The 57,671-nt window shown below is 66.9% G+C and carries 45 protein-coding genes and 1 pseudogene (2 of these 46 only partly in view); 24 read left to right on the top strand and 22 right to left on the bottom strand.

Annotated elements, in window-relative coordinates; all coding sequences use genetic code 11:
• The 3 genes in view from ACZK1G_RS14695 to ACZK1G_RS14685 are tightly spaced (at most 10 nt apart) and all read left to right on the top strand, a layout consistent with a single transcriptional unit that may run on beyond the window.
• Nucleotides 1-1,344 carry the 3' portion of a UDP-glucose dehydrogenase family protein gene (locus ACZK1G_RS14695; protein WP_101765771.1) on the top strand. 6 nt of this gene lie to the left of the window's left edge, so only the last 1,344 of its 1,350 coding nucleotides appear in the window; its start codon lies off the left edge, out of view; it ends in the stop codon at nucleotides 1,342-1,344.
• Entirely contained in the window at nucleotides 1,337-1,579 is a 243-nt protein-coding gene (locus tag ACZK1G_RS14690) for a SlyX family protein (protein WP_101765770.1), read from the top strand. Before ACZK1G_RS14695 ends, ACZK1G_RS14690 begins: the two co-directional genes overlap by 8 nt.
• Before the next feature lie 10 nt (nucleotides 1,580-1,589).
• Nucleotides 1,590-2,270, top strand: coding sequence for a DUF2058 domain-containing protein (locus ACZK1G_RS14685; protein ID WP_101765769.1), 681 nt, complete (start codon nucleotides 1,590-1,592; stop codon nucleotides 2,268-2,270).
• Between the two features lie 48 nt (nucleotides 2,271-2,318).
• On the opposite strand, the gene ACZK1G_RS14680 is transcribed toward ACZK1G_RS14685, so the two are convergent.
• The 4 genes and pseudogenes from ACZK1G_RS14680 to ACZK1G_RS14665 form a co-directional block, all read right to left on the bottom strand.
• Entirely contained in the window at nucleotides 2,319-3,506 is a 1,188-nt protein-coding gene (locus ACZK1G_RS14680; RefSeq protein ID WP_049443190.1) for an MFS transporter, read from the bottom strand.
• 84 nt (nucleotides 3,507-3,590) lie between these two features.
• The gene (gene metH, locus ACZK1G_RS14675) at nucleotides 3,591-6,275 is read right to left on the bottom strand and encodes a methionine synthase (protein WP_101765768.1); all 2,685 of its coding nucleotides are present in this window, start codon (nucleotides 6,273-6,275) and stop codon (nucleotides 3,591-3,593) included.
• 57 nt (nucleotides 6,276-6,332) lie between these two features.
• Nucleotides 6,333-7,424: a homocysteine S-methyltransferase family protein gene (locus ACZK1G_RS14670; RefSeq protein WP_049443192.1), complete on the bottom strand. Its 1,092-nt coding sequence runs from the start codon at nucleotides 7,422-7,424 to the stop codon at nucleotides 6,333-6,335.
• Between the two features lie 145 nt (nucleotides 7,425-7,569).
• A pseudogene (locus ACZK1G_RS14665) lies at nucleotides 7,570-8,367 on the bottom strand (ArsR/SmtB family transcription factor); the annotation flags it as partial.
• 153 nt (nucleotides 8,368-8,520) lie between these two features.
• Here ACZK1G_RS14665 and ACZK1G_RS14660 point away from each other — a divergent pair.
• Nucleotides 8,521-9,669 carry an acyl-CoA dehydrogenase family protein gene (locus ACZK1G_RS14660; RefSeq protein WP_014037754.1) on the top strand — a complete coding sequence of 383 codons (1,149 nt, stop codon included), beginning with the start codon at nucleotides 8,521-8,523 and terminating at the stop codon, nucleotides 9,667-9,669.
• Here ACZK1G_RS14660 and ACZK1G_RS14655 read toward each other — a convergent pair.
• Nucleotides 9,596-10,657, bottom strand: a complete 1,062-nt coding sequence (locus ACZK1G_RS14655; protein ID WP_233490791.1) for a hypothetical protein — start codon at nucleotides 10,655-10,657, stop codon at nucleotides 9,596-9,598. The two genes, ACZK1G_RS14660 and ACZK1G_RS14655, sit on opposite strands and share 74 nt — an antisense overlap.
• Before the next feature lie 251 nt (nucleotides 10,658-10,908).
• Between ACZK1G_RS14655 and ACZK1G_RS14650 the strand changes: the two genes are divergently transcribed.
• Nucleotides 10,909-11,196, top strand: coding sequence for a hypothetical protein (locus tag ACZK1G_RS14650; RefSeq protein WP_049443194.1), 288 nt, complete (start codon nucleotides 10,909-10,911; stop codon nucleotides 11,194-11,196).
• A gap of 153 nt (nucleotides 11,197-11,349) precedes the next feature.
• Here the strand turns inward: ACZK1G_RS14650 and ACZK1G_RS14645 are convergent, their stop codons facing one another.
• Genes ACZK1G_RS14645 through ACZK1G_RS14635 form a run of 3 tightly spaced genes read right to left on the bottom strand, consistent with a single transcriptional unit; the run spans nucleotide 11,350 to nucleotide 16,463 of the window.
• Nucleotides 11,350-14,523 (bottom strand): multidrug efflux RND transporter permease subunit, encoded by a 3,174-nt coding sequence (locus ACZK1G_RS14645; RefSeq protein ID WP_197621948.1) that lies wholly within the window; start codon nucleotides 14,521-14,523, stop codon nucleotides 11,350-11,352.
• A gap of 15 nt (nucleotides 14,524-14,538) precedes the next feature.
• Nucleotides 14,539-15,807: an efflux RND transporter periplasmic adaptor subunit gene (locus ACZK1G_RS14640; RefSeq protein WP_014037750.1), complete on the bottom strand. Its 1,269-nt coding sequence runs from the start codon at nucleotides 15,805-15,807 to the stop codon at nucleotides 14,539-14,541.
• Nucleotides 15,807-16,463: a TetR/AcrR family transcriptional regulator gene (locus ACZK1G_RS14635; RefSeq protein ID WP_014037749.1), complete on the bottom strand. Its 657-nt coding sequence runs from the start codon at nucleotides 16,461-16,463 to the stop codon at nucleotides 15,807-15,809. The genes ACZK1G_RS14640 and ACZK1G_RS14635 overlap by 1 nt, the downstream gene beginning before the upstream one ends.
• A gap of 250 nt (nucleotides 16,464-16,713) precedes the next feature.
• Here ACZK1G_RS14635 and ACZK1G_RS14630 point away from each other — a divergent pair, with 250 nt between their 5' ends.
• The 3 genes from ACZK1G_RS14630 to ACZK1G_RS14620 all read left to right on the top strand — a co-directional run bounded on the left by ACZK1G_RS14630 (nucleotide 16,714) and on the right by ACZK1G_RS14620 (nucleotide 23,749).
• A complete protein-coding gene (locus ACZK1G_RS14630; RefSeq protein ID WP_101765767.1) occupies nucleotides 16,714-21,690 on the top strand; it encodes an NAD-glutamate dehydrogenase in 4,977 nt (1,658 codons plus the stop codon).
• A 293-nt stretch (nucleotides 21,691-21,983) separates the two neighbouring features.
• Complete coding sequence (locus ACZK1G_RS14625; protein ID WP_032962058.1) at nucleotides 21,984-22,757, top strand: NAD kinase; 774 nt, start codon at nucleotides 21,984-21,986, stop codon at nucleotides 22,755-22,757.
• A gap of 47 nt (nucleotides 22,758-22,804) precedes the next feature.
• A complete protein-coding gene (locus ACZK1G_RS14620) occupies nucleotides 22,805-23,749 on the top strand; it encodes a 5'-nucleotidase (protein WP_101765766.1) in 945 nt (314 codons plus the stop codon).
• 135 nt (nucleotides 23,750-23,884) lie between these two features.
• On the opposite strand, the gene ACZK1G_RS14615 is transcribed toward ACZK1G_RS14620, so the two are convergent.
• The 12 genes from ACZK1G_RS14615 to asnS form a co-directional block, all read right to left on the bottom strand.
• Nucleotides 23,885-24,436 carry a DUF2939 domain-containing protein gene (locus ACZK1G_RS14615; RefSeq protein ID WP_049443197.1) on the bottom strand — a complete coding sequence of 184 codons (552 nt, stop codon included), beginning with the start codon at nucleotides 24,434-24,436 and terminating at the stop codon, nucleotides 23,885-23,887.
• A gap of 42 nt (nucleotides 24,437-24,478) precedes the next feature.
• On the bottom strand, nucleotides 24,479-25,471 hold the full coding sequence (locus ACZK1G_RS14610) for an aldo/keto reductase (RefSeq protein WP_101765765.1): 993 nt from the start codon (nucleotides 25,469-25,471) through the stop codon (nucleotides 24,479-24,481).
• Nucleotides 25,471-26,157 carry a DUF2461 domain-containing protein gene (locus ACZK1G_RS14605; protein WP_032127674.1) on the bottom strand — a complete coding sequence of 229 codons (687 nt, stop codon included), beginning with the start codon at nucleotides 26,155-26,157 and terminating at the stop codon, nucleotides 25,471-25,473. The genes ACZK1G_RS14610 and ACZK1G_RS14605 overlap by 1 nt, the downstream gene beginning before the upstream one ends.
• Entirely contained in the window at nucleotides 26,154-27,593 is a 1,440-nt protein-coding gene (gene sbcB / locus ACZK1G_RS14600; RefSeq protein ID WP_101765763.1) for an exodeoxyribonuclease I, read from the bottom strand. Before sbcB ends, ACZK1G_RS14605 begins: the two co-directional genes overlap by 4 nt.
• A complete protein-coding gene (locus ACZK1G_RS14595; RefSeq protein WP_014037743.1) occupies nucleotides 27,593-28,960 on the bottom strand; it encodes an FAD-dependent oxidoreductase in 1,368 nt (455 codons plus the stop codon). Before ACZK1G_RS14595 ends, sbcB begins: the two co-directional genes overlap by 1 nt.
• A gap of 31 nt (nucleotides 28,961-28,991) precedes the next feature.
• Nucleotides 28,992-30,266 (bottom strand): kynureninase, encoded by a 1,275-nt coding sequence (gene kynU, locus ACZK1G_RS14590; RefSeq protein ID WP_049443201.1) that lies wholly within the window; start codon nucleotides 30,264-30,266, stop codon nucleotides 28,992-28,994.
• A gap of 204 nt (nucleotides 30,267-30,470) precedes the next feature.
• A complete protein-coding gene (locus tag ACZK1G_RS14585) occupies nucleotides 30,471-30,992 on the bottom strand; it encodes a 3-hydroxyanthranilate 3,4-dioxygenase (protein ID WP_049443315.1) in 522 nt (173 codons plus the stop codon).
• Nucleotides 30,993-31,011: 19 nt separating this feature from the next.
• Nucleotides 31,012-31,674, bottom strand: a complete 663-nt coding sequence (gene can, locus ACZK1G_RS14580) for a carbonate dehydratase (protein ID WP_014037740.1) — start codon at nucleotides 31,672-31,674, stop codon at nucleotides 31,012-31,014.
• A 72-nt stretch (nucleotides 31,675-31,746) separates the two neighbouring features.
• Nucleotides 31,747-32,385, bottom strand: a complete 639-nt coding sequence (locus tag ACZK1G_RS14575; protein ID WP_101765762.1) for an FMN-binding negative transcriptional regulator — start codon at nucleotides 32,383-32,385, stop codon at nucleotides 31,747-31,749.
• A 7-nt stretch (nucleotides 32,386-32,392) separates the two neighbouring features.
• The gene (locus tag ACZK1G_RS14570) at nucleotides 32,393-32,707 is read right to left on the bottom strand and encodes a hypothetical protein (protein WP_014037738.1); all 315 of its coding nucleotides are present in this window, start codon (nucleotides 32,705-32,707) and stop codon (nucleotides 32,393-32,395) included.
• Between the two features lie 7 nt (nucleotides 32,708-32,714).
• A complete protein-coding gene (locus ACZK1G_RS14565; RefSeq protein WP_014037737.1) occupies nucleotides 32,715-33,014 on the bottom strand; it encodes a hypothetical protein in 300 nt (99 codons plus the stop codon).
• A gap of 30 nt (nucleotides 33,015-33,044) precedes the next feature.
• Nucleotides 33,045-34,439: an asparagine--tRNA ligase gene (gene asnS, locus ACZK1G_RS14560; protein WP_014037736.1), complete on the bottom strand. Its 1,395-nt coding sequence runs from the start codon at nucleotides 34,437-34,439 to the stop codon at nucleotides 33,045-33,047.
• 128 nt (nucleotides 34,440-34,567) lie between these two features.
• Here asnS and ACZK1G_RS14555 point away from each other — a divergent pair, with 128 nt between their 5' ends.
• The 7 genes from ACZK1G_RS14555 to zipA all read left to right on the top strand — a co-directional run bounded on the left by ACZK1G_RS14555 (nucleotide 34,568) and on the right by zipA (nucleotide 41,510).
• The gene (locus ACZK1G_RS14555) at nucleotides 34,568-34,906 is read left to right on the top strand and encodes a HesB/IscA family protein (protein ID WP_006452998.1); all 339 of its coding nucleotides are present in this window, start codon (nucleotides 34,568-34,570) and stop codon (nucleotides 34,904-34,906) included.
• A 94-nt stretch (nucleotides 34,907-35,000) separates the two neighbouring features.
• On the top strand, nucleotides 35,001-35,543 hold the full coding sequence (locus tag ACZK1G_RS14550; RefSeq protein WP_101766424.1) for a CbrC family protein: 543 nt from the start codon (nucleotides 35,001-35,003) through the stop codon (nucleotides 35,541-35,543).
• A gap of 185 nt (nucleotides 35,544-35,728) precedes the next feature.
• On the top strand, nucleotides 35,729-36,166 hold the full coding sequence (gene rpsF, locus ACZK1G_RS14545) for a 30S ribosomal protein S6 (RefSeq protein ID WP_006452997.1): 438 nt from the start codon (nucleotides 35,729-35,731) through the stop codon (nucleotides 36,164-36,166).
• Between the two features lie 11 nt (nucleotides 36,167-36,177).
• A complete protein-coding gene (rpsR, locus tag ACZK1G_RS14540; protein WP_002804494.1) occupies nucleotides 36,178-36,408 on the top strand; it encodes a 30S ribosomal protein S18 in 231 nt (76 codons plus the stop codon).
• Nucleotides 36,409-36,513: 105 nt separating this feature from the next.
• Nucleotides 36,514-36,963 (top strand): 50S ribosomal protein L9, encoded by a 450-nt coding sequence (rplI, locus tag ACZK1G_RS14535; RefSeq protein WP_014037734.1) that lies wholly within the window; start codon nucleotides 36,514-36,516, stop codon nucleotides 36,961-36,963.
• Between the two features lie 259 nt (nucleotides 36,964-37,222).
• Nucleotides 37,223-40,726: a chromosome segregation protein SMC gene (smc, locus tag ACZK1G_RS14530; RefSeq protein ID WP_101765760.1), complete on the top strand. Its 3,504-nt coding sequence runs from the start codon at nucleotides 37,223-37,225 to the stop codon at nucleotides 40,724-40,726.
• Between the two features lie 46 nt (nucleotides 40,727-40,772).
• A complete protein-coding gene (zipA, locus tag ACZK1G_RS14525; protein WP_049443204.1) occupies nucleotides 40,773-41,510 on the top strand; it encodes a cell division protein ZipA in 738 nt (245 codons plus the stop codon).
• A 102-nt stretch (nucleotides 41,511-41,612) separates the two neighbouring features.
• On the opposite strand, the gene ACZK1G_RS14520 is transcribed toward zipA, so the two are convergent.
• The gene (locus ACZK1G_RS14520; protein ID WP_101765759.1) at nucleotides 41,613-42,737 is read right to left on the bottom strand and encodes a pyridoxal phosphate-dependent aminotransferase; all 1,125 of its coding nucleotides are present in this window, start codon (nucleotides 42,735-42,737) and stop codon (nucleotides 41,613-41,615) included.
• Nucleotides 42,738-42,995: 258 nt separating this feature from the next.
• Between ACZK1G_RS14520 and ligA the strand changes: the two genes are divergently transcribed.
• The 9 genes from ligA to ACZK1G_RS14475 all read left to right on the top strand — a co-directional run bounded on the left by ligA (nucleotide 42,996) and on the right by ACZK1G_RS14475 (nucleotide 57,432).
• Nucleotides 42,996-45,467 (top strand): NAD-dependent DNA ligase LigA, encoded by a 2,472-nt coding sequence (gene ligA / locus ACZK1G_RS14515; protein WP_182474413.1) that lies wholly within the window; start codon nucleotides 42,996-42,998, stop codon nucleotides 45,465-45,467.
• A gap of 49 nt (nucleotides 45,468-45,516) precedes the next feature.
• Nucleotides 45,517-46,002 carry a GNAT family N-acetyltransferase gene (locus ACZK1G_RS14510; RefSeq protein ID WP_014037728.1) on the top strand — a complete coding sequence of 162 codons (486 nt, stop codon included), beginning with the start codon at nucleotides 45,517-45,519 and terminating at the stop codon, nucleotides 46,000-46,002.
• Nucleotides 45,999-46,955, top strand: coding sequence for an EF-P lysine aminoacylase EpmA (gene epmA / locus ACZK1G_RS14505; RefSeq protein WP_101765758.1), 957 nt, complete (start codon nucleotides 45,999-46,001; stop codon nucleotides 46,953-46,955). Before ACZK1G_RS14510 ends, epmA begins: the two co-directional genes overlap by 4 nt.
• A gap of 138 nt (nucleotides 46,956-47,093) precedes the next feature.
• A complete protein-coding gene (locus ACZK1G_RS14500) occupies nucleotides 47,094-47,822 on the top strand; it encodes a DUF3011 domain-containing protein (RefSeq protein ID WP_049443208.1) in 729 nt (242 codons plus the stop codon).
• 47 nt (nucleotides 47,823-47,869) lie between these two features.
• Nucleotides 47,870-48,934 (top strand): S-methyl-5-thioribose-1-phosphate isomerase, encoded by a 1,065-nt coding sequence (mtnA, locus tag ACZK1G_RS14495; protein ID WP_101765757.1) that lies wholly within the window; start codon nucleotides 47,870-47,872, stop codon nucleotides 48,932-48,934.
• Nucleotides 48,935-49,151: 217 nt separating this feature from the next.
• On the top strand, nucleotides 49,152-51,878 hold the full coding sequence (gyrA, locus tag ACZK1G_RS14490) for a DNA gyrase subunit A (protein ID WP_101765756.1): 2,727 nt from the start codon (nucleotides 49,152-49,154) through the stop codon (nucleotides 51,876-51,878).
• Between the two features lie 131 nt (nucleotides 51,879-52,009).
• A complete protein-coding gene (locus tag ACZK1G_RS14485; protein WP_101765755.1) occupies nucleotides 52,010-54,538 on the top strand; it encodes a membrane-bound PQQ-dependent dehydrogenase, glucose/quinate/shikimate family in 2,529 nt (842 codons plus the stop codon).
• 126 nt (nucleotides 54,539-54,664) lie between these two features.
• Nucleotides 54,665-55,753 carry a lysozyme inhibitor LprI family protein gene (locus tag ACZK1G_RS14480; protein WP_101765754.1) on the top strand — a complete coding sequence of 363 codons (1,089 nt, stop codon included), beginning with the start codon at nucleotides 54,665-54,667 and terminating at the stop codon, nucleotides 55,751-55,753.
• Nucleotides 55,754-55,800: 47 nt separating this feature from the next.
• Complete coding sequence (locus ACZK1G_RS14475; RefSeq protein ID WP_101765753.1) at nucleotides 55,801-57,432, top strand: peptidoglycan-binding protein; 1,632 nt, start codon at nucleotides 55,801-55,803, stop codon at nucleotides 57,430-57,432.
• A 51-nt stretch (nucleotides 57,433-57,483) separates the two neighbouring features.
• Here ACZK1G_RS14475 and ACZK1G_RS14470 read toward each other — a convergent pair whose 3' ends face one another.
• Nucleotides 57,484-57,671, bottom strand: partial view of a zinc-dependent alcohol dehydrogenase family protein gene (locus tag ACZK1G_RS14470; protein ID WP_101765752.1) — the final stretch only. It continues 802 nt past the right edge of the window; only the last 188 of its 990 coding nucleotides appear in the window; its start codon lies beyond the right edge, outside the window; its stop codon occupies nucleotides 57,484-57,486.

The raw sequence follows: 57,671 nt of genomic DNA, 5'->3' as shown, positions 1-57,671 counted from the left end.
GTTGCGATTTTCGGTACCGGTTATGTAGGGCTGGTGACCGGTACCTGCCTGGCCGACGTCGGCCACCAGGTGGTCTGCGTCGATATCGACCAGGCCAAGGTCGATGGCCTCAACCAGGGCATCATCCCGATCTATGAGCCGGGCCTGGAACCGATGGTGAAGGCCAACCACGCCGCGTCGCGGCTGGCGTTCACCACCGATGCTGCGGCCGCGATCGGTCATGGCCAGGTCGTGTTCATCGCCGTCGGCACGCCGCCGGACGAGGATGGCAGCGCCGATCTGCAGTACGTGCTGGCCGTGGCCCGCACCATCGGCCGGCACATGAGCGTGCCGACCGTGGTGGTCAACAAGTCGACGGTGCCGGTGGGCACCGCCGACAAGGTACGTGCCGCCATTGCCGCAGAGCTGGCGGCACGTGGCGCCGACATCGCCTTCGACGTGGTGTCCAACCCGGAATTCCTGAAGGAAGGCGACGCCGTTGCCGACTGCATGCGCCCGGATCGAATCATCATCGGTGCGACCAGTGCCGAGTCGGTGGCGGTGATGCGGCGCCTGTATGCACCGTTCAACCGCAACCACGATCGTGTGGTGGAAATGGACGTGCGTTCGGCCGAACTGACCAAGTACGCCGCCAACGCGATGCTGGCGACCAAGATTTCGTTCATGAACGAAATCGCCAACATCGCCGAGCGTGTCGGCGCCGATGTCGAGCAGGTCCGCCAGGGCATCGGCTCGGATCCGCGCATCGGCTGGCATTTCATCTACCCGGGTGCCGGCTACGGCGGCTCGTGCTTCCCCAAGGATGTGCAGGCGCTGGCCCGCACCGCGCAGCAGGCCGGCCTGGAGCCGAAACTGCTGAACGCGGTGGAAGCGGTCAACGATGCGCAGAAGGGCCATCTGTTCGCCCTGATCCAGCGTCATTACGACAAGGGCGAGGACGAAGGCGTGCGTGGCAAGACCTTTGCCGTGTGGGGCCTGGCGTTCAAGCCAAACACCGACGACATGCGCGAAGCCTCCAGCCGTCGCCTGCTGGCGCAGCTGTGGGCAGGTGGTGCGACGGTGCGTGCCTACGATCCGGAGGCGATGCACGAGTCGCAGCGCATCTTCGGCGAACGCGATGACCTGGTGTTCTGCAGCAATGCCAACGAGGCGCTGCAGGGCGCCGATGCACTGGTCGTGGTGACCGAGTGGAAGCAGTTCCGCAGTCCCGATTTCCAGAAGCTGCGCGAGCAGCTGAAGGACGCGGTGGTGTTCGACGGCCGCAACCTGTACGAGCCGGCGGATGTGGAAGCAGCGGGCCTGGCGTATTACGGCATTGGCCGGGGGCGCTCGCTGCATGTCTGATCTGCTGCCAACCGAACGCGAGCAGGTGCTGGAAGCGCGCCTGGTCGAACTGGAAATGCGCGTGTCCTTCCAGGAACAGGCGCTGGCCGAACTGAGCGATGCGCTGGCCGATGCCCGCATGCAGGGCATGCGCAACGCCGATGTGCTGCGCGTGCTGCTGGAAGACCTGGGCAAGGTCCGCAACGCGCTGAATTCTTCCGATCCGGCGAGCGAACCGCCGCCGCCGCACTACTGATCCGAATCCTATGAGCGATACCCTCCGCGACCAGCTGATGGGCCTGGGCTTCAAGCCTGCGCCCAAGCCCGAGCGCAAGAATGATGGCTCCCGCCGTGATGGCCGCCCGCAGGGCAAGGGTGGCAACGGCAATGGAAAGCCGCAGGGCGCTGGCAAGGGCGAGCACAAGCCCGGCGAGCGTCGTGGGCATGGCCACGGCGGCCCGGGCAAGCCCGGCCAGTCGCGTGGCCCGGGCCAGCAGGGCCCGCGCAAGCCGCGCAGCGCCGAAGAGATGGACCTGGCCAAGGCCTATGCCATCCGCGCGCAACGGGAAAAGGAAGAGCGCATCGAGGCCGAGCGCCTGAAGCAGGAAGAAGCGCGTGTGCGCCGCGAGGCCAAGGCCAGGCTGGAAGAACTGCTGAAGGACAAGGGCCTGAATGCCGAATCGGCGGACATTGCCCGCCACTTCCCGTACGGCGGCAAGATCAAGCGCATCTACGTGACCGCCGAACAGCTGACCGCGCTCAACGCCGGCGAGCTGGGTGTGGTCCAGCTCAATGGCCGCTACCTGCTGGTGACCGCCGAGGTGCTGGCGCAGTCCGAAGCGGTGTTCGCCGCGTCGGTGGCACTGAAGGTCGATCCGAATGCGCCGGCCGAGGAAGATCCGTACGCAGACCCGCAATACCAGGTGCCGGACGACCTGGTCTGGTAAACGGGCCTGCAGGATGATCGAAACGCCGGGCATTTTCCGGCGTTTTCGTTATGGGGTGTGCGCGGCGCTGCGGCGCGCGCGGATCAGCGGCAGGCTCAGCGCGAAGAAGCACAGCAGTGCACCGACCAGAGCGAAGCCACTGCCGGCCAGGAATGCGGTGCGACCGTCGTCTATTTTCCAAAGCTGGCCGGCGATGAGCGCACCCAGCACGCCACCGACGCCGGACGAGAATCCGTACAGCAGCCCCTGGCCATGCCCATTGAGGCGACCGGGGAAGTAGGTCGCCAGCATCTGCATCGCTGCAGCGAAGAACGCCGCAAAGCCCAGCGCGTGCGCTGTCTGCGCCAGCAGCATCACCGGCAGGTTTTCCGGGAACAGTGCGGTCACGGCCCAGCGCAGGCAGGAACTGACCAGCGCGATCAGCAGCATCCAGCTGGCGTCATAGCGGCGGAAGAAGCGACCGATGGTGAAGAACACGCCTACTTCGAAGACCACGCCGATGGTCCACAACAGGCCCAGGGTGGAGGTGCGGTAGCCATGATGGTCCATGTAGACCGAGAAGAACGTGTAGTACGGGCCGAAAGACAGCTGCTCCATGAAGGCCGCCAGGAAGAACGCCAGCACCGGCGGTCGGCGCACGATCTGCCAGAAGCCGCTGGCGTCGCCGTCAGTCTTGCCGATACCGCGCGCGTAGTGGTTGCTGAAGGCCGAGGCGACCAGCAGCGCGAACAGGGGCAGCATCATCCACGGCAGCAGCCCGGCGCGGCTGGCCGTGCCGTCACCTTCGATCAGCCAGCCGAACAGGGTCACGACGGCGATGAAGCCGAGCGAGCCCCAGACCCGGATCAACCCGTAGCGATGGCTGTCACTGCCGAGGTGGGTGAGTGTGATCGACTCGAACTGCGGCATCACAGCGTTGTAGAAGAAGCAGAACACCACCATCGCCGGGTACATCCACGGCTGTGGCAGTGGCAGCAGGAATGCGGCGAAGCTGAGCAGGGTCAGCACACAGCCGACGCGCAGCAAGCGGATCGGTCGCGCTGATGCGGCCGCCAGCGAAGTCCAGGTGCTGGGCGCGATCACCCGGGTGGCGTACCACAGGCCCATCATTACGCTGATGGCGGTCACGCTCATGCCGCGCGCGGTCAGGAACAGGCTCCAGTACGGAGTGAACGCGCCCAGCGCCGCGTAGTAGAACAGGTAGAAGCTGGAAAGGCGGGCAACGGGAACGGTCATCGCGGAATGATGAGGCAAAAGGGGACGGAGGGGATTAAGTCGCTTATGCACAAACGACTTGATCCCCTCCGTCCCCTTTTTGTGTCATTCGGGGTCGTAGTCGAGGTTGGAGGCCAGCCAGCGTTCGGCCTGGGCACGGTCCACGCCCTTGCGGCGGGCGTAGTCGCTGACCTGTTCGCGGCTGAGGCGGCCGACCACGAAGTACTGGCTCTGCGGATGGCTGAAGTAGTAGCCCGAAACGGCCGCCGTAGGCAGCATCGCGAAGCTCTCGGTCAGTTCCATGCCGGCGTTCGCTTCGGCCTGCAGCAGGTCGAACAGGCGGCGTTTTTCGCTGTGCTCCGGGCAGGCGGGATAGCCCGGCGCGGGGCGGATGCCACGGTACTGCTCGTCGATCAGGGCGTCGTTGTCCAGCGTCTCGGCGCGCTCATGGCCCCAGAACTCGGTACGCACGCGCTGATGCAGGCGCTCGGCCAGTGCCTCGGCGAAGCGGTCGGCGAGGGCCTTCAGCAGGATCGCGTTGTAGTCGTCATGCTCGGCCTCGAAGCGCGCGACGTGCGCGTCGATGCCGATGCCGGCAGTGACCGCGAACGCGCCGATCCAGTCCTGCTTGCCACTGTCGGCGGGCGCGATGAAGTCGGCCAGGCAGAAATCCGGGCGCTCGGCCGGCTTGTCCACCTGCTGGCGCAGGAAGTGCAGGGTGGTTTCGCCCTGCGGGTGCTGCACGCGGACGTCGTCGCCGATGCTGTTGGCCGGCCACAGGCCGAACACGGCCTTGGCCGTCAGCCACTTCTCGCCGACGATGCGCTCGAGCATCTCGCGGGCATCGCGGTACAGCTCGCTGGCCTGGGTGCCGACGATCTCGTCGGTGAGGATGGCCGGGAACTTGCCGGCCAGCTCCCAGGCCTGGAAGAACGGCGTCCAGTCGATGTAGTCGACCAGTTCGGCCAGCGGGTAGTCGTCGAATACGTGCAGGCCGGGCTGGTCCGGTGCCGGTGGCGTGTAGCTGTCCCAGCCGCCCTGGAATTTCTGCCCGCGCGCATGTTCCAGCGTGACCAGGCGCTTGGCGTCGCCGCGGTTGCGGTGGCGTGCGCGGATTTCGGCATAGTCGGCTTCGTTGGCGGCGACGAAGGCCTCGCGCAGGTCGCGCGAGATCAGCGACTGGGCCACGCCCACCGCGCGCGAGGCATCCTTCACCCACACCGTGGGTGCCTTGTAGTGGGGGTCGATCTTCAGCGCAGTGTGCGCGCGCGAGGTGGTGGCGCCGCCGATCAGCAGCGGCAGGTCGAAGCCCTGGCGCTCCATCTCGCGGGCGACGTGGCTCATCTCCTCCAGCGACGGGGTGATCAGTCCGGACAGGCCGATCAGGTCGGCGTTGTGCTCGCGAGCGGCATCGAGGATCTTCTGTGCCGGCACCATCACGCCGAGGTCGACCACTTCGAAGTTGTTGCAGGCCAGGACCACGCCGACGATGTTCTTGCCGATGTCATGCACATCGCCCTTCACCGTGGCCATGATGATCTTGCCGTTGCTCTTGGCGGTGTCACCGCTGCGGGCTTTCTCCGCCTCGATGTACGGCAGGAGGTAGGCCACGGCCTTCTTCATCACGCGTGCGGATTTCACCACCTGCGGCAGGAACATCTTGCCGGCACCGAACAGGTCGCCCACGATGTTCATGCCGTCCATCAACGGGCCCTCGATCACGTCCAGCGGGCGGCTGGAGGCCTGCCGGGCCAGCTCGGTGTCTTCCTCGACATAGGCATCCAGGCCGTGCACCAGCGCATGTGCCAGGCGCTGCGCGACCGGCTTCTCGCGCCAGGCGAGGTCTTCGGTCTTCGCCGCGCCCTTCCTGCCCTTGTAGCGCTCGGCGATTTCCAGCAGTCGCTCGGTGGCATCGCTGCGGCGGTTGAGGATCACGTCCTCGACGCGCTCGCGCAGCTCCGGCTCCAGCTCGTCGTAGATCGGCATGGCGCCGGCGTTGACGATGCCCATGTCCATGCCGGCGGCGATGGCGTGGTACAGGAACACCGAGTGGATGGCCTGGCGCACCGTTTCGTTGCCGCGGAACGAGAACGAGACGTTGGAGACGCCGCCGGAGACGTGGCAGTGCGGCAGCGTCTGCTTGATGATGCGGGTGGCTTCGATGAAGTCCACCGCATAGTTGTCGTGCTCTTCGATGCCGGTGGCGACGGCGAAGATGTTCGGGTCGAAGATGATGTCCTGCGGCGGGAAGCCGATCTCGTCGACCAGGATGCGGTAGGCGCGGGTGCAGATCTCGACCTTGCGCGCACAGGTATCGGCCTGCCCGCTTTCGTCGAACGCCATCACCACCGCGGCGGCACCGTAGCGCAGCACCTTGCGCGCGTGCTCGCGGAACAGCGCCTCGCCTTCCTTCAGCGAGATCGAATTGACCACGCTCTTGCCCTGCAGGCACTTCAGGCCGGCTTCGATCACGCTCCACTTGGAGGAGTCGACCATGACCGGGATGCGGGCGATATCCGGCTCGGACATGATCAGGTTGAGGTAGCGGGTCATCGCCGCTTCCGAATCGATCAGGCCCTCGTCCATGTTGACGTCGAGGATCTGCGCGCCGCTGGCGACCTGCTGGCGGGCCACGTCCACCGCTTCTTCGTAGCGGCCTTCCTTGATGAGCTTGCGGAACTGCGCGCTGCCAGTGACGTTGGTGCGTTCGCCGACGTTGATGAACAGCAGGTCCGGAGTGATGACCAGGGGTTCCAGGCCGGACAGGCGGGTAGGGCGGACAGGCGTCATGGCAGGCGTCGGCTCAACAGCAATAGGGCGGGAAGTGCGGAACGGTGGCGGCGACATTCATGCGGCCTGCTCCTGGACACCGGGCAGGGCGCGCGGCGGCAGCCCGGCCACGGCCTGGGCGATCGCACGGATGTGGTCGGGTGTGGAGCCGCAGCAGCCGCCGACCAGGTTCAACAGGCCATCCTCGGCGAAACCACGCAGGGTGCCGGCCATGTCCTCGGGCGTCTCGTCGTACTCGCCGAAGGCATTGGGCAGGCCTGCGTTGGGATGCGCACTGACGTAGCAGTCGGCGACCTGTGAGAGGGTTTCCACGTGCGGGCGCATCGCATCGGCGCCCAACGCGCAGTTCAAGCCGATCGACAGCGGGCGCGCATGCGCCAGTGACGCATGGAAGGCCTCGGCGGTCTGTCCGGACAGCGTGCGCCCGGAGGCATCGGTGATGGTGCCGGAGATCATCACCGGCAGGCGTGCGCCACGGGCGTCGAAGGCCTCCTCCAGTGCATACAGCGCGGCTTTCGCGTTGAGGGTATCGAAGATGGTTTCGACCATGAGGGTGTCGGCGCCGCCGTCGATCAGGCCCTCGATGGCTTCGCGATAGGTGTCGCGAAGCTCGTCGAAGCTGGTGTTGCGGAAGCCGGGATCATTGACGTCGGGGCTGATCGAGGCGGTGCGGCTGGTAGGGCCGATCACCCCGATCACGAAGCGCGGTTTGCCCGGCGTGGTCGCGGCCACGGCATCGCAGCAGGTGCGTGCGACCGCGGCCCCGGCTTTGTTCAGCTCGTATACCAGGTGTTCGAGGTGGTAGTCGGCCTGGCTGACCGACGTGGCGTTGAAGGTGTTGGTCTCGACCAGATCCGCGCCGGCATCCAGGTAGGCGGTATGGATGTCGGCGATGACCTGCGGCCGGGTCAACAGCAGCAGATCGTTGTTGCCCTTCAGGTCATGGCCTTCCGGCGCGCCGTGGTCGCAGCCGGGGCCGTGCGCATGGTCATAGCCACCGGCGAAACGCTCGCCGCGGTAGTCGTCTTCCTGCAGGCCATGGCGCTGGATCATGGTGCCCATCGCACCGTCGATGATCAGGATCCGCTCGCGCAGGGCGTCGAGCAGGGCATTGGCACGATCAGGATGCAACCAGGGCAGGGCGGGCATGGCGGTCTCGGGCTCAGGGCTTGTTGGCGATCAGCGAAATCACTTCGAAGTGCGGCGGACGCTTCTCGCGGGTGACCGTCTCCAGGCTGGACACCTGCAGGCCGGCCTTGTCGACGAACTTGCGCAGCTCCTTGTCGCTGAAGCCGAGGTTGACGTGGCCGTAGGCCTCCACCGCCGCCTTGTGCTCGTGGCGGGCCAGGCTGCACAGCAGCAGGCGGCCGCCCGGGCGCAGCACGCGCGCGGCTTCGGTCACCGCCTGCGCCGGTTTGCTGGCGTAGGTCAGCGCGTGCATCAGCACCACCAGGTCGAAGCTGCCGTCCTTGAACGGCAGGGCATGCATGTCGCCCTCGCGCACCTCCACATTGGGCAGCCGGCGCAGGCGCTCGCTGGCGGCCGCGACCACGCGCGCGCTGGTATCGATGCAGATGTAGCGCTTGGCGTGGGGGGCGACCAGTTCGGCCAGCACGCCGTCACCGGAGGCGATGTCCAGCACGTCGCCGGTTTCCAGCAACGGCAAGGCGGTGCGCGCCAGCGCCTCCCAGGTACGGCCCGGAGAGTAGTGGCGTTCCATGTCGCCGGCCACGCTGTCGGCCCAGTTCTGGTCCGAGGCGCGGTGGGCCAGTACTGCAGCCACGCGCTCGGCGTCCTGCCGCAGCAACGGGTCGTCGCTTCCGTTGCTCAAGGCATGCCACAATGCACGCTGCGCCGGGTCCAGCTGGGCCTCGTCGAAGCGGTAGTAGGCCGACACGCCGGCACGGCGGTCGCGGACCAGGCCGGCTTCCTTCAGGCGCGCCAAGTGGGTGGACACGCGCGGCTGCGCCAGCCGGGTGATCGCCGACAGTTCGGCCACGGTCAGTTCCTCCTGCTCCAGCAGCGCCAGCAGGCGCACGCGGGTGGCATCGGCGAACACCTTCAGGCGGGTCGACCAGTCTTCCAGATCCATAAATATCTACCTATCGCGATATAGAGATATATTCGCCGAGAAGGCCTGCCGCGGTCAAGTCGCCAGCGTACGGAAGCATCCGGGCCCCGGTACAATCGGGGCACCTGGGCGCGCCGTATGCGGCCCATAACTTCATGTACCCGGGAGGGTGTTGTGGATTTCAGCTTTACCGAAGAGCAGTTGATGCTGCAGGACGTGGCGCGGCGCATCGCGCAGGAAAAGATCGCCCCCAGCGCGGAGCACCATGACCGCACCGGCGAGTTCCCGCTGGACAACATCCGCCTGCTGGGCGAGAACGGCCTGATGGGCATCGAAGTGCCGACCGAATACGGCGGTGCGGGCATGGACCCGGTTGCGTACGTGCTGGCGATGGTGGAGGTCGCCGCCGCCGACGCAGCCCACTCGACCATCATGTCGGTCAACAACTCGCTGTTCTGCAACGGCATCCTCACCCATGGTACCGAGCAGCAGAAGCAGACCTACGTGCGTGCCATCGCCGAAGGCACGGCCATCGGCGCGTTTGCGCTGACCGAGCCGCAGTCCGGCTCCGATGCCACCGCCATGCGCTGCCGCGCGGTGAAGCAGGCCGACGGCACCTTCGTCATCAATGGCAAGAAGAGCTGGATCACCTCCGGCCCGGTGGCCAAGTACATCGTGCTGTTCGCGATGAGCGAGCCGGACAAGGGCGCGCGCGGCATCACCGCCTTCATCATCGATACTGACAAGGCCGGTTTCGGTCGTGGCAAGACCGAGCCCAAGCTCGGTATCCGTGCCTCGGCCACCTGCGAGATCGAGTTCAACGATTACGTGGCACAGGCCGAAGACGTGCTGGGCCAGGAAGGCGAGGGCTTCAAGATCGCGATGAGCGTGCTCGATGCCGGCCGCATCGGTATCGCCTCGCAGGCCATCGGTATCGCCCGTGCTGCCTATGAAGCGACCCTGGCGTACGTGAAGGAGCGCAAGGCGTTCGGCGCGGCCATCGGTACCTTCCAGATGACCCAGGCCAAGATCGCCGACATGAAGTGCAAGCTGGACGCAGCGCTGCTGCTGACCCTGCGCGCGGCATGGGTGAAGGGCCAGGGCAAGCGCTTCAGCACCGAAGCAGCGGTGGCCAAGCTGACCGCTTCGGAAGCGGCGATGTGGATCACCCACCAGGCCGTGCAGATCCACGGCGGTATGGGCTATTCCAAGGAAATGCCGCTGGAGCGCTACTTCCGTGATGCGAAGATCACCGAGATCTACGAGGGCACCTCGGAGATCCAGCGCCTGGTGATCGCCCGCAACGAGACCGGGCTGCGCTGAGTTGCATGGCCGCGCCGCCGCAAGGGCGGCGCGGCCCCCTGCCATGCAGGGATGACGACATCCCACCGGCAGCGAGTGAGCGCGGCACATCGCACTGGAGCTGCCTGCCATCCCAGCGGCAGATGGGGCCGGACGGCGCTGCGCCCGGATTGACGATGATCTGCACGCCATACAGCTGCGCTGAATCCAGCCAATTCTGGTAGCTCTGTTCGTCATTGAAGTGATAGGCGCCAGAGTAGCCTTCGCCGGTTTCGGCATTGGATGCCGCGCCATCGGGAATGCGGTTGCCGCTGGCGTCCACACTTTCGCCGGAAACGTATCGGGCTCTATCGACGGAGTCCGGTGAGATCACCAGCCTGGTCCGGGAGCCATCGCGCCAGGTGATGACATAGGTCACCGTCTGCACCCCGAACAGCTTGCTGATCCAGCTCAGGACGATCGAAGAGAGGGTGGTGGCCAGCGAGTTCCACGCCGCGTGTTCGCTGTTGGCGCCGCTGAAGGCCTGGCCAACGGCGAGTTCCAGTTGGCTGCGGTAGGTTGCCGAATGGACCACGTCATAGGCGTTGAGGTCTTTCATTGCTGGCGGGAAGGTGATCCCGTTCGCGCTCTGTGGGTCGTCGGGATGGATGGGGACGACGGCGCCGCTGCCGAAGGCCTGCGGGACGAACTGTGTCCCGGATGCAATGTGGCCCTGCGGCAGTGCAAGGATCCGCTTGAACGTCGCGGTCACTTCCGCCGGGACCGCTGTGGGAACGGCACGATAGCGCCGCAGCTCGCGGTCATATTCCACGGTGTAGCCATTGAGCCGACGCTGGTCCGGGTCGACCACGACCGTCAGGCCCACTCCGGACTGGAGTGCGGCCGAGCGCGGGTCGGCGCAGGGGCTGCAGGGCACGACGCCACCCGCACGGGCGGGCGATGGTGAGGTGATGGCAGCTGCAAGCAGGAGGCAGGCGGCGAGCCGCTGACTGCGAGGAAAGCCGGGCATGGGAGCTCCTTGTACAGTCCGTTGAAGGAGCGACATGGATAGCGCCGCCAGGCAAGCAGCGCTGCGAGGTAGTTCACACCTTCTTCGGCTGTGTTGGCAGGCGTCAACGAACGCCGCAGATGACCTGGACGTGCCGGAACGAGCCGACAGCCGCTGTCTGGCAGCGTTGATGTGGCTGGCCGGCACTGGATGATCACGACAGCGTTGGCCTTCCCACTACAATGCCCTCCGCTTTCACGGAGAACGTGCAGATGATCTACCGCGGTTGGGGAATCATGACGCTGGTGACGCCGATTGCAGCGATCCTGCTGCTGGCGTACTTCTTCCCGCATGACGGCCCCAGAGGCAACATCCCGCTGCAGCAGGTGCTGCTGGGGGCAGGTATCGGCGCAGCCCTGAACGTGCTGCTGGGCCTGTGGCTCAACCGTTCGCCCCGGCAGAAGGGCGAGGCTGCGCGCCATCATTTCTTCTTCGTACCGATGCAGTGGGCCGCGCTGGTTCTGGTGGCGGTGTGCGTGGTGGTCGCACTGCTGCGCTGAGGCGCTGCCCGAACAGCGCCAACCAAGGTTGGCGGCTACCGGCCATGCTGTTGTTTCTGTAGAGGCCAACCTTGGTTGGCAGGAATTCAAAAGCGGCAAGAAAAAAAGGCCCCGGATCACTCCGGGGCCTTTTCGTTTCAGCGCACCACCGGATCAACGATCCGGGCGGTGTGCAGCATCCGCGTCGCGCTGGCGTTCCATGAACTCCTTGGACGGTTCATCCAGCTTGTCACCCAGCATGCGGCGCACGACCACGAAGAACACCGGGATCATCAGCAGGCCGAGCAGGGTGGCGAACAGCATGCCGCCGATCACGCCGGTACCGATGGCGTGGCGGGAGTTGGCGCCGGCGCCGGTGGAGATCGCCATCGGGATCACGCCCATGATGAACGCGAACGAGGTCATCAGGATCGGGCGGAAGCGCAGGCGGGCCGCTTCGATGGTGGCATCGCGCAGGTTCCTGCCGGCTGCGCGCTGCTCCACCGCGAACTCCACGATCAGGATCGCGTTCTTCGCCGCCAGGCCGATCACGGTGATCAGGCCGATCTTGAAGAACAGATCGTTGGGCAGGCCGCGCAGCATCGACAGGCCGAGGGCACCGAGCACACCCAGCGGCACGACCAGCAGCACCGCCACCGGGATCGACCAGCTTTCGTACAGGGCCGCCAGGCACAGGAACACCACCACGATGGACAGCACCAGCAGCAGCGTCGCGGCGTTGCCGGCCAGGATTTCCTGGTAGGACATGCCGGACCAGTCGTAGCCGAAGCCGGCCGGCAGGTCGTCGTTGACGATGCTCTCCATGGTCTGCATCGCTTCACCCGAGCTGGTGCCCGGGGCCTGCGAGCCGACGATGTTGATCGCCGAGTAGCCGTTGTAGCGGCTCAGCGACGGCGGTGCCGACACCCATTCGGACTTGACCACCGTGTTGAGCGGGATCATCGCGTTGGTGCCGTCGGCATTCGTGGTCAGGCTGGACGGGCTGTAGAAGCTCTTCAGCGATTCCTGGCCGGTGCGGTACGGGCCATCGGCCTGCATCGTCACGCGCTTGATGCGGCCTTCGTAGAAGAAGTCGTTGACGTACACCGGAGCCAGCATCAGCTGGATGGTGCTGTACACGTCCGACACCGACATGCCCATCGACTGCGCCTGCACGCGGTCCACGTGCAGCTGCAGCTGCGGGGCGTTTTCCAGCCCGTTCGGACGCACGCCGACCAGTGCTTCGGGCTTCTGCGCAGCCTTGCCCAGCAGGATGTTGCGCGCCTGGGTCAGCTGTTCGTAGCCGGCACCACTGCGGTCCTGCAGCCACATGTCGAAGCCGCCGAACTGGCCGAGGCCCTGCACGGTGGGCAGGTTGACCACGAAGATCTGCGCTTCCTTGATGCCGTAGAACGCGCCGTTCATGTTCTGGATGAACTCGGGCGCGGTGAACTTGCGTTCCTCCCACGGCTTCAGGCGGATGAAGCCCATGCCCACGTTCTCGCCGGAACCGACGAAGCTGAAGCCGGCCACCTGCAGCATGCCTTCATAGCCATCCTGCTTTTCCAGGATGCCGCGCATCTGCGCGAACACTTCGTTGGTCTGGCCCTTGGTCGAGCCCGGCGGCAGCTGCACGATCGCCAGCGCATAGCCCTGGTCTTCTTCCGGCAGGAAGCTGCCCGGCATGCGGGTGAACAGGAAGCCGCACAGCGCGGTCAGCACCACGAACAGGATCATCCAGCGCGGCGCATGGCGCACCGCCGAGGTGATGTGGCCCACGTATGTGTGGCTGATCTTGTCGTAGTACTTGTTGAAGGTGCGGTAGACGATGTTCGGGTTGTCGTTGTGCGTCGGCTTGAGGAAGGTCGCGCACAGCGCCGGGGTGAAGCCCAGCGCCAGGAACGCCGAGAACGCCATCGAGATGGCGATGGTCAGCGCGAACTGCTTGTAGATCTCACCGGCGGCACCACCCTGCAGGGCGGACGGGATGAACACCGCGGCCAGCACCACGGTGATCGCCACCACCGCGCCGGTGATCTGGGTCATCGCCTTCTGCGTGGCCGGCTTCGGCGCCAGGCCTTCCTCGGTCATGATGCGTTCGACGTTCTCGATCACCACGATCGCGTCATCGACCACGATGCCGATCGCCAGCACCATCGCGAACAGGGTCAGCTGGTTGATCGTGAAGCCGATCATCCACATGCCCAGGAAGGTGCCGAGCAGGGCCACCGGGATGACCAGGGTCGGGATCAGCGTGGCGCGGAAGTTCTGCAGGAAGATCAGCATCACCAGGAACACCAGGAACACTGCTTCAAACAGTGTCTTGACCACTTCCTGGATCGAGATCTTGACGAAGGTGGTGCTGTCGTACGGCGAGAACCAGGTGACGCCGGACGGGAAGCTGGGCTGCAGCTCGTCCATCTTGGCGCGCACCGCATCGGCCACGTTCAGGGCGTTGGCGCCTGGCAGCAGCTGGATGGCGAAGGCGCCGGTCGGCTTGCCGTTGTACTGGGTGTCGAAGCCGTAGTTGTTGGCACCGAAGGCAACGCGGGCGATGTCCTTCAGCAGCACGCGCGAGCCGTCAGCGTTGGCGCGCAGGATGATGTTCTCAAACTCCTGCGGCGAGCTGAAGCGGCCTTCGGCCGAGACCGTGGCGGTGAAGTGCTGGCCTTCCGGCGACGGGTCCGAACCCAGCGCACCGGCAGCGAACTGCACGTTCTGCGCGCGTACGGCAGCCAGCACCTGGCTGGCCGACAGGCCGTAGCCCTGCATCTTTTCCGGGTTCAGCCAGATGTTCATGGCGTACTCGGAACCGAACTGCTGGGTGCTGCCGACGCCGGGGATACGCGAGACCTGGTCGAGCACGCGCGAACCAACGATGTCGTTCAGGGCGTCACGGTTGATGGCCGGTGTATCGGACTGCAGCGCGATCACCATCAGGAAGCCGGCGTTGGCCTTGGCCACCACCACGCCCTGCTGGGTCACTTCCGAAGGCAGTCGTGGCGTGGCCAGCGAGACCTTGTTCTGCACCTGCACCTGGGCGATGTCCGGATCGGTACCGGTCTCGAAGGTCAGGGTGATCTGCGCACGGCCGTTGGAGGCGGACGAGGAACTGAAGTACAGCAGGTGATCGATACCGGTCAGCTGCTGCTCGATCACCTGGGTGACCGATTTCTCGGTGGTGTCCGCACTGGCGCCCGGGTAGGTCGCCGAGACGGTGACCTGCGGTGGGGCGATGTTGGGATAGGACTCCACGCCCAGGTTGAGGATCACGATCACGCCGCTGAGCGAGATCAGGATCGCAACCACCCAGGCGAAGACTGGATGCTCGATGAAAAATTTAGGCATGACGGAAGGTTCCCGTTACTGCTTGTTCGAATCGGTGGCGGCCGGCTTGGCCGCATCGGCCTGCTCGGGCTTGGCCGCGTCGGCCGGTGCCTTGCCTGCGGCCGGTGCTGCGCCCGCCGGAGCGGCGCCGCCTGCGGCAGGCTTGCCGTTGGCGTCCTGCCCCGGGGTCCACGGCTTGGCGACTGCCGGTGCACCTTCCTTGACCTTCTGCACGCCGGCCACGATCACCTTGTCGCCGGCGGCCAGGCCATCGCTGACCAGCCAGTTGCCGTTCTGCGCGCCATCGGTCTTCACGTTCTTGCGCACGACCTTGCCGTCGGCACCGACCACCATCACGTAGCCGCCGGTGGTGTCGCGCAGCAGGGCCTGCTGCGGCACCAGGTAGGCGTTGTTGCGCTCGCCCAGGTTGGCCTGGAAGCTGACGAAGGCGCCGGGCAGCAGGATCTGCTGCGGGTTCGGCAGCAGCGCGCGCAGCGACACTGCGCCGGTGGCCGGGTCGACCGTGGTCGAGGAGAAGTCCAGCGTGCCCGGCTCACCATAGGTGCTGCCGTCGGCCAGCTTGACGTTGACCGTGGCCTTGCCGTCGCCGGACAGCGCCAGCGCGCCCTTGGCCTGCTGCGCACGCAGCTGGGTCAGTTCATCCACGCTCAGCGAGAAGTTGACGTACAGCGGGTCGAGCTGGTCGACGGTGGTCAGCAGGGTCACGTCGCCCTGGCCGACCAGTGCGCCCTCGGTGACCTGCTGCTTGTTGGCCACGCCGCTGATCGGCGCGGTCACTTCGGTGTAGCCCAGGCTGATGCGCGAGGAGGTCACCGATGCTTCGGCCTGCTTGACCGCGGCCAGCGCGGTGCGCTCGGCCGATTCGGCATTGTCCAGGTCGGCCTTGGAGACGAACTGCTGCGGGGCCAGCGAACGTGCGCGGTCGGCGGCGACCTTGGCGTTGGCGTAGGTCGCGCGGGCCGAGGCCAGCTGCGCCTCGGAGGCATTGAGCGAGGCACGCAGCGGCGCCGGGTCGATCAGGAACAGGGTCTGGCCCTGCTTGACCTGCGAGCCTTCCTGGTAGACGCGCTTGAGCAGCACGCCGGGCACGCGTGCGCGGACGTCGGCGCTGCGGAACGGCGACAGGCGGCCGACCAGCTCGCGCTGCAGCGGCAGGGTCTGCGGCTTGGCGTCGATCACGCCCACCTCCGGCGGCGGGGGCATCTGCTGTTCCGGCTTCTTGCAGGCAGCCAGAGCGACAGCAACGGCGCACGTCAAGGCAAGGGTGCGGAGTGGGGCGGTCATCAGGAGGAACTCCGGGGTTGGTTTGTAGACGGGGCCGGCGACGGCTGTGGCGCGAACGCGCGCAGGAAGCTGTCGACGGAGAACTCTGCCCAGCGCCGACGCAGGAGCGCGTCATCACGATGGGGGGTATGGAAGCGCTGTTTGTCGAAATCCTGACCGGCGATCATGCTCAGCAGCAGTTCGGCCATGAAGTGCGGGTCGTCATGCCGGAGCTGGCCTTGCATGCAAACGGTTTCAATCCATTCAGCAAGATGAAGCGTCAGCGCGCCGGCACCATGCCGGTACAGCGTACGCGCCTCTTCGGGAAACTGGGCCGCCTCGGCCGCAATCAGCCGGCAGGCCTGTCCTACGTGCGGTTGGTTGAAATGCTCCAGGAAGTCGGTGGCGAACTGGAGCAGGCTGGCACGCAGGTCGTCACCGCGGAGTGCACGCAGCATGGCCCCGGTGGCGTGGCCGACGTGGCGCTGCATCACCCGGCGCAGCAGTTCCTGCTTGCTGCCGTAGCGCGAGTACAGGGTCTGCTTGGAGCAGCCGGCATGCTGGGCCACCGCGTCCATGCTCATCTGCATGCCCTGCTGGGCCAGCAGTTCGCGCACGGCATCGAACACGCGCTCATCGCGCGCGTCGAGGGCAACGGGGAGGTAGGCCGGGTTCACGCGGTGGACTATACCGTCCAGTTCAGGATTGTGGAATCGAATCGGCGTCGCCGCGTGTGTCTTCCGGTAACACGCTTTGCCGATCCTGTCGGCAGTGCTGAAGCAGGCGCCAGCTCCATACCGGAGCGAACTGAATAGGCGTCTAAACCGCAGCAAACCCGAATCTGGTTATTCCGTCCTGCAGCAAGGCCTTTTCGTGCGGTAGGGCTACAATTTCATTTTCCCAACTGAGCAAGCGCATCGCTCTGCCATGAAACCGCAAAAAACCGCAGCCAAGACCGTGAAAAACAAGACCAAACCAGCAGAGTCGGAGGTCGCAGTGACCGCTGGTTTCTCCCTGGAGCCGGTGTACACGGCATTGCGCAAGCGTTACCCCGCGGCCGCACAGGCCGAAGCGGTGGCCTTCGCCACTGACTTCTACAAGCGCATGGAGTCGGACGAGTTCCCGCACCACAGCGCTGAAGAGTGGGCCGCGCTCGCGGCTGAGACGCTGGAATTCGCCCGGACCCGCAAGGCCGGCAAGGCCAACGTCCGCGTGTTCAATCCGACCGCGAAGGCCAACGGTTGGGAATCGCCGCACACCGTGCTGCAGATCGTCAACGACGACATGCCGTTCCTGGTCGATACCGTCACCATGTCGCTGGCCGAGCAGGGCGTGGGCGTCCACGTGCTGGGCCACCCGGTGCTGCGCTTCACCCGCGACAAGGCCGGCAAGCTGGTCAAGGTCGGCGAAGGTGACACCGAGTCGGTGATGCTGCTGGAAATCGACCGCCAGCCGGCCGAAGCCATGGCTGCCATCGAGCAGGCCATCAACAAGGCGCTGGACGAAGTGCGTGCGATCGTGCGCGACTGGCAGCCGATGAAGGACAAGGCGCTGGCGCTGGCCGACGACCTGGGGAGCCGCCAGCTGCCGGTCGACGACGCGTCGCGCAAGGAAGCACAGGAGTTCCTGCGCTGGGCCGCCGACAACCACTTCACCTTCTTCGGCTACCGCGAGTACCGCGTCGAGAAGCAGGGCAAGGAAGAAGTGCTGGCGCCGCTGAACGACACCGGCCTGGGCCTGATGCGCGGCAAGGACAAGTCCGCCGCCCGTCCGGTCAAGACGCTGGCCGCGCAGGGCCTGAACACCACGTCCGGTCTGAAGGACGCGCTGATCCTGACCAAGACCAATGCCCGTTCGCGCGTGCACCGCGCCGGCTACATGGATTACATCGGCGTGCTGGAATTCGACGCCAAGGGCAAGATCATCGGCGAGCAGCGCTTCCTCGGCCTGTTCACTTCCAGCGCCTACAACCGTCGCCCGTGGGAAATCCCGCTGGTGCGCCAGCGCCACGAGCACGTGATGAAGCAGTCGGGCCTGGCCCCGGCCAGCCACAGTGGCAAGGCCCTGCGCCACATCCTGGAAACCCTGCCGCGCGAAGAACTGTTCCAGTCCAGCGAGGACGAGCTGTTCCGCACCGCGATGGGCGTGCTGGGCCTGCAGGAGCGCGTGCGCAGCCGCCTGTTCCTGCGCCGCGACAAGTACAGCCGTTTCATCTCCGCGCTGGTCTACCTGCCGCGTGAGCGCTTCAACACCGACGTGCGCCTGCGCATCGAAGCGATGCTGAAGGACGCGCTGCACGGCGAGTACGTCGACAGCTCGGTGGTGCTGGGCGAATCGCCGCTGGCCCAGGTGCACCTGATCGTGCGCCCGAAGCCGGGTGAGATGCTCGACGTCGATACCGCCGAACTGGAGCAGAAGCTGGCCCAGGTGCTGCGCAACTGGCAGGACGACCTGCGTGAAGCGCTGGTGACCCGCCATGGCGAAACCGAAGGCCTGCGCATCGCCGCCCGCATCGGCAAGGCACTGCCGGCCGGCTACATCGAAGACAACAGCACCGCCGTTGCCGCCAACGATGTCAGCCAGCTCGACGCCCTGACCGGCCCGGACGACCTGCGCCTGAGCCTGCAGGCCGTGCCGCGCGAAAGCGGCGATGGCCTGCGCCTGAAGCTGTATCGCCAGCTGGACGACATTCCGCTGTCGGACGCGCTGCCGATGATGGAAAACATGGGCCTGCGCGTGATCGCCGAGCGTCCGTACCGCCTGTCGGTCGACAACGCCCCGGTGTATGTGCAGGACTTCGAGGTCGAGTCGACCGCCGGCGCGATCGATGCCGCCAGCGTCGATGAAGCCTTCGGCGAGACCTTCGCCCGCGTCTGGCACGGCGATGCCGAGAACGACGGCTTCAACCGCCTGGTGCTGGCTGCCGGCCTGCACTGGCGGCAGGTCGCCATGCTGCGTGGCTACTGCAAGTACCTGCTGCAGACCGGCGTGCCGTTCTCGCAGGCCTACGTGGAAGGCACCTTCGCACGCTACCCGCTGCTGGCCCGCCTGCTGGTGGAGCTGTTCGAAGCCCGCTTCGATCCGGCCACCGGCCACGAAGGCAAGGACGACATCGCGGCTGGCCAGGCCCAGCTGAAGGCCCACTTCGACGTGCTGGCTGCTGGTGACGACGCCACCCTGAAGGTGCTCAAAACCGTGGTCGACGCCCGCAAGGGTGACCGCGACGCGCAGATGCAGGCCGCGCGCGATGCGCTGCTGAAGCTGATGGACCGCGTGTCGAGCCTGGACGAGGACCGCATCCTGCGCTCGTTCATGGGCGTGATCGACGCGACCCTGCGTACCAGCTACTACCAGACCGATGCCAACGGCCAGCACGGCCATGTCATCAGCTTCAAGTTCGATTCGGCGCTGGTGCCGGACCTGCCGAAGCCGCGCCCGTACCGCGAAATCTTCGTCTACGGCCCACGCGTGGAAGGTACCCACCTGCGCTTCGGCGCGGTCGCCCGTGGCGGCCTGCGCTGGTCGGACCGTCGTGAAGACTTCCGTACCGAAGTGCTGGGCCTGGTCAAGGCACAGATGGTCAAGAACACCGTCATCGTGCCGGTCGGCGCGAAGGGCGGCTTCTTCGCCAAGACCCCGCCGGTGAACGGCGACCGTGATGCGATCTTCGCCAACGGCGTGGCCTGCTACAAGCTGTTCATCCAGGGCCTGCTGGACATCACCGACAACATCGTCAACAACAAGATCGTGCCGCCGGTGGATGTCGTGCGCCACGACATGGACGATCCGTACCTGGTGGTGGCAGCCGACAAGGGCACCGCGACCTTCTCCGACATCGCCAACGGCCTGGCCATCGCGCACGGCTTCTGGATGGGCGATGCGTTCGCCTCCGGTGGTTCGGTCGGTTACGACCACAAGGGCATGGGCATCACCGCACGCGGTGCGTGGGAGTCGGTCAAGCGCCACTTCCGTGCGCTGGGCCGTGACAGCCAGAGCCAGGACTTCACCGCGGTCGGCGTCGGCGACATGTCCGGCGACGTGTTCGGCAACGGCATGCTGCTGTCGCGCCACATCCGCCTGGTCGCTGCGTTCGATCACCGCCACATCTTCCTGGACCCGAACCCGGATGCGGCCACCACGTTCGTTGAACGTGAGCGCCTGTTCACCGTGCCGCGTTCGAGCTGGGCGGACTACGATGCCAAGCTGATCAGCAAGGGCGGCGGCGTGTACCCGCGCAGCCTGAAGTCGATCGAGATCACCCCGCAGGTGCGTGAAGCGCTGGGCCTGGACGAGAACGTCAAGGCGCTGTCGCCGAACGACCTGATGAGCGCGATCCTGAAGGCGCCGGTCGACCTGCTGTGGAACGGCGGCATCGGTACCTACGTCAAGGCCGCCAGCGAGCAGCACAGCGATGTCGGCGACCGTGCCAACAACGCGCTGCGCGTGAACGGTGGCGAGCTGCGCTGCAAGGTGGTGGGCGAGGGCGGCAACCTGGGCATGACCCAGCTGGGCCGCATCGAAGCCGCGCAGGCCGGCGTGCTGCTCAACACCGACTTCATCGACAACTCGGCTGGTGTCGACACCTCCGACCATGAAGTCAACATCAAGATCCTGCTCAACGATGTGGTGCGGGCCAAGAAGCTGACCGTCGAGCAGCGCAACAAGCTGCTGGCTTCGATGACCGATGAAGTCGCCGAGCTGGTGCTCAACGACAACTACCGCCAGAACCAGGCGCTGAGCCTGATGGAGCGGATGGCGGTCAAGCGCCTGGGTTCCAAGCAGCACTTCATCCGTACCCTGGAGCAGCAGGGCCTGCTTGATCGCCAGATCGAGTTCCTGCCGTCCGATGCCGAGCTGTCGCAGCGCAAGGCACGCGGCCAGGGCCTGACCCGTCCGGAACTGTCGGTGCTGCTGTCCTACTCCAAGCTGGTGGCGTTCGCCCAGCTGCTGGATTCGGACATCCCGGAAGATCCGTACCTGTCCAAGGAACTGCAGCGCTACTTCCCGACCCCGCTGCAGAAGAAGTACGCCGACGCAATGGAGCGTCACCGCCTGAAGCGCGAAATCATCGCCACGGCCGTGACCAACCAGACAATCAACCGCATGGGCGCCACCTTCCTGATGCGCATGCAGGAAGACACCGGCCGTTCCATCGCCGAGGTCGCCAAGGCCTACACCATCAGCCGTGAAACGCTGGATGCACGCGCGCTGTGGGCGCAGATCGATGCCCTCGACGGCAAGGTGCCGGAATCGGTGCAGATCGACGCACTGGAAGTGATCTGGAAGCTGCAGCGCTCGTTCGTGCGCTGGCTGCTGTCGCGCCCGGGCGCGATGCCGGGCATCACTGAGGCGGTCAACCGCTACCAGGGTCCGTTCAACGACATCCGCGTTGCCTCGGGTGTGCTGCCGGATTCGCAGCGTCCGACCTACGAAGCCCTGGTGGCCGAGTGGAAGGAAAAGGGCCTGCCGTCCGCGCTGGCGCAGCAGCTGGCCGAACTGCACTTCCTGGAGCCGGCGTTCGACATCATCGAACTGGCCCGTACCCGCAAGCTGAAGCCGGTGGACGTGTCCAAGGTCCACTTCCGCCTGGGCGATGCCCTGCAGCTGCCGTGGCTGTTCGAGCAGGTCGATGCGCTGGAGGTCAACGGCCGTTGGCACGCCGTGGCACGTGGCGTGCTGCGCGACGAGCTGGCCGCCAACCACCGCAACCTGGCTGGCCAGGTGCTGGGCACCAAGGGTGGCAGTGCTGAGGCGAAGGTGGCGGCCTGGATGGGCCGCGACGACAACAGCCTGCGCTTCACCCTGGCGATGCTGGCCGAACTGGCCGAGCAGAAGACCCTGGACTACCCGACCGTCTCGGTCGCGGTCCAGCGCCTGGGCCAGCTGGCCGCACATGGTGCGTAAGTGAAGTAGTGCCAGGCCATGCCTGGCATGAGTGAAACGGAACGGCCCCGCGAAAGCGGGGCCGTTCTGTTTCTGCTTTTGGCCTTGCGGCCACCTTTCCCGACGCCGGCTGTGAACCTGCCAGGTGGATGACCGGCATATCCGCCGGGACCGTGAGCGCCATGGATGGCGCGATCGAGCCCCCAGGGACGGGTTTACGGCGTGTCCCGGCGGACGTGCCGGTCATCCACCCCGCGCGGTCCAACCCCCGGCGCTCGGTTATGCTCTTCATCAGTTACCCCCCGGATCCACCGATGAGCGACACCCCCCGCATCGCCTTCCTGGCCAGCGCCACCGAACCTGCACAGATGGCCCGCGCGGCGATGGTCTCGCGCTATGGCGATCACGCGCCGGAGCAGGCCGACGTGCTGTGTCCGCTGGGCGGCGACGGCTTCATGCTGCAGACCCTGCACCGGCATGGGCACCTGGGCAAGCCGGTGTTCGGCATGAAGCTGGGCACCGTCGGCTTCCTGATGAACCAGTACCGTGGCGACGACGACGTGCAGGCGCGCATTGCCCGTGCCGAACCGGCCAACCTGCGCCCGCTGGAAATGGTGGCGCTGACCGAGTCGGGCACCAGTACCGGTTCGCTGGCTTACAACGATGTGTCGCTGCTGCGCCAGACCCGGCAGGCCGCGCATATCGGCATCGACCTCAACGGCCAGGAACGCGTGGCCGAGCTGATCGGCGACGGCGTGCTGGTGGCCACCCCGGCCGGCAGCACCGCCTACAACTATTCCGCGCACGGTCCGGTGCTGCCGCTGGGTTCGCATACCATCGCGCTGACGCCGTTGGCCCCGTACCGGCCGCGTCGCTGGCGCGGGGCGATTCTCAAGGCCGACACCGAGGTGCGCTTCCGCGTGCTCGATCCCTACAAGCGGCCGGTCAGCGTCACTGCGGATTCGCACGAGACCCGCGACGTGGTCGAGGTGACCATCCGTGAGTCGAAGGACCGCCGCGTGACCCTGCTGTTCGACCCGGAGCACAACCTGGAAGACCGGATCCTGAGCGAACAGTTCGTTTTTTGAGGACAATGGGCGGCCGGCCCCGCCGACCGCTTGAAGGACCCCCACCGATGGGCGACAACTCCCCCCGTTTGCTGACCGTCGCGGTGACCTCGCGCGCCCTGTTCGACCTCGAGGAAAGCCATGCGCTGTTCGAGAGTGATGGCGTGGCGGCCTATGCCGAATTCCAGCGCCAGCATGAGGACGATATCCTCGGCCCCGGCGTGGCCTTCCCGGTGGTGCGCAAGCTGCTGGCGCTGAACCAGGGCACCAGCCCGGAGAGCCCACGGGTCGAGGTGATCCTGCTGTCGCGCAACTCGGCCGATACCGGCCTGCGCATCTTCAACTCGATCCAGCACTACGGCCTGGGCATCATCCGTGCGACGTTCACCGCCGGCGAGCCGACCTGGCCGTACGTGAAGCCGTTCGGTACCGACCTGTTCCTGTCGGCCAACCCGGAATCGGTGCGCAGCGCGCTGCGGCATGGCATTGCGGCGGCGACCATCCTGCCCAAGCCGCCTGGCGAGACCGCCGCTGCGGCGGCCGACCAGATCGATACCGGTCGCCCGGCCGGCCAGCTGCGCATCGCCTTCGACGGTGACGCCGTGATCTTCGGTGACGAGAGCGAGCGCATTTCGCGCGAGCAGGGCGTGGAAGCCTTTGGTCGCCACGAGCGCGAACGCGCCCGCGAGCCGCTCAGCGGCGGTCCGTTCCGGGGTTTCCTGTCGGCGCTGCATACATTGCAGGAAGTGTTCCCGGCCGGCGAGAGTGCGCCGATCCGCACCGCACTGGTCACCGCGCGATCGGCACCGGCGCATGAGCGGGTGATCCGCACCCTGCGCGAGTGGGGCGTGCGCCTGGACGAGGCGCTGTTCCTCGGCGGCCGCCACAAGGGACCGTTCCTGCAGGCGTTCGGCGCCGACATCTTCTTCGACGATTCGCAGCACAACATCGACAGTGCCCGCGAGCATGTGGCCGCCGGCCACGTACCACATGGTGTCGCAAACGAGAGCTGAGGCCACGACGGGTGAGTGCCAACCGTTGGTTGGTACTGCCATGCATCCGTGCCCACCAAGGCGGGCACCTACCAGAGCGCCGCGCCTTGGTAGTCGCCAACCTTGGTTGGCGTTGCCGTCAGGCCACGGGTCCCGTCACGGGCTGCCGGACATCCCCAGCTGCAGGTCCACCACCTTCCAGCGCAGGCCCTGCGGTTCCAGCACCACCTTCAGCGGCGGCTGGCCGGGGCCGCGATCGACATCGATCACGAAGCGGTCCAGTGCCTCGAAATGGTGCTCGGCATGCTTCAGCGGCCGCGCCGGTTCGGTCGCACCGAAGGCATCGCCGCCCTGCAGCTCATTGCGGCCACGCTTCCACAGCACGTGGCCCTGCAACATCGCGCCGATCCCGGTCGGGGTCACCATGGTCTCCACCGCGGCACCGCCAAGCTGGTCGCCCAGCCCATAGAGCAGGGCGCCGAACGGGCTGGCTGCCACGTCGGGGCCGGCCTGGCGCACCAGGTAGTCATTGAGTTGCGCACGCAGGCTGCTGCGCACGCGCGGGAAATCGACGTAGCGCTCCAGGCGGGCGGTGTCGCGCTGCTCGATGGCCTTGGACAGGCCATTGACGGTCATGTAGGGGCCGCCGAACCACCAGGCCGCGACGGCCAGGACCAGCAGCACAATGAGTGCGGTGAGTTTCTTCATGCCGACCAGACTGCCGCAATGGCGGCAGTGCCGGGTGAAGACTCAATGACTGGGCGAACCACGGCCGTCACCGAAGGCATCGACCAGCTGTTGCCGTTCGGCCGGGGTCAGTGCTTCCAGCCGCGTCGCCAGCACCTCGTCGAGGCTGCGGGTACGGGTGGTGCCGAGGATGCCGCTGGCCACGCCGGGATGGCCCAGCGCATAGGCGAAGGCGGTCTGGGCCGGGCGTTGGCTGTGGATCGCGCCCATGGCGCGCCGCATCTGGCGGGCGCTGCGCATCAGCTGGCGGCTGCTGGGTTTCAGCCAGGCGCGCGCCAGGTACCAGCCATCGGCCAGCCGTGGCAGGCGAGGACGCGGGGGCAACAGGTGGCCTTGCGCCAGCACGGTGCCGGCCAGCACGCCAATACCCACTGCCTGCAGCTGGTCGATCAGCGGTTCGCGGTCCTGCTGCAGGGCGTTGTAGTCCAGCAGCACCACATCGAACGCGTCGGGCTGGGCGATCATCCAGCGCAGGGTCGATGCCGAGTGGGTGTTGATGCCGGTGTGCCGGATCAACCCACGCTCGCGCAGGCGCTGCAGCGCGGCCAGCAGGTCGTCATTGATGTCGTGTTCGCTGGCGCCATGCAGCTGGTAGATATCCAGATGATCCAGGCCGAGGTTGCGCAGCGACGCCTCGCAGCTGGCGGTGATGGCCGCGGGCGAGAAGTCGCGCTGCTCGGCGCCGCTGATGCCGGCCTGGCCGGTGAGCGTGCCGCCTTTGCTGGAGATCACCAGCGCTTCGCGCGGGTACTGCTTCAGCAACGGGCGCAGGATGCGGCCCAGGCGCGGCTCGGCATGGAAGCCGGAATAGTTGTGGCCAGTATCGAGCAGGTTCACGCCATGGGCGAGCGCATGCTCGACCACGGCGGCCGCCTCATGCTCGGGGAAGCGGCGATGACCCCAGAAGCCGGAGCAGCCCAGGCCGATCGGTGAAACGGCCAGGCCGGTGCGGCCGAGCACGCGCCGCTGGTGGGCCAGCGGAAGATCCTGCGACATCAGAACTCCAGATCCAGCGCGGCGCACAGGTAGTCGACGAACGGACCGAGCGCGGCCAGGTCCTTGCCCAGCGTGGACAGCAGTCGCGGGCCGGTCATGGTGGCGTCGTCCAGCGAGCGCCACATCACCCAGTTGCGATGCTTGAGGTCGTCGATGAACTCGAAGTCGGCTGGGAAGCCACGCGGGGGCCGCACCAGCTTCTCGCTCTCCTCGAAATCGAAGCGCTTGCGCAGGGCCGGCGCATGCGCGGCGGCCTTCCAGCTGCCCGGGTTGTCGAGGATGAAGTGGCGCACGCGACGCTGGGTTTCAGGCTCCGGATGCCACAGGCCGGCACCGACGAAGCTCTCGCCGGGCTGCAGGTGCACGTAGAACGAAGGCGCGGCCACTTCGCGGCGGCGCTCATGGAACAGGCGCGCGCCCTGCCAGGTCTTGTACGGTGACTTGTCGTTGGAGAAGCGCGCGTCGCGATGGATGCGGAACAGCGAGCCGCCCACGCCGCGGGTATCGGCGCGGAAATGGTCGCTGACCTCGGCCAGGGCCGGCTGCAGGTCGCCCAGCAGGCGCAGGAACGGCTGCCGTACGTGGTCTTCATACTGCTGGCGGTGGTCGTTGAACCAGGCCTTGTCGTTATGCCGCGCCAGGCTGCGCAGGAACTTGAAACTGGCGTCCGAGAAGTAGGTGCTCACAGCGTCTCCTGCAGGTGCTGGCCCCAGTCGCGCAGCGATTGCAGCAGGGTCTGGCGCCGTGCGTCGTCGGGCGCTTCGGCGGCCAGTGCATCGAGCTGCTGCTGGTACTGGGGCAGGTTGAGTTCGCCCAGGCCATCGTCGCCGAGCAGTCGCTGGCGGCGGTAATCCTGCCAGCGCTGGCGTTCAGCCGGCGCGAGGCTGTCGGGATGGTTGCGTGCGCGGTAGCGGAACAGCAGCTCTGGCAGGCGCGGGTCGCGGAAGCGGCCTTCCAGTGCGGCCAACTGCTCCGGCGCGGTGGTGCGCGCCAGCGCAAGCAGCGGCTTGTCGCCGTTGCCGAGGAAGCCGTCGTACAGCGAGGCATCGACGTCGGCCACGGTGGCGGCGCGGGGCTGGTTGTAGACCTGGCGAGCCTTCTCGGCCAGCTGCGGGGCGAACGCACGCAGCCGTTCCACCTTGGCCTCGATCGCGGCCACGTCCAGGCCGAGGCGTGCGTGATCATCGGTGCGCAGGTGGTTCCAGGCGATCAGCGCCGGCACCTTGTTCAGATGCACTTCCTTCAGCGGCACCCGCGCCACGCCTTCGGGCAGCTCGCTGGCGCGCATGTACAGGCGCTGTGCGATCACCTCGGCCGGCAGTTCCAGCAGGTCGTCGATCTCGCCTTCCAGGTCGAACACGATCACCCGGTTGTTGATGGTCGGGTGTACGGCCAGCGGCAGCACCGGGGCCGCACACAGGCGGCTGGCCGGGTAGCGCATGGAAATGTGCAGCACCGGCTTCATCGCGGCCACGTCCAGCAGGCTGCCGACGAAGCGTTTGTCACGCAGCTTCAGCGCGTAGTCCCACAGGCGTGGCTGCGATTGCTTGAACAAGCGTGCCATGCCGATGGTGGCGCGTACGTCGGACAGCGCTTCGTGCGCATCGCCCTCGCGCACGTTGTTGGCCTCGGCGAGGTGCTCGAGCTTGAACGAAGTGGCGCCATCCTCGCGCAGCGGCCACTGGATGCCGTCCGGGCGCATCGCGCGCATCAGTCGCAGCATGTCCAGCAGGTCCCAGCGCGAATTGCCGTTGCGCCACTCGCGCTCGTACGGGTCGTGGAAGTTGCGGAACAGGCCGTAGCGGACGAATTCATCGTCGAAGCGCAGCGTGTTGTAGCCCAGCGCGCAGGTGCCGGGGCGCGACAGCTGCTCGTTGATGCGGTCGAAGGCCTCGGCCTCGCTGATGCCCTCGGCCAGGGCCTGCTGCGGGGTGATGCCGGTGACCAGGGTGGCCATCGGCGAGGGCAGCAGGTCATCGGCCGGGCGCACGAAGAAGCTGACCGGGGTGTCGATTTCGTTGAGGTCGGCGTCGGTACGGATCGCGGCGTACTGCGAGATGCGCGTGCGCCGCGGGTCCTGGCCGAAGGTTTCCAGATCGTAGAACAGGAAGCTGTCGGCCATCAGTGCGCGCCCTCCAGGACCGGCAGCTGCGCGTGGATCTGCGCTTCCAGTGCGGCCCAGTCGATGTTGTCCAGTGAATCGTGACCGGCGGTGGCGGCCACCAGCATGTCGCGCTGCAGCTCGGTGCGGCGCAGCGCCTCGGCGTAGGGCGTGTGCAGGAAGGTGACCATCGTGTAGTGCGGTACGAAACGGGTCGGCCAGCGCCGCTGCAGTTCCTGCTCCAGTTCGCGCTGCAGCAGGAACGCAGGATCGGCGACGCGGTCGCGCATCTCCAGGTAGTTCTCCAGCGCCATCTGCTGGATGGCACGTGCATTCGGCTTGCGCTCGGCTTCGAACGCGGCGAACGCGCCTTCCAGGTCATCGGCCTCCATCAGGTGGCGGGCCAGCGCAACGCAGTCCTCGAACGCGCAGTTCATGCCCTGGCCGTGGAACGGCACCATCGCATGCGCGGCATCGCCGATCAGCACGGCGCGGCCGTGCTGGTGCCAGCGCTCCAGGGTGAGCGTGCCGAGCAGGCCCGGCGGGTGCTGTTCCCAGTCCGCGCGCAGGTTCGGGATCAACGGCAGGGTGTCGGCGAACTCGCGTGCGAACAGCGCCTCGGCCTGCGCGCCGGTGTTGACCGTGGCGAAGCTGGGATCGCCCTGGTTGGGCAGGAACAGGGTGACGGTGAAGGTGCCTTCGTGGTTGGGCAGGGCGATGCACATGTAATGGCCGCGTGGCCAGATGTGCAGCGCATTGCGCTCGATGCGGAAGCTGCCGTCGGCGGCCGGCGGGATCTCCAGCTCCTTGTAGGAGTGGTCGAGGAAGGCGATGTCCTCGCCCAGCGGCGCACGGCGGTTCATCGCCGCGCGCAGTGCCGAACCGGCGCCGTCGGCACCGATCAGGGTGTCGAAGCGGATGTCGTGCGGGCTGTCGTCGCGGTCATCGATGAAACGCGCGTAGCCGGCATCGAAATCAACGGTGTGCAGGCGGCGATGGAAGTGCACGGTGGCGCCGGCCTGTTCGGCCAGTTCCAGCAGCGTGGTGTTCAGATCGCTGCGGTGGATCGACCAGATCACTTCGCTGTCATCACGGCCATAGCGCTGCAGCTGCGGTTCGCCGTCGCGCGGGTGCACCATGCGGCCGCGCATCATCACCGCGCGTGCCATCACTTCATCCTCCACACCCGCCTGGCGCAGCGCATTGCGCCCGCGCTCGGCCAACGCCAGGTTGATCGAGCGGCCACTCTCGTAGTCGGCCACGCGCGGATCGCCGCGGCGTTCGTACAGGGTGATGCGCCAGCCTTGCCGTGACAGCAGGATGGCCAGCAGGGACCCGGCCAGGCCGGCACCGATAATGCTCAACGAGCGGGAAGCATGTGCGATCAACGAACTGTCCAGCAGTAGGGGAGGGACCGGCTTAAAGGCCAGCCCAGGCTTCCACTTCCTCGACGAAGTGGTGCACGTCCAGGTAGCGGTTGTAGAGCGGGGTGGGCGAGATGCGGATCACGTCGGGCTCGCGCCAGTCACCGAGCACGCCGATGCCGCGCAGGTGCTCGAACAGTGCGCGGCCACGCTCGCGGCCACCGATCACGCGCAGCGACAACTGGCAGCCGCGGCGCTGGGGGTCGGCCGGGGTGATGATGTCCAGCACCTGCGGCAGGCGCGCGCGCACCAGCGCCTCGAGCATGCCGGTCAATGCCAGCGATTTGCTGCGCAGCGCTTCCATGCCGGCGCGCTCGAACAGGTCCAGCGAGGCACGCAGCGGTGCCAGGCCGAGAATCGGTGGATTGCTCAGCTGCCAACCCTCGGCGCCGATCGCGGGCGTGAACTGCGGCGCCATCTGGAAGCGGGTGGCTTCCTCATGGCCCCACCAGCCGGCGAAGCGCGGCAGGGTGGTGTCGCGGTGGTGGCGCTCGTGCACGAAGGCGCCTGCGACTGCCCCCGGGCCGCTGTTGAGGTACTTGTAATGGCACCACACGGCGAAATCGGGGGCTACGTCATGCAGGCGCAGCGGCAGGTTGCCGACCGAGTGCGCCAGGTCGAAGCCGATGCGTGCGCCCTGCAGGCGTGCGGCGCGGGTGATCGCATCGAGGTCGAAGGCCTGGCCGGTGCGGTACTGCACGCCGGGCCACAGCACCAGCGCCAGGCGCGGGCCGTGTTCGGTGATGGCGCGCTCGATGGCGTTCAGCGAGATCGTGCCGTTGGCTTCGTCCGGCTGCACTTCCACCAGACATTCGGCCGGGTCGAAGCCATGGAAGCGGATCTGAGCTTCCACGGCGTGGCGATCGGTCGGGAACGCGCCGGCTTCCATCAGGATCACCGGGCGCTGGGCGGTCGGCCGGTAGAAGCTGACCATCATCAGGTGCAGGTTCACGCTCAGCGTGTTCATCGCCACCACTTCGCTGGGCAGCGCACCGACCACGCGGGCCAGCTGCGCGCTCACCAGGCGGTGGTAGGACAGCCACTGCGTCGGGCCGGTGAAGTGGCCTTCCACCGCCAGTTCGCCCCACTGCTTCATCACTTCCTGCACCGCCGCCTGCGCGCCGCGCGGCTGCAGGCCCAGCGAGTTGCCGACGAAGTAGGTCTGCTCGCCGCCACCGTGGCGCGGAATCAGGAATTCATTGCGCAGCGGGCGCAGCGGATCGGCGGCGTCCAGGGCGATGGCGTGGGTGCGGCTGAGCAGGTCGGACATGGTCGGGCAACAGGCTGCAACGGGACCGCCAGTGTAGCGCCTGGGGCATGGCCCGGTAGCTGCCAACCCAACGCTAGTGCCGCTTGGCCCGGTAGTCGCCAACCTTGGTTGGCGCACGTACAAGCAAGCGCCCACCAAGGTGGGCAACTACCAGAGCGGGAGCGAGCAAGCGCCCACCAGGGTGGACATCTACCGTTCGATGGCTCAGCCCGCCGCTGGCACCGGCAGCGGATCCACGTGCCCGCACTGGCTGCAGGTGCGCAGCTCCAGGCTGGCGTGGTAGCGCGCGAATACCTTGGGCAGGTCGGTTTCGATGTTCTGCAGCGGGAAATACTCTTCGTGCAGCTTGTGGTTGCAGCGCTCGCAATGCCAGATCACGCCATCCATCTCGTGCGGCAGGCGCTTGCGCTCGACCACCAGGCCGATGCCACCGGGCGGGCGCCGCGGCGAGTGCGGCACTTTCGCCGGCAGCAGGAAGATCTCGCCGGCACGGATCGGAATATCACGCACCGCGCCGTTTTCCTGCACCTTCAGGACCATCTCGCCTTCGAGCTGGTAGAACCACTCCGGACCTTCGTCGTAGTGGTAGTCGGTGCGCGAATTCGGCCCGCCGACCACCATCACGATGAAATCACCGTTGTCGATCATCTTGTTGCCCACCGGCGGCTTCAGCAGGTGGCGGTTCTCTTCGATCCAGGCGTGCAGGTTGATCGGCGAAGCGAGCATGGTGGTCATCCGTAAGGGATCAGTCGCGCTTGCCCTTGCGCGGGACGTAGGACAGGGCCTTTTCATAGGCCGGCTGCAGCTCTTCCTGCGAACCGACGTCGATGCCCATCTCGCGCACGCGTCCGTCCTTCAGGCTGTAGACCCAGCCGTGCACCATCAGCTTCTGGCCGCGGGCCCAGGCGTCCTGCACGATGGTCGAGCGGCACAGGTTGGCGACCTGCTCGATCACGTTCAGTTCGCACAGGCGTGCGTGCTTGAGCTCATCAGTCTCGATCGCATCGAGGATGCCGGTGTGCTTCTGCATCACGTCACCGACGTGGCGCAGCCAGTTGTCGGCCAGGCCGACGCGGGTGTTGTGCAGGCAGGCATGCACGCCGCCGCAGCCATAATGGCCAACGATCAGGATGTGCTTCACCTTCAACTGGTCCACCGCGTACTGCACCACGCTCAGGCAGTTCAGGTCGGTGTGGGCGACCACGTTGGCGACGTTGCGGTGCACGAACACTTCGCCCGGGGCCATGCCGATGATCTGGTTGGCCGGCACGCGCGAATCGGAACAGCCGATCCACAGGTACTCGGGGTGCTGCTGCTTGGCCAGCTGGTGGAAGAACTCGGGGTCTTCCTTCTCGATCCGGTCGGCCCAGTCGCGGTTGTTCTGCAGCAGCTTGTGGATGTCTTTCATGTACGGGTCCCTGGCGTCGGGTGGGGGCTCGCCGCAGCCGTCCGGCTGCGTCGTCGCGGGAATCTGGGGCGTTCAGTCGCTGCGGGCGGCCTGTTCGCGGTGCCAGCGCATCCACTGCGCCAACTCGGTGGATGCGGGGGTGCCCAGCTGTTCCAGTTCGGCGATCACCGCGCGCTGGTTCGCATCGGGATGGTTCTGGCTCAGTTTGAGCTTCAGCTGCACGTGTTCGACCTGGAAGCGGAAACCGACGATGGCGCGCAGCTCCGGGCCATGTTCGGCACGCGTGGCATCGAACTGCCAGGCCTGGCCGACACTCGCTTCGAAGTGGTCGCTGATCGCACCAACCAGCTCGGCCAGCGCATCGGTTTCGTCGAAGGTCTGCAGCTGGCCACGCAGCTCGGCAGCAGCGTAGTTCCAGGTCGGCACCCGCGCGGCGGGCTCCTTGTCCGGGTACCAGCTGGCCGAGACGTAACCGCGTGGGCCGTCGACCAGTACCTTGGCCGCGCCGCCCTGGCGCGACTGCGGGTTGGCGCGGGCCCAGTGCCCGCGCAGCTCGATACGCTCGCCATCACGCCGGTACAGCACCGGCATCCGGGTCAGCTCCGGCAGGCCATCATTGCCGGCGGTGAGCACGGTGACGAATGGATCGCGCGCCAGCAGGCGGTCCAGCCAGAGCAGGTCGGTCTCGGCGAAGGCGCGCGGGGTGAACATGCGAGGGTCAGGCGCGCCCGCCCAGCGACTGGATCATGCGACCACGCAGGCCCTCGTCGCTGTCGGCCTGCGGCGGCTGCACTTCGTGCAGGCTGAAGCCGCGCACCAGCGCGTCTTCCTCGTCCAGGCCGTCGTACTCGACGAATTCGGCGTCGAACAGCTGCGAACGCGCGGTGTCTTCGCTGTCATAGCTCAGCGTGTTGCCATCGCTGTCGAGCACCTCGGCGGTGCCGGCCGGGCGCACGCGCAGGCGCGCCCAGATCAGGGTGTTGCCGAGGCTGGCCAGCCACCAGCTGTCGCGCGAGGCGGAGATGTCATTCATGGAGGTATTACCAGAGCGAGGCCAGCCAGAGCAGGGCGGCCATGCCCAGTCCGGTCAGCAGGGTCAGCAGCGATACCCAGGCCGGCGTCGCCAGCCCGGACAGCGAACGGTCCGGCTGTTGGCGATAGTCGCGGCGCAACAGCCAGGCCAGGGCATCGGGCTTGAGGAAGGCGCCGCTGCCGAAGCGCTCGGCGAGCGCCGGATGGCGGTCGCGTACGTGCACCAGGGTCAGCGGCCAGAAGATCACGAAGGCACTGAACCCGGCCACTGCAACGCCGACGAAACAGAGGGCGAAGAACAGGGTCATGGGAGCGGTACCTCCGTGGTCGTGTGGGGCTTAGAAGTCCGCGCTGCCCGGGGCGCGCGGGTAGGGGATCGCATCGCGGATGTTGGACAGCCCGCAGACGTACACCACCAGGCGTTCGAAGCCCAGGCCGAAGCCGGCGTGCGGCACCGAACCATAACGGCGGAAATCGCGGTACCAACTGTAGTGCTCACGGTCCAGGCCGAACTGGGCCATGCGCGCGTCCAGCACGTCCAGACGCTCTTCGCGCTGGCTGCCGCCGATGATCTCGCCGATGCCCGGGGCCAGCACGTCCATCGCGGCGACGGTCCTGCCGTCGTCGTTCAGGCGCATGTAGAAGGCCTTGATGTGTTCCGGATAGTTGGTCACCACCACCGGGCGGCCGACGTGCTCCTCGGTCAGCCAGCGCTCGTGCTCGGTCTGCAGGTCCAGGCCCCATTCGACCGGGAAGTCGAACTTCTTGCCGGACTTCTGCAGCAGGCTGACCGCATCGGTGTAGTCGATGCGCTCGAACGGCGCGTTGATGAAGTCTTCCAGCTTGGTGATCGCGTTCTTGTCCACGCGCTCGGCGATGAAGGCCAGGTCGTCGCCGCGCTCGTTCAACACCGCGCGGAACAGGTACTTCAGGAACTCTTCGGCCAGGCGTGCGTCTTCGGCCAGGTCGGCGAAGGCGATTTCCGGCTCGATCATCCAGAACTCCGCCAGGTGGCGGGTGGTGTGGCTGTTCTCGGCGCGGAAGGTCGGGCCGAAAGTGTAGACCTTGCTCAGCGCCAGGCAGTACGCCTCGACGTTCAGCTGACCGGACACGGTCAGGAACGTTTCCTTGCCGAAGAAGTCGCGGCTGAAATCGATCGCGCCCTTCTCGTCGCGCGGCAGGTTCACCATGTCCAGGGTGGACACACGGAACATCTGGCCGGCGCCTTCGGCGTCGGAGGTGGTGATGATCGGGGTGCTGATCCAGTTGAAGCCGTTCTCGTGGAAGAAGCGGTGCACGGCCTGGGCCAGGCAGTTGCGGATGCGGGTGACCGCGCCGAACAGGTTGGTGCGCGGGCGCAGGTGCGCCACTTCGCGCAGGAACTCCGGCGACATCGGCTTGGGCTGGATCGGGTAGGTGAGCGGGTCTTCGACCCAGCCGACCACCTCCAGCGCGCTGGCCTGGATCTCGAACGACTGGCCCTTGCCCTGCGACTTCACCAGCGTGCCGGTGGCGATGACCGAGCAGCCGCTGGTCAGGCGCTTGATCTCATCGAAGTTGGCCAGGCTGTCGCCGGCCACGACCTGGATCGGGGCGAAGCAGGAGCCGTCGCTCACATTCACGAAGGCCAGATTCGCTGAACCGCGCACCGTGCGCACCCATCCGCGTACCGTGACTTCGCCGCCTTCCGGGATCTTCCCGGCAAGCGCATGTTCAACGCTGACCACCGTCATGACTTGAATCCTCTGCTGATCGACTCGATCTGTGAACACGGGAGTTTACCGGTTGCAGCGTTCTGCTTGCGAGGCATTTTTCGTGGCAACGGCTCCTTATAATGTCCCCGTACCTCTGGAGTAGCCCCATGGCCGTCAGCCTGACCCCCATTGCCTTCGAACGCGTGCAGCGCTTCGTCGCCCAGACCCCCGGTGCGCTGGGCCTGCGTTTCGGCGTGACCAAGACCGGCTGCTCCGGCTGGGGCCACGTGACCGACCTGGCCCGCGACGAGCGCGAGGGCGATACCGTGTTCGACCAGGACGGCGTGAAGATCTACGTCGACGCCAAGAGCCTGGCGCTGGTGGACGGCACCGTGATCGACTTCGGCAAGCACGGCCTGAGTGAGACGTTCACGTTCAGCAACCCGAACGCCACCGCCGAGTGTGGCTGCGGCGAGAGCTTCACCACCGACGCCGACAAGGCCTGAGGGCCGGCCGCCGGGCATGGCCCTGCGCTGACAAGGCGTGCTCTGGTAGGTGCCGACCTTGGTCGGCACGCTGGGCTCGGCAGGGATCCCGAGGATGGAACGACCGGCTTTCACCTATCACCCCAATGCCTACGCCCTCTCCTTCGAAGAGGTCGACGGGGTCTGTGACTGCTGCGGGCAACCGCGGACGCTTCGTTACCGGGGGCCGTTCTACACGCGCCTGCGTCCCGATTACCTGTGCCCCTGGTGTATCGCCGATGGCGGGGCAGCGGCCAGTTACGAGGGTGAATTCACCGGCTGGAGCGATATCGAGGGGGTATCCCCGGATCCGGCCGATCCGCCGCCGACCATCGCCCGTGAGCTGCTGCTGGAGATCTGCGAGCGCACCCCGGGTTACTCGTCCTGGCAGCAATCGGTCTGGTTGAGCCACTGCGAACGGCCCTGCGCCTTCCTCGGCTACGCCGGCAGCGACGATCTGCTGCCGATCCTCGACCAGGTCCGGCCTGACGTGGTCGAGATCAATCCGCGCGACGCCGAGTGGGTGCTGGAGCATCTGAGCCGGGACGGGATGATGGTCGGCTGCCTGTTCCAGTGCCTGGAATGCGGCCAGCATCGCCTTCACGTCGATCTGGGATGAGCACGTGCCGGACATGGTGCGGCGCTCCCGTTCAGGTTGCCCGGTTCCCGCCCGGTTGCCCGGTGGCGCCGCTTGCCGCATAATGCGCGGCTTCCTGCCTTCCTGGCGGGAATCCTTGCCCCACCGCGGTCTCAACGGCGGGGGGCTGTCCGGCCGCAAGGCCACATCCGAAAGGTAGAAAAAACATGAGTCGTCATTACGAAATCGTGTTCATGGTCCACCCGGACCAGAGCGAGCAGGTCCCGGCCATGATCGAGCGCTACAAGTCGCTGGTCGAGAACGGCAACGGCACCATCCACCGTCTGGAAGACTGGGGGCGCCGCCAGCTGGCGTACCCGATCCAGAACCTGGTGAAGGCCCACTACGTGCTGATGAACATCGAAGCCGACCAGGCCGTTCTGAACGAACTGACCGAAAGCTTCCGCTTCAACGACGCCGTGCTGCGCAACCTGGTCATCAAGCGTGACGAGGCTGACACCGAGCAGTCGCTGATCATGAAGAGCAAGGACGAGAAGGGTGACAAGCCGGAGCGCGGGGAGCGCCGTCGTCGTGACGACGAAGAAGGCGAGTCCACCACCACCGCTGACAACGAAGCCGGCGACGACGCCGCTTCCGCCGCCTAAGGAGCCTTCCCATGTCCAAGTTCTTCCGTCGCCGCAAGTTCTGCAAGTTCACGGCTGAAGGTGTGAAGGAGATCGACTACAAGGATCTCAACACCCTGCGCCAGTACCTGACCGAGAACGGCAAGATCGTGCCGAGCCGCGTCACCGGTACCAAGTCGAAGTACCAGCGTCAGCTGGCGACCGCCGTCAAGCGCGCTCGCTTCCTGGCCCTGATCCCGTACACCGACAACCACGACGTCTGATGCCCGGCGGGGCGGCCCGGTGCCGCCCCCGCTGTGCCAGCTATTCGGACAGCCTTTGTTGCGGGGCATCGCCTCGCTAACGAATAACTCATCTGGAGCAATACCATGCAGCTGATCCTCCTGCAGAAAGTCACCAACCTCGGCAACCTGGGCGACCTGGTCGACGTGAAGCCGGGCTACGGCCGTAACTTCCTCGTGCCGCAGGGCAAGGCCGTTCCGGCCACCGAGAGCAACAAGGCCGAGTTCGAAGCCAAGCGCGCCGAATACGAAGCCAAGGCCCAGGCCATCCACGCCGACGCTGACGCCCGCAAGGCCAAGCTGGAAGGCGCGAGCGTGACCATCCCGGCCAACGCTTCGACCGAAGGCAAGCTGTACGGCTCGGTCGGCGCCCGCGAAATCGCCGATGCCTTCACCGCTGCCGGCCTGCCGGTCAGCAAGAGCGAAGTCATCCTGGGCGAAGGCGCCTTCCGCAACATCGGCGAATACGACGTGCTGGTCCACCTGCACGCCGACGTCGAGACCACCGTCAAGGTCGTCGTCGTCGCCGAAGCCTGATCCCACGCCGCAAGGCCTGGAATCACCGCAGAACGGGCGCCCGCAAGGGTGCCCGTTTTGTTTTATGGCTCCGTTTCGTGGCGTCGGGCCACGTCCGGCCGGCGGGGTAGGGCTGGACAATGTTCCACGCCCATTCGTAGAACACGGCCACATCGGTATACTCAGGGCGTCACACCCGTTCCACGGGCATCGATCCCAACAGGATCAATGACTTGGAGGGTAAACGCAGGCCGCTTGCCGGCCCCAGTCCGGAACCCCTATGCGTCTTTCCACGATCAAGCTGTCCGGCTTCAAGTCGTTCGTCGATCCGACCACCCTGCACCTGCCGACCAACATGACCGGCGTGGTGGGGCCCAATGGCTGCGGCAAGTCGAACATCATCGACGCCGTGCGCTGGGTCATGGGCGAGAGCTCGGCCAGCCGCCTGCGCGGCGACTCGCTGACCGACGTGATCTTCTCCGGTTCCAATGCCCGCAAGCCGGTCTCGCAGGCCACCGTCGAGCTGATCTTCGACAACTCGGACCACACGATCTCGGGCGAGTACGCCTCGTTCAACGAAATCTCGGTCAAGCGCACGGTCAGCCGCGACGGCACCAGCAACTATTACCTCAACGGTACCAAGTGCCGCCGCCGCGACATCACCGATCTGTTCCTCGGCACCGGCCTGGGCCCGCGCAGCTACTCGATCATCGAGCAGGGCATGATCAGCCAGATCATCGAGGCGCGGCCGGAAGACCTGCGTGTGTACCTGGAAGAGGCCGCCGGCATCTCCAAGTACAAGGAGCGCCGCAAGGAGACCGAGACCCGCATCCGCCACACCCGCGAGAACCTGGACCGGCTGGGCGACCTGCGCGACGAGATCAGCAAGCAGCTCGAACACCTCAAGCGCCAGGCCAAGCAGGCCGAGCAGTACCAGGCGCTGCAGGAAGAGCGCCGGGTCAAGGATGCCGAGTGGAAGGCCCTGGAGTTCCGCGGGTTGGACGGTCGCCTGTCCAAGCTGCGCGAAGGGCTGTCGCAGGAAGAGACCAAGCTGCAGCAGCTGATCGCCGACCAGCGTGACGCCGAGGCCCGCATCGAGACCTCGCGCGTTCGACGCGAAGAGGCCGCCGATGCGCTCAACACCGCGCAGGCTGCGGTCTACCAGGTCGGCAGCACGCTGGCGCGCCTGGAACAGCAGATCCAGCACCAGCGCGAGCTGTCGCAGCGCCTGCACAAGGCACGCGATGAAACCCGCCAGGCACTGGCCGAACTGGGCCAGCACATCAGCGGCGACGAGGCCAAGCTGATGGTGCTGCGCGAAGCGGTCGAGGCCGCCACCCCGCAGCTGGAGGAGCTGCAGGAAGAAAACGAGATCAAGCAGGAAAGCCTGCGCGAGGCCGAAGACCGGCTGGCCAGCTGGCAGCAGCGCTGGGAACAGCACACCTCGCAGAGTTCGGAGGCCTCGCGCGCCGGCGATGTCGAGCGCACGCGCGTGGACTACCTGGACAAGCAGATCCTCGATGCCGACCGCCGTCGCGAGGCTCTGGCCGCCGAGCGCGCCGGGCTGGACGTGGACGCGCTGGAAGAAGCCTTCGAGCAGCTGCACCTGCAGCACGACACGCAGAAGACCGCGCTGGATGAATTGAGCGAAGACGTCGAACTGCGCAAGCAGGGCGTGGCGGCAGTGCAGGAACAGCAGCGCAATGGCCAGAACGAACTGGCCGAACTGCGCAAGCAGGCCAACGGCCTGCGCGGTCGCCTGGCTTCGCTGGAAACCCTGCAGCAGGCCGCGCTGGGCCAGGAGCAGGGCGCGGCCGTGGCGTGGCTGAAGGCGCGCGGGCTGGATTCGGCGGCGCGTGTCGGCGAACGCCTGGACGTCGATGCCGGCTGGGAAAATGCGGTGGAAAGCGCGCTCGGCCAGTTGATCGAAGGCGTGCTGGTCGATGACCCGGGCAGCCTGGTTGATGCCCTCGGCGAACTCGGCGACGGCCACATTGCGCTGGTCGCCAGTGCGGGTGCCGACGTCAAGGCTGCACCGACTTCGCTGGCGGCACGCGTGCGCGGCCCGGCCGCGATCCGTCGCCTGCTGGCGCACCTGCATGGTGCCAAGGACCTGTCCGAGGCGAAGGCCCTGCAGGCCAGCCTTCCGGAAGGCGATTCGATCATCACCCAGAGTGGCGAACGCCTGGGTCAGGGCTGGCTGCGCGTGTCGCGCTCCGGTGCAGCCCAGCAGGGCGCGCTGCTGCGCGAACGCGAGATCAACGAGCTGCGCGAGCAGATCGAACAGCTGCAGGATCGCGAGGCCGAGCTGGAGGAACAGCTGGGTGGTTTCCGCGAGCAGTTGCAGGCGGCTGAACAGCAGCGCGAAGACGCGCAGCGTGCGCTTTACCAGGCCCATCGTGCGGTGTCCGAGCTGGCTGGCCAGCTGCAGGGCCAGCAGGGCAAGGTGGAAGCGGCGCGTACCCGCATCGACCGCATCGAAGGCGAACTGAAGCAGCTGCAGGAAACGCTGGAAGCCAACAACGAGCAGGCGCGTGAAGCGCGCTCGCGGTTGGAGAACGCGGTCAGCAGCATGGGTGACCTGGAATCGACCCGGCAGGGGCTGGAGGGCGAGCGCCGCCAGCTGACCGAGGCGCGCGACCTGGCACGCGATGCTGCACGTGCGGTCCGTGAGCGCTCGCATTCTCTGGCGCTGACCCTGGAATCGCAGCGTGCGCAGCTGGCCTCGTTGAGCCAGGCGTTGGAACGCATGGGCACCCAGCGCGGGCAGTTGGATTCGCGACTGGGCGAACTGCATTCGCAGCTGGATGAAGGTGATTCGCCGGTCGAATCGTTGCAGGCCGAGCACCAGAATGCACTGGAAGAGCGCGTGCGGGCCGATCGCGTGCTGACCGAGGCGCGCACGCTGCTGGACGGCATCGATGCCGAGCTGCGCAATTACGAGCAGACCCGTCACCAGCGCGACGAACAGGCGCTGGCCCAGCGCGAGCGTATTTCGCAGCGCAAGCTGGACCAGCAGGCGCTGGTGCTCAGCGCGGACACCCTGCAGGGCGCGGTGGAGAAGGCCGGTTTCGTGCTGCAGGACGTGCTAAATGCACTGCCCGAGGACGCCCGCCTGGGCGACTGGGAGCAGGCCGTGCACCAGATCGACGGCCGCATGCGCCGGCTGGAGCCGGTCAACCTGGCCGCCATCCACGAGTACGGCGAGGCCTCGCAGCGTTCGGACTACCTGGATTCGCAGCACACCGACCTGACCACGGCGCTGGAAACCCTTGAGGATGCCATCCGCAAGATCGACCGCGAGACCCGCGGCCGCTTCAAGGACACCTTCGACCGCGTCAATGCCGGCGTGCAGGCGCTGTACCCGCGCCTGTTCGGTGGCGGCCACGCCTACCTGGAACTGACCGGTGAAGACCTGCTCGACACCGGGGTGACCATCATGGCGCGTCCGCCGGGCAAGCGCGTGTCCAGCATCTCGCTGCTGTCCGGCGGCGAGAAGGCGATGACCGCGGTCGCGCTGGTGTTCGCCATCTTCCAGCTGAACCCCGCGCCATTCTGCCTGCTGGACGAGGTGGACGCGCCGCTGGACGAAGCCAACGTCGGCCGGCTGGCCAACATGGTCAAGGAAATGAGCGAGAAGGTGCAGTTCCTGTTCGTCAGCCACAACAAGGCGACGATGGAGGCCGCGCACCAGCTGTCGGGCGTGACGATGCGCGAACCGGGCGTCAGCCGCCTGGTCAGCGTGGACCTGGAAGAAGCCGCGCGATTGGCGGGCGCGGCCTGACGTGCCATCCTAGTTACCTGAATGAACTAGCCGGAGAACCTATCGAATGTCCGACACGGCACTGTTGCGCATCGGCATCCTGGCCGCCGGCCTGCTGTTGATCGCCGCGATCTTCCTGTTTGGCCGTCCGAAGAAGAAGCCCCAGGGGCGCCGCGTGGACAGCGCGGAACCGACCAGCGGCGAGCGCCGCGAACCGGTCCTGGGCGAGGACGGCGTTGTCGTGGCCGATGGCCGCGTCGAACCGGGCATGGGCACGGAAGGCGAGCAGGCCGAACTCGGCCTGGCCGATACCGATCCGGGCGCCAGCGATCTCGGCAAGCGCGCCACCCAGGATTTCGACAAGATCGTTTCGCTGTTCGTGGCCGCCCGGGCCGGCGAGCAGCTGCGCGGCGAAGACATCGTGGTGGCGGCGGAGAAGACCGGCCTGGTGTTCGGCCACATGAACGTGTTCCACCGCTTGGTGGAAGGCCACCCCGAGCGCGGCCCGATCTTCTCGATGGCCAGCATCATGAAGCCGGGCAGCTTCGACATGGCCAACATCCGTGCCATGGAAACCCCGGCCATCGCCTTCTTCCTGACCCTGCCGGCGCCGCTGACCGCGCTGGACGCCTGGGAGAAGATGCTGCCGACCGTGCAGCGCATGGCCGAACTGCTGGATGGCGTGGTGCTGGATGACAGCCGCAACGCCCTGGGCCGCCAGCGCATCGCACACATCCGTGACGAGCTGCGCGCCTACGACCGCCAGCACCAGGCCCCGCCGCTGACCAAGACCCCGCGCTGGTAAAGGCATTTTTTTGGGGTGTGCCGACCAACGGTCGGCACCCACAACAGTAGATCCACGCCATGCGTGGATAGGGCGAACCAAGGTTCGCCCCCACCAACAGGGTCAGGCCGGCACGCCGGCCACCTTCGCGAACGCGCGGCGGAACGCGGCCATCTCGTCCTCGCTGCCGACGGTCACGCGCACGCGCTGTGGCCAGATCGGCCAGCTGCGCCCGATCACCACACCGTTGTCCGCCATCGCCTTGGCAAAGGCCGCACCGTCGCGCTGCACATCCACCACGAAGCAGTTTGCTTCCGATGGAACGCAGCTGAAACCGCGCTTGCCCAACCACGCGATGGTGGCCTGGCGTGCCTTGGCATTCTGCAGGCGCCGTTGCGGGATCAGCTGCGGGTCGCGCAGGCTGGCCAGCGCCGCCGCCAGCGCGGGCACCGGCAGCGGGTTGTCGCCCAGGCTGGCCAGCTCGCGCAGACGCTCGGGATGTGCGGCCGCTACGCCCAGGCGCAGGCCGGCCATGCCGTACAGCTTGGAGAACGTACGCAGTACGATCAGATCGTCGCGCTGCGTCACCTGTGCAATCAGGCTGGGCTGCTCGCTGTATTGCAGGTAGGCCTCGTCGACCAGCACGCGGGTGGACGCGGGCTTGTGGGCCAGCAGCCAGGCGAGCTCATCCGGTGGGCTGATCGAACCGGTCGGGTTGTTCGGATTGCACACGTACAGCAGCCCGGTCGGGCGCGCGTGCGCGGCTGCGACCATCGCACGCAGGTCGTGTGCGCCGTCATTGCGCAGCGGCACTTTCTGCACGTGCGCCCCGTGTGCGGCGGCGACCTCGCCGAGCGTCTCGAAGGTGGGGTCGGCGACCACCAGTCCCGCCTGCGGGCCGGTCCATAACGTGGCGGCGCGGTTCAGCGGTTCGCTGGAGCCCGGATAGAGCCGCACATGGTCGGCCGGGATGCGGGCCTGCTCGATGAAGGCATCGCGTACCTGTGCCGCCAGGGCGAAGCGGTAGCGTCCGCAGCTGGCGATGCTGTCGCGCGCCGCCTGCTGGGCGGCGGGGGAGGGACCGTACGGGCATTCGTTGAAGTTCAGTAGTACGGCGCCTTCGGCAGGGGGCGCGGCGACGGCGGCCGCGGGTTGGGCCTGGCCGAGTTGCGGCAGGCCGCTGCTGGCGACGGCGAGGCCGGCACCGGCCAGTTGCAGGAAGCGTCGACGGGAGGCGGGCAGGGGCACGGGTGGGATTCCGAGGGGCAACCGTCGCACGCTAGCGCTGGCGGGGGTGGGCGGCAAGCCCGCCTTTTGTGGAGTCGAACCATGCTCGACCGCAGATGTGCCAACCAAGGTTGGCACCTACCAGGGCGGGGGAAGTGGTTGGCACGTACCAGAGCGGGGGAGTGCCAGTCGAGCAAGCTCGACGCTACGAAAGGCGGCGGCGTTACAGGGCCTGACGGCCGGGCGCGGTAGAATCCCCGGCCATCCCAGAACCACCGGATCCCGATGAGCCCCAGCCCCGCCGAACGCGCCGAAGACCTTCGCCGGCAGATCGCCCAGGCCAACCGCGCCTACCACGAGCTGGATGCGCCGGAGATCCCCGACGTCGACTACGACCGGATGGTGCGCGAACTGGAAGCGCTGGAGCGCGAGCACCCGGAACTGGCCCGTGCCGACAGCCCGACCCAGCAGGTCGGTGCGCGCCCGTCCGGTCGCTTCCCCGAAGTGCGCCACGCGGTGCCGATGCTGTCGCTGTCCAATGCCTTCAGCGATGAGGAAGTGGCCGACTTCGTGCGCCGCATCGATGAACGCCTGGGCCGTCGCAGCCTGCGCTTCTCGGCCGAGCCGAAGATGGACGGCCTGGCGATCAGCCTGCGCTACGAGGACGGTCATTTCGTACTCGGCGCAACCCGCGGTGATGGCAGTACCGGCGAGGACGTGACCGCCAACCTGCGTGAGATCGGCGACGTACCCAAGCGCCTGCACGGCAAGGACTGGCCCGACGTGCTGGAGGTGCGTGGCGAGGTCTACATGGCCCGCGCCGACTTCGAGGCCTACAACGAGCGTGCGCGCCAGCAGGGCGGCAAGGTGCTGGCCAACCCGCGCAACGCGGCAGCCGGTTCACTGCGCCAGCTCGATCCGAAGATCAGTGCGCAGCGCAGGCTGAGTTTCTTCGCCTACGGCACCGGCGAAGTGCAGGGCGGCGAGCTGCCGGACACCCATTCGGGCACGCTGGCCCAGCTCGGTGCCTGGGGCTTTCCGGTCAGCGAGTTGTGCAAGGTGGTGGAAGGCACCGACGGCCTGCTCGGCTACTACCGTGACATCGGTGAGCGCCGTGATGGCCTGCCGTTCGATATCGATGGCGTGGTGTACAAGCTGGATGACCGCGCCGGCCAGCAGGCGATGGGTTTCGTTTCGCGCGCGCCGCGCTGGGCCATCGCGCACAAATTCCCGGCGCAGGAACAGAGCACTACGGTGGAGGCGATCGAGATCCAGATCGGCCGCACCGGTGCCGCCACGCCGGTTGCGCGACTGGCGCCGGTGGCTGTGGCCGGCGTGATCGTATCCAACGCCACGTTGCACAATGCCGACCAGATCGCGCGCCTGGATGTGCGCGTGGGCGACAGCGTGATCGTGCGACGTGCGGGCGACGTGATTCCGGAAGTGGTCAGCGTCATCCTCGACCGCCGCCCACAGGGCACCTCGCCCTGGCAGATGCCGACGCGCTGCCCGGTGTGCGGCTCGGAAATCGTGCGCGAGGAAGGTGCCGCCGCATGGCGCTGTTCTGGTGAACTGTCCTGCCCGGCGCAGCGCAAGGAGGCGATTGCCCATTTCGCTTCGCGTCGTGCGATGGATATCGACGGCCTCGGCGACAAGTACATCGAAACCCTGGTCGACGCCGGCATCGTCAGGAGCGTGGCCGATCTGTACCGGCTCAACCGCGACCAGCTGCTGCACCTGAAGCTGGTGCTGGATGCCGAGGACCCTTCCGCACTGGCCGCCGCGCTGAAGCTGCACCTGCCGGCCGAAGGCAGCGGCGCGGTGCTCAATGCGGTGCTCAAGCTGGATGGCAACGATCCGGCGTGGCGCGCGCAGGCGCTGGCGCAGCCGGCCAGCTTCGAATGGAACACGAAGAAGATCGCCACCAAGTGGGCCGACAACCTGATCGCGGCAATCGACGCCAGTCGTGCGGCCACGCTGGAGCGCCTGCTGTTCGCGCTTGGCATCGAGCACGTCGGCGAGAGCACGGCCAAGGCGCTGGCGCAGTGGTTCGGTGACCTGGAGCTGATCCGCCACCTGCCGTGGCCGTTGTTCAAGCGTGTGCCGGACATCGGTGGCGAAGTTGCGCGTTCCCTCGGCCATTTCTTCGAGCAGCAGGGCAACCAGCAGGCCATCGATGACCTGCTGCAGGTCGGGCAGGTGCGCATCAGCGATGTGCACGCGCCCAGCGCCAAGCTGCGCGAAGGCCTGGATCTGGCGCAGCTGCTGGTTGAATCGGAAATCCCCGGCATTACCCGCCTGCGTGCGGAGAAGCTGGCGGCTGCGTTGCCGGGCGCTCAGGCGGTGCTGGATGCCGAGCATGGCCAGTTCGTCAACGCCGGCCTGCCGGACGACACTGCGCGCGGTCTGGCCGAGTGGCTCGATGCCGATGGCCATGGCGCGATGCTGCTGGCGGCCGAGAAGGCGATGCAGCAGATCCTGATCAGGGCGCCGGCGCTGGCCGAGATCGTGGCCGGACCGCTGGATGGGCAGACCGTGGTGCTGACCGGCACCCTGGCCCAGCTCACCCGCGATGCCGCCAAGGAACGCCTGGAAGCGCTGGGTGCCAAGGTTTCCGGCAGCGTGTCGAAGAAGACCAGCTTCGTGGTGGCCGGTACCGAGGCCGGCTCCAAGCTGGACAAGGCGCAATCGCTGGGCGTGCCGGTGTGGGACGAAGACCGCCTGCTGGCCTACCTCGCCGAACACGAATGATGACCCCGCCGGGTGCCTGGCGCCCGGCATGAAACACAAAGGAACACCGATGCAGACCGCCCCGCTGGATTTCCGCCTGGCCACCCGTGCCGACGAAGAACTGTTGATCGAGCTGATGCGTGAGTTCTACGCCGAAGACAGGATCGACTTCGATGACGCGCGCGTGCGTCGCGGCGTGGATGCGCTGCTGGCCGATCCGCGCAATGGCGAAGTGCTGCTGTGGTTGGACGAGGCGGGCGAGGTGGTTGGCTACGCGGTGATCGCGATGGGCTTCAGCCTGGAGCAGGGCGGCCATTTCATGCTGCTGGACGAGTTGTACCTGAGCCATCGCGCGCGCGGTCGTGGTCGCGGCAAGCAGGCGCTGGCCATCTGTGAACAGCGCGCTCGCGGGCGTGGCGTCAGCCGACTGCGCCTGGAAGTGAACCACCACAACGAACTGGCCCGCCGCCTGTACCTGGCCAGCGGCTACATCGACGACACGCGCGATCTGCTGACCCTGCCGCTCGACCATCCGCGCCCGGAGGGCATCCTGTGAGCGAGGGCCTGCTGCGCGCGCTGCAGCAGCGTGCCGCGCTCAATGCGCTGGTACGCCGCTTCTTCGCCGAGCGCGACGTACTGGAGGTGGAAACGCCGATCCTGTCGGTGGCAGGCAACACCGAGCCGAACATCGACAGCTTCCATACCGATTTCACCGGCCATGTCGATGCCGGTGGCCGTCGTCGGTGGCTGCGCACCTCGCCGGAGTATCCGCTCAAGCGCCTGCTGGCGGCCGGCGTGGGCGATTGCTACGAACTGGGCAGAGTGTTCCGCAACGGCGAGGCCGGTGGCCGCCACAACCCGGAATTCACCATGCTGGAGTGGTATCGGGTCGGCTGGGACCACCACCGGTTGGTGCAGGAGACCGCCGAGCTGGTCGGCCAGGCGCTGGCCCTGGTCGGACGCCGTGCAACGCTGCGTGTGCTGAGTTACCGCGAGCTGTTCCAGCAGCACGTGGGCGTGGATCCGTTCGAGGCCGACGAAGCCGCGCTGCGTGCTGCGCTTGGCGACGTGCACATCGACCCGGTCGGGTTGACCCGCGATGACTGGCTGGACCTGTTGATGACCCACCACATCCAGCCGCAGTTCGATGACGGGGTCATGACCGTGGTACATGACTGGCCGGCCAGCCAGGCCGCGCTGGCCCGCATCCGTGCCGGCACGCCGCCGCTGGCCGAGCGCTTCGAGCTGTATCTGGGCGCGGTGGAGCTGGCCAACGGCTATCACGAACTGAACGACGCCCAGGAGCAGCGCACGCGCTTTCAGCGTGACCTGCAGCGCCGACACGAACGCGGCCAGGTGCAGCCGGCGCTGGACGCAGCATTGCTGGCTGCGCTGCCCTCGATGCCGGCTTGCGCGGGTGTGGCGGTGGGCGTGGACAGGCTGCTGATGGCGATGAACCGCACGCCGCGCATCGCCGACGTGTTGGCCTATGACTTCGCCCACGCGTGACGCTCGCGTGTTGCTGAACATCGCAGGCTGAACGAAACGCGGGTTCTGTGCGCTTGCGTCGGTAAGCAGGATGATGCTCTTATCACGGCCAATGCCGGACACTGGCATGCAGTTCATCCATTCCTGCTGGGGAAGGCTTTGGTCAAGTGGTTCGCGGTTGTCGCTGCACCGGTGTACTCCATTGCGCTCTGGGGTGCCTGGCTGCCGTCGCCGGCGTCGGCCCAGCAGGTGGGCTACGACGACGAAGTGGTGACCTGCGAATCACGCGACATGGGCTGGGTGCACTGCGATATCGAGGTCGCCAACGGCGTTGATCTGGTGCGCCAGCTGTCCAGCAACAGCTGCATCCGTGGCAGCGAGTGGGGCACCGACCGTAGTGGCGTGTGGGTCACCCTGGGCTGCCGTGCCGAGTTCCGCGCGCGCCGTGCCGCGGGTGCCGCACCGGCAGCGAACGAAGGCAAGCGCCTGGTGCGCCGCGTGGTGCGCTGTGAATCCAATGGCCGTCCGCAGAGTTGCCCGGTACGACTCGATGGCGCGCCGGTGCGCCTGCTGCGCCAGTTGTCGGTACTGCCGTGCCGCGAAGGGCAGGGCTGGGGCTACAAGCGCAATGAAGTCTGGACCAGTCGTGGCTGCCAGGGCGATTTCGAGGTGGCCGATGACGATGGCCGCTTCGTCGACATGCCGCGCCGCCTGACCTGCGAATCGAAGTCGAAGAAGCGGCGTTTCTGCGGTGCCAGCATCTCCGTTGGCGCCGTGGTCTCCGAGCAGCTGTCCAGCACGCCCTGCGAGGAAGGCAGCACCTGGGGCTGGAACCGCAACGGGATCTGGGTGGACGGCGGCTGCCGCGCCGAATTCTCGGTGAATTGAGCCCCGGCAGTCTCCAACCCTGCCGGGCGTGGCCCTACAATGGGGCCATGAACACTGCCCCTGACATCGACTACGCCCGTTACGACCACATCCGCCCGATCCTGTGGACCGGCGATGCCCTGCAACTGCTGGACCAGCGCAAGCTGCCGTTCGTGGTCGAGCACGTGGTCTGTCATGACAGCGACGAGGTTGCCAGCGCGATCCACGCGTTGACCGTGCGTGGCGCGCCGGCGATCGGCATTGCTGCTGCCTGGGGTGTCGTGCTGGCCGCACGCGCGGTGCAGGCCGCTGATGGTGCGCACGCCCTGCAGCAGCTGGAACCGGCCCTGCAGCGCCTCAACGCATCGCGGCCGACTGCGGTCAACCTGGCCTGGGCGCTGGCACGCATGCGCCGTTGCCTGAACGCCGCTGGCGCCGATTGGAAGGCGTTGCTGGAATCGGAAGCGCAGGCCATCGCCGAGGAAGACCTGGCCGCCAACCGCCACATGGGCGCACTGGGCGCGGGCCTGATCGAGGCCGGCAGTGGCGTGCTGACCCACTGCAATACCGGCTCGCTGGCCACTGCAGGCTTCGGTACCGCGCTGGGCGTGATCCGCGCCGGCATGGCCCAGCATCGCATCGCCCGCGTGTTCGCCGGCGAGACCCGGCCGTGGCTGCAGGGTGCACGCCTGACCGTGTGGGAGCTGCAACAGGATGGCATCGATGCCACCCTGATTGCCGATTCCGCCGCCTCGCACCTGATGAAGACCGGTGCCGTGCAATGGGTGATCGTGGGCGCGGACCGCATCTGCGCCAATGGCGATACCGCCAACAAGATCGGCACCTACCAGCTGGCCATCGCCGCCCGCCACCACGGTGTGAGGTTCATGGTGGTGGCACCGTCCTCGACCGTGGACATGGAGACCGTGGACGGCAGCCAGATCGAGATCGAGCAGCGCGACCCGGGTGAGCTGTACGGCGTGGGTGGCACCCGTACCGTCGCCGAGGGCATTGCCGCCTGGAACCCGGTGTTCGACGTCACCCCGGGCGAGTTGATCGACGCCATCGTGACCGAGCGCGGGGTCATCCTGAACCCGACCGCCGAGAACATGCGCGCCGCCTTCGGCGGTTGAAGCGCAGGGGAGGGGCGGCGTGACCTCCGCCCCCGATAGTGCCGGCCGCTGGCCGGCAACCCCCTAAGTTCCTGATTTGTGCCGGTAAAATCCCCGTAAAGGGAGGCGGAAAACGGCCTGTTGTGGTAGTATCCACAGGTTGAATCGAGGTTCCGGCACGACCCCCTCCTGCAGAGGGCTGCGCCGGACTGGACCGCTACCAGACAACGGAACCCGAATGGCAGAAACCGCCAAGGAAATCATCCAGGTCAACCTGGAAGACGAGATGCGCAAGAGCTACCTCGATTACGCCATGAGCGTGATCGTGGGCCGCGCGCTGCCGGATGCGCGCGACGGCCTCAAGCCGGTGCATCGCCGCGTGCTGTACGCGATGAACGAACTCAACGCGCACAGCAACAAGCCCTACTTCAAGTCGGCGCGTATCGTCGGTGACGTCATCGGTAAGTACCACCCGCATGGCGATCAGTCGGTGTACGACACGCTGGTGCGTCTGGCACAGCCGTTCTCGCTGCGCTACATGCTGGTCGACGGCCAGGGTAACTTCGGTTCGATCGACGGCGACTCCGCTGCAGCGATGCGATACACCGAGGCGCGCATGTCGCGCCTGGCGCATGAGCTGATGGCGGACATCGACAAGGAAACCGTCGATTTCCAGCCCAACTACGATGAAAAGGAACTGGAGCCGACGGTCATGCCGACCCGGTTCCCGAACCTGCTGGTCAATGGTTCGGCCGGTATCGCGGTGGGCATGGCGACCAACATTCCGCCGCACAACCTGAGTGAATCGATCAACGCCTGCATCGCGCTGATCGACAACCCGGACATCGATGTCGACGGCCTGATGGAGTACATCCCGGGCCCGGACTTCCCGACTGCCGGCATCATCAATGGCACCGCCGGCATCGTTGCCGGCTACCGCACCGGCCGTGGCCGCGTGCGCATCCGTGCCAAGGCCGATATCGAAGTGGCCGACAACGGCCGCGAATCGATCATCGTCACTGAAATTCCTTACCAGGTGAACAAGGCGCGTCTGATCGAGAAGATCGCCGAGCTGGTCAAGGAAAAGAAGATCGAAGGCATCAGCGAGCTGCGCGATGAGTCCGACAAGGACGGCATGCGCATCTACATCGAGATCAAGCGCGGTGAATCTGCCGAGGTTGTGCTGAACAACCTGTACCAGCAGACGCAGATGGAATCGGTGTTCGGCATCAACATGGTGGCGCTGGTCGATGGCCGCCCGCAGTTGATGAACCTCAAGCAGATGCTGGAGGCGTTCGTCCGCCACCGTCGCGAAGTGGTCACCCGCCGCACCGTGTTCGAGCTGCGCAAGGCGCGCGCCCGTGCCCACGTGCTGGAAGGCCTGACCGTTGCGCTGGCCAACATCGACGAGATGATCGAACTGATCAAGACCTCGCCGAACCCGAACGAAGCCCGCGAGCGCATGCTGGCGCGCGTGTGGGAGCCGGGCCTGGTCGGTGCGATGCTGGGCGCGGCCGGTGCCGAAGCCTCGCGTCCGGAAGACCTGCCCAAGGGCGTGGGCCTGATCGAGGGCGGCTACCAGCTGACCGAGATCCAGGCCACCCAGATCCTGGAGATGCGCCTGCACCGCCTGACCGGGCTGGAGCAGGACCGCCTGACCGACGAGTACAAGCAGCTGCTGGAAGTGATCGCCGGGCTGATCCACATCCTGGAAGATCCCGACCGCCTGCTGCAGGTGATCCGCGAGGAGCTGGTCAACGTCAAGGCCGAATTCGGCGACGAACGTCGTACCGAAATCCGCCACAGCGAAGAAGACCTGGACATCCTCGACCTGATCGCGCCGGAAGACGTGGTCGTCACCGTGTCGCATGCCGGCTACGTTAAGCGGCAGCCGGTGAGCGTGTACCGCGCACAGCGCCGTGGTGGCCGTGGCCGCAGTGCGGCGGCGACCAAGGAAGAGGATTTCATCGAACAGCTGTGGCTGGTCAACACGCACGATACGCTGCTGACCTTCACCAGCTCGGGCAAGGTGTTCTGGCTGCCGGTCTACCAGCTGCCCGAAGCCGGTTCCAACGCCCGCGGCCGTCCCATCATCAACTGGATCCCGCTGGAGCCGGGCGAACGCGTGCAGGCCGTGCTGCCGGTGCGTGAGTACGCCGACGGCCAGTTCGTGTTCTTCGCCACGAAGAACGGTACGGTCAAGAAGACCCCGCTGAGCGAGTTCGCCTTCCGCCTGGCCCGCGGCAAGATCGCGATCAACCTCGACGAGGGCGATGCGCTGGTCGGCGTTGGCCTGACCGATGGCGAGCGTGACATCCTGCTGTTCGCCTCCAACGGCAAGACCGTGCGCTTCGGTGAAGACAAGGTCCGCTCGATGGGCCGTACCGCCACCGGCGTGCGCGGCATCAAGATGCCGGCCGGCGAGGAAGTGGTCAGCCTGATCGTGGCCGAAAGTGCCGGTGGCATCGAGGACGAGAACGAGGACGACAACGGTGTCGAGGAAGCCGTCGCCAATGGCGATGCGGTGATCGACGGCGCCGATGACGCCAGCGTGCAGTACATCCTCACCGCCACCGAGAACGGCTACGGCAAGCGCACCCCGCTGCCGGACTACCCGCGCAAGGGCCGTGGTACGCAGGGCGTGATCGGCATCCAGACCACCGAGCGCAACGGCAAGCTGGTCGCCGCAGTGCTGATGGGGTCGGGCGACGAAGTCCTGCTGATCTCCGATGGCGGCACCCTGGTGCGTACGCGTGGCTCGGAAATCAGCCGCGTCGGCCGCAACACCCAGGGCGTGACCCTGATCCGCCTGTCCAAGGACGAGAAGCTGCAGGCGGTGGAGCGCATGGATGCCTCGATCGACGAGGACGAGGACGAGGTGGCTGTGGCTGCCCCGGCCACGACCGCGACCGCGACCGATGGCGCCCCGGCGGCTGCCAGCAGCGAGGACGCCGCACAGGAGTGATCCTGCCGCGAGCCTGAGGTACCCGACGACGCCGGCCCTGTGCCGGCGTCGTCGTATCCGGATGCTGCACATACGCGCGCGCTTCACGTCGGCGGTGGGATAACGGCGCATGCTGCCCCCGGAGATCGACGATGTCCGCCACGCCGCCGTCTGCTCCTGCTCCCGTCCGCGCCTTCCGGCATCCCCTGGTCACCGTGCTGTCGCTGCTGCTGATCGTGCTCGGCCTGCTCATCGGCGGGCTCGGCGCGTGGCTGCTCAGCCTGGGCGGCTCGGCGTACTACGCCATTGCCGGGCTCGGCCTGCTGGTCAGTGGCATCCTGTTGTTCGGCAACCGCCGCAGCGGCGCGCTGCTGTACGCGCTGGTGTTCATCGGCACGCTGCTGTGGACCTGGTGGGAATCGGGCAGCGACTACTGGCGCTGGGTACCGCGGCTCGGGCTGGTGACCGCGCTTGGCATCGTGCTGGCGCTGCTGGCGCCCACCCTCCACCAGCCGGTCTCCCGGCGCCTGTCGCGCAGCGTGGCCGGCGTGCTGATGCTGGTGTTCGTCGCTGCCTTCGGATTGGCGTTCGCGCCGCATGGCGAAGTGGACGGGCACCAGCCGTTCCCGGAAGGCGCGGCCAGCGCCGGGCTGGAACCCACGCGCGACACCACGGGCCTGCAGCCCGCTGACCAGCCCGCCGAGGGGGACTGGCCCGCATGGGGCCGCAGCAATGCCGCCACCCGCTATTCGCCGCTGCAGCAGATCACCCCGGCCAACGTGGCTACGCTGCAGCCGGCCTGGCAGTTCCGCACCGGCGATATGCCGAAGAAGCGCTGGGGTGCGGAAACCACGCCGCTGAAGATCGGCGACCGCCTGTACCTGTGCACCGCCCGCAACCGCCTGATCGCACTTGATGCGGCCAGCGGCAAGGAAGTGTGGCGGTTCGATCCGAAGGTGAAGGACGCTTCGATTCCGTACACTGCCGCCTGTCGCGGCGTGAGCTACTACGAGCAGCCGGCCACACCGACCTTCGCCGACGCGGCATTGGCCGATGTCGCTGCTGATCTGGCGTTGCCGGAACCGCCACCCAGTACCACCCGCAGTGCTGCACCGGGCAGTCGTCCGGCATGCTGGGCGCGCATCATCGAAGGCACGCTGGACGGGCGCATCATCGCGGTCGATGCGGACAGCGGCCGTCCGTGCGCGAATTTCGGCAACAACGGCCAGGTCGACATCACCCTGGGCATGGGCGAGGTGCCCCCTGGATACGTGTCGATCACCTCGCCACCGGCCATCGTGCGCGGGGTGATCGTCACCGGCCACCAGGTGCTGGATGGACAGCGCCGCGATGCGCCATCGGGCGTGATCCAGGCCTACGACGCGATCACCGGCAAGCTGCGCTGGGCATGGGACATGGACCAGCCCGAGCGCAGCGGCCTGCCGCCGCATGAGCAGACCTACACGCGCGGCACGCCGAACATGTGGACCACCGCGACCGGTGATGAGGCGCTGGGGCTGGTCTATCTGCCGCTGGGCAATTCCGCGGGCGATTACTGGAGTGGCTCACGCACGGAAAACCAGAACCGCTATGCGACGTCGCTGGTGGCGATCGATGTGGCCACCGGCAAGCCGGCCTGGCATTTCCAGGCCGTGCGCAAGGATGTGTGGGATTACGACCTGGGTTCGCAGGCCAGCCTGATCGACTACCCGACGGCGGCGGGCAAGGTGCCGGCGCTCCTGCTGCCGACCAAGCAGGGTGATCTCTATATCCTCGACCGCCGCAACGGCCAGCTGCTGACCGCCGCCGAAGAGCGCAAGGTGCCGGTCGGTGGTGTCGAACCGGAACAGCGCTCGCCCACGCAGTTGTTCTCGCTGTACCACACGCTGCGCCGCGAGCATGACCTGACCGAGCGCGACATGTGGGGCATCACCCCGATCGATCAGCTGATCTGCCGCATCCAGTTCCGCAAGGCCTATTACGAAGGCTTCTACACGCCGCCGAGCAGTGATCGCCATTCCATCGAATACCCCGGCTACAACGGCGGCTCGGACTGGGGCAGCGTGTCCATCGATACGCGCCGCGGCGTGATCGTGGCCAACTACAACGACATGCCCAACTACAACCGGCTGGTGCCACGTGCCGAGGCCGACCGGCTGGGCTGGCTGCCACGCGAGAAGATCCGGTTCGACAAGGGCGGCGCTGAGGGCGCGGGCGACCCCCAGGTGGGCACACCCTACGCCATCCAGGTGAATGCCGGTTGGCGCCTGCCGTTCACCGGTCTGCTGTGCAAGCAGCCGCCCTATGGTGGCATCCGGGCCATCGATCTGCGCACCGGCAAGCTGCTGTGGGATCGGCCGTTCGGCAGTGCGCGCGGCAATGGGCCGTTCGGCATCCGGTCCGGCCTGCCGATCGAGATCGGCACGCCGAACAATGGCGGTTCGGTGGTGACTGCCAGCGGACTGATCTTCATCGCCGCCGCGACCGATGACCTGCTGCGTGCCATCGACCTGAAGACCGGCAAGGAGCTGTGGCACGCCAAGTTGCCTGCCGGCGGCCAGGCCACGCCGATGGTATACGCGCAGGGCGGGCGCCAGTACGTGGTGATCATGGCTGGCGGCCACCATTTCATGGAAACCCCGAACGGCGATTACGTGATGGCCTTCGCCCTGCCGAAATAGCGGCTGCCGGCCTGAACACGGCATGCGGGGGCTGTGACCGCTGTCGCTGAAGTTGCGCTGGTGAGCGGGCAGCATCCATCATCGGAACAGGACGGGGCCGGTCAAAGCCCCCAGGGAAGGAATCGCATGCTGAACTCTGAACGCCTGCCGGGGCGCGCCACCCGGTTGCTGGCAGGACTGCTTCTGCTTGGCCCGTGCATGGGGGCAAGCGCGCAGGCGTCACCCCAGCCCGCCGTACGCAAGGTGCCCAGTGGTGCCGAACTGATCGCGGGCGATGCGCGCTATCTGAGCCCTGCCCATGCGCCCTGCATGGCGGCCGCGGGCAACGCGCTGGACGCCCGGCGTCGTTGTGCCGACGCTGAGTTCAAGGTGCACGACGATGCGCTCAACGCCGCCTATAGCGCGGCGCGCTCCGCGCTGACGGCCAGTGACCAGCAGGTGCTGCGCGACCTGCAGCGGCAATGGCTGCGCCAGCGCGACAGCCGCTGCCCGGAGGGTGGCACGGCCGTTGCCCAGCTGGATGCACAGCAGTGCCGCACGCACATGACCCTGCTGCGTGCCCGCCAGTTGCAGGGCGGTGGTGCGGCGGCGCTGGTGGCGGAAGCCAAGGCGGCCCCGGCGCCGGCGCAGGCCGCTGTGCACACCGCCGATGCCGCACCCGACGAGCAGGGCAGGATCGTCCTGCGGCCCGGCGAGGGCAGGATCACGCCTGCGCTGCAGGTGGTTTTCCAGGTGGCCGATTGCAGCGGCACCGACAACGTGACGACCTGCCGGGTGCGCAGCATGAGCGTGACCCGTGGTGGGCGCAACGTGGCGGTCACGGGCGTGCAACCGCGCCTGACCCGCGCTGGTGCCGATGCCCAGGGGGCGGCTGCCGTGCTGCTGACCGCTTCGGATTTCAATGGCGATGGCGTGCCGGACCTGCAGGTGTGGCAGGACAACAACGGTGTCTACAACGTACCGGTGCATGCGTTCTACCTGTTCGACGCCAAGGGCAACCGCTATGTGCGTGCCAAGGCATTGGAAGCGGCCATCGGTGGGCGCGACATCGACCATATCGACAATGGGCGGTTCGTGCTGCGTGCGAAGGTCAGCCCGTGCGAGCGCGAGGACAAGGTCATCCAGCTGCGCGGAACCGAGCCGCGCACGCTGCTGCAGCGCCGCTATGACACCTGCAGGGGCGAGGCCCCTACTGAATCGGACCTGCTGAAGTAGGCCGACCCCTGACGAACGGATGCGTTCCCGAACTGGAGAGCTGAAGGATGAGCGAAGGCTATGGAAAAGGTGGGGTGGGCTTCGGCCTGACCCGGGACCAGTCGGTCGAGATGATCGTGCGTACCTGCATCGACAACGGCATTACCGACCATCGGCAGATTGCCTATGTGCTGGCCACGGCGCAGCACGAATCGCGTGATTTCGCCGCGCCCGAGGAAGACTGGGGCAGGAAGCAGGCGGTGGATCTGCGCTACTTCGGCGGCGAGGAGTATTTCGGCCGGGGCTTTGCCCACCTTACCCACGTCAACAACTACGAGCGGCTGGGCGAGGCACTGGGCATGGGGCGCGAGCTGGTCGAGCATCCGGAACGGGCTGCCCAGGCGGAAATCGCCACCAAGGTGCTGGTGGTGGGGATGCGCGATGGCATGTTCGGTGCGCGGCTGTCCGACAACGTCAACGCCAACCATGCCGACTACCGGCAGGCGCGGGCCTCGGTCAATGGCGGTGAGCTGATCAACGGCAGTCCCTATCCGGACGCCATCGCCACGCTGGCCACCGGATGGGAATCCCAGGTCGCCGGCCTGGTCCAGCGTGTGCAGCAGCCAGGCTTCCAGATGCCGGTGCCGACTTTCCAGGCGCCCGCCGGGGCGATGGACCTGCACCGGGGTGACGCCAACCAGCAGGTGTTGGAAGCGCAGCAGTACCTGCAGCGGTTGGACATCCGCAACAACGCCAATGCCGCGATCAAGCCCGACGGTGATTTTGGCGCCTCCACCGAGCAGGCCGTGCGCCGCTTCCAGACCGAGCGGGGAATCAGCCCGGCCAATGGCCGCATCGACGATGCGCTGCTGGAACGCATGCGCAGCGACACGCTGGCGGTCGATCCGGACTTCAAGCGCCGGACGGTGACCGACCTGACCGGCCCGCTGGCCGACGGCAACCTTGGGCCCGGTGAGAAGGGCGAGCCGGTGTTCGAAATGCGCCGGCAGCTGGAGGCGTTGGGGTACCTGACCGAACCGAACCCACGTGTCGAGCGCGATGCGCGCACGTTTGATACCGGCATGCAGGCGGCCATGCGCAACTTCCAGCAGGACTATGGCCTGCCGCTGCGCCCCGGCGGCGTCATCGACGCGGATGCGCGCCGGCAGTTGAATGATGCCGCCGTCGCACGTGAGCATGCGCCGACCACCGAGTTCGACCGTGCGGAGAACTGGCCGCCGCAGCGTCCGCCTTATACGCGGGCGGAGTTCCAGCCGGAGCAGGTGCAGGCGCGGCAGCAGGCGGCGGCGAATCCGCCGGTCGCTGGTCCGGCCACGCCGGAGCCCGCACCGCAGCCCAATGGCGTGGAATCGCTGTCACCCAGGGACGCCGCGCTGTTCGAGCGCATCCGCCAGGGGGCGCCTGGCAGCGTCGGCGACGAGCACGTGATGCAGGCGGTGCTGGAATCCAAGCGCAATGGCATCGATGATGCCGCGCGCGTCGACCGGGTGATGATGGCCGGAGATCGCCTGTGGGTCGCCGGGTTGATACCCGGCGAGCGCGCCAGCGTGGATACGGCGCAGCCCGCGCGTTCGATGGAGCAGACCGTGAATGATCTGGCCGGTGACAACCGGCAGCGCGAGCACCAGCTCGCCCTCGACAGCCGCCAGCATGAGAGCCGCGGGCCTTCAATGGCCTGAGCCTGCGGCAGCGACGTGCCCGTTGTGGGCCTGTCGCTGCCGCCCAGGGGATTACAGCGTCACCACCACCTTGCCGATCTGCTCGTTCGATTCCAGGTAACGGTGTGCGTCCTGGATCTGCGCGAACGGGAACACCCTGGCGATCTTCGGTGCCAGCGTGCCCTTGTCCAGGCCATCGACGATGAACGCCTTGGCACGTGCCAGTGCGGCATCGTCGGAGACGATTTCCGAGTACAGGT

The organism is Stenotrophomonas sp. 109824_Sma, assembly GCF_056480025.1.
Note: the sequence above shows the minus strand (reverse complement) of the source record. Positions and strands in the feature narration are given on the sequence as shown.

Excerpts from the sequence above, each read along its gene's own strand:
- zipA (WP_049443204.1), top strand. The coding sequence starts at position 40,773 with ATGTCCGACACGGCACTGTTGCGCATCGGCATCCTGGCCGCCGGCCTG.
- ACZK1G_RS14670 (WP_049443192.1), bottom strand. The coding sequence starts at position 7,424 with ATGCCCGCCCTGCCCTGGTTGCATCCTGATCGTGCCAATGCCCTGCTC.
- rplI (WP_014037734.1), top strand. The coding sequence starts at position 36,514 with ATGCAGCTGATCCTCCTGCAGAAAGTCACCAACCTCGGCAACCTGGGC.
- ACZK1G_RS14645 (WP_197621948.1), bottom strand. The coding sequence starts at position 14,523 with ATGCCTAAATTTTTCATCGAGCATCCAGTCTTCGCCTGGGTGGTTGCG.
- smc (WP_101765760.1), top strand. The coding sequence starts at position 37,223 with ATGCGTCTTTCCACGATCAAGCTGTCCGGCTTCAAGTCGTTCGTCGAT.
- can (WP_014037740.1), bottom strand. The coding sequence starts at position 31,674 with ATGAAAGACATCCACAAGCTGCTGCAGAACAACCGCGACTGGGCCGAC.
- gyrA (WP_101765756.1), top strand. The coding sequence starts at position 49,152 with ATGGCAGAAACCGCCAAGGAAATCATCCAGGTCAACCTGGAAGACGAG.
- ACZK1G_RS14585 (WP_049443315.1), bottom strand. The coding sequence starts at position 30,992 with ATGCTCGCTTCGCCGATCAACCTGCACGCCTGGATCGAAGAGAACCGC.
- ACZK1G_RS14555 (WP_006452998.1), top strand. The coding sequence starts at position 34,568 with ATGGCCGTCAGCCTGACCCCCATTGCCTTCGAACGCGTGCAGCGCTTC.
- ACZK1G_RS14510 (WP_014037728.1), top strand. The coding sequence starts at position 45,517 with ATGCAGACCGCCCCGCTGGATTTCCGCCTGGCCACCCGTGCCGACGAA.
- ACZK1G_RS14475 (WP_101765753.1), top strand. The coding sequence starts at position 55,801 with ATGAGCGAAGGCTATGGAAAAGGTGGGGTGGGCTTCGGCCTGACCCGG.
- ACZK1G_RS14625 (WP_032962058.1), top strand. The coding sequence starts at position 21,984 with ATGAGCGACACCCCCCGCATCGCCTTCCTGGCCAGCGCCACCGAACCT.
- ACZK1G_RS14620 (WP_101765766.1), top strand. The coding sequence starts at position 22,805 with ATGGGCGACAACTCCCCCCGTTTGCTGACCGTCGCGGTGACCTCGCGC.
- ACZK1G_RS14565 (WP_014037737.1), bottom strand. The coding sequence starts at position 33,014 with ATGACCCTGTTCTTCGCCCTCTGTTTCGTCGGCGTTGCAGTGGCCGGG.
- rpsF (WP_006452997.1), top strand. The coding sequence starts at position 35,729 with ATGAGTCGTCATTACGAAATCGTGTTCATGGTCCACCCGGACCAGAGC.
- rpsR (WP_002804494.1), top strand. The coding sequence starts at position 36,178 with ATGTCCAAGTTCTTCCGTCGCCGCAAGTTCTGCAAGTTCACGGCTGAA.
- ACZK1G_RS14630 (WP_101765767.1), top strand. The coding sequence starts at position 16,714 with ATGAAACCGCAAAAAACCGCAGCCAAGACCGTGAAAAACAAGACCAAA.
- ACZK1G_RS14650 (WP_049443194.1), top strand. The coding sequence starts at position 10,909 with ATGATCTACCGCGGTTGGGGAATCATGACGCTGGTGACGCCGATTGCA.
- ACZK1G_RS14655 (WP_233490791.1), bottom strand. The coding sequence starts at position 10,657 with ATGCCCGGCTTTCCTCGCAGTCAGCGGCTCGCCGCCTGCCTCCTGCTT.
- metH (WP_101765768.1), bottom strand. The coding sequence starts at position 6,275 with ATGACGCCTGTCCGCCCTACCCGCCTGTCCGGCCTGGAACCCCTGGTC.
- ACZK1G_RS14685 (WP_101765769.1), top strand. The coding sequence starts at position 1,590 with ATGAGCGATACCCTCCGCGACCAGCTGATGGGCCTGGGCTTCAAGCCT.
- kynU (WP_049443201.1), bottom strand. The coding sequence starts at position 30,266 with ATGTCCGACCTGCTCAGCCGCACCCACGCCATCGCCCTGGACGCCGCC.
- ACZK1G_RS14610 (WP_101765765.1), bottom strand. The coding sequence starts at position 25,471 with ATGTCGCAGGATCTTCCGCTGGCCCACCAGCGGCGCGTGCTCGGCCGC.
- ACZK1G_RS14640 (WP_014037750.1), bottom strand. The coding sequence starts at position 15,807 with ATGACCGCCCCACTCCGCACCCTTGCCTTGACGTGCGCCGTTGCTGTC.
- mtnA (WP_101765757.1), top strand. The coding sequence starts at position 47,870 with ATGAACACTGCCCCTGACATCGACTACGCCCGTTACGACCACATCCGC.
- ACZK1G_RS14550 (WP_101766424.1), top strand. The coding sequence starts at position 35,001 with ATGGAACGACCGGCTTTCACCTATCACCCCAATGCCTACGCCCTCTCC.
- ACZK1G_RS14615 (WP_049443197.1), bottom strand. The coding sequence starts at position 24,436 with ATGAAGAAACTCACCGCACTCATTGTGCTGCTGGTCCTGGCCGTCGCG.
- sbcB (WP_101765763.1), bottom strand. The coding sequence starts at position 27,593 with ATGGCCGACAGCTTCCTGTTCTACGATCTGGAAACCTTCGGCCAGGAC.
- ACZK1G_RS14690 (WP_101765770.1), top strand. The coding sequence starts at position 1,337 with ATGTCTGATCTGCTGCCAACCGAACGCGAGCAGGTGCTGGAAGCGCGC.
- ACZK1G_RS14680 (WP_049443190.1), bottom strand. The coding sequence starts at position 3,506 with ATGACCGTTCCCGTTGCCCGCCTTTCCAGCTTCTACCTGTTCTACTAC.
- ACZK1G_RS14480 (WP_101765754.1), top strand. The coding sequence starts at position 54,665 with ATGCTGAACTCTGAACGCCTGCCGGGGCGCGCCACCCGGTTGCTGGCA.
- ACZK1G_RS14485 (WP_101765755.1), top strand. The coding sequence starts at position 52,010 with ATGTCCGCCACGCCGCCGTCTGCTCCTGCTCCCGTCCGCGCCTTCCGG.
- ACZK1G_RS14575 (WP_101765762.1), bottom strand. The coding sequence starts at position 32,385 with ATGTTCACCCCGCGCGCCTTCGCCGAGACCGACCTGCTCTGGCTGGAC.
- ACZK1G_RS14570 (WP_014037738.1), bottom strand. The coding sequence starts at position 32,707 with ATGAATGACATCTCCGCCTCGCGCGACAGCTGGTGGCTGGCCAGCCTC.
- asnS (WP_014037736.1), bottom strand. The coding sequence starts at position 34,439 with ATGACGGTGGTCAGCGTTGAACATGCGCTTGCCGGGAAGATCCCGGAA.